General features: G+C 46.6%; 49 protein-coding genes (2 of these 49 running past the window's edge). 31 read left to right on the top strand and 18 right to left on the bottom strand.

Going from position 1 to position 57,671, the window contains the following annotated elements; translation table 11 throughout:
* The 4 genes from LZG94_RS05670 to LZG94_RS05685 all read right to left on the bottom strand — a co-directional run.
* Positions 1-744: the beginning of a RagB/SusD family nutrient uptake outer membrane protein gene (locus LZG94_RS05670; protein WP_233790961.1), read on the bottom strand. 948 nt of this gene lie to the left of the window's left edge; 744 of the gene's 1,692 nt are visible here — the first part of the coding sequence; the start codon lies at positions 742-744; its stop codon lies off the left edge, out of view.
* A 10-nt stretch (positions 745-754) separates the two neighbouring features.
* Positions 755-3,733 (bottom strand): SusC/RagA family TonB-linked outer membrane protein, encoded by a 2,979-nt coding sequence (locus LZG94_RS05675; RefSeq protein WP_233791125.1) that lies wholly within the window; start codon positions 3,731-3,733, stop codon positions 755-757.
* A gap of 375 nt (positions 3,734-4,108) precedes the next feature.
* On the bottom strand, positions 4,109-6,652 hold the full coding sequence (locus LZG94_RS05680; protein ID WP_233790962.1) for an ABC transporter permease: 2,544 nt from the start codon (positions 6,650-6,652) through the stop codon (positions 4,109-4,111).
* A gap of 12 nt (positions 6,653-6,664) precedes the next feature.
* Positions 6,665-7,333 (bottom strand): ABC transporter ATP-binding protein, encoded by a 669-nt coding sequence (locus LZG94_RS05685; RefSeq protein ID WP_215235382.1) that lies wholly within the window; start codon positions 7,331-7,333, stop codon positions 6,665-6,667.
* A 116-nt stretch (positions 7,334-7,449) separates the two neighbouring features.
* Here LZG94_RS05685 and LZG94_RS05690 point away from each other — a divergent pair, with 116 nt between their 5' ends.
* Entirely contained in the window at positions 7,450-8,136 is a 687-nt protein-coding gene (locus LZG94_RS05690) for an arylesterase (RefSeq protein WP_233790963.1), read from the top strand.
* 69 nt (positions 8,137-8,205) lie between these two features.
* Here the strand turns inward: LZG94_RS05690 and LZG94_RS05695 are convergent, their stop codons facing one another.
* Positions 8,206-8,370 (bottom strand): lmo0937 family membrane protein, encoded by a 165-nt coding sequence (locus LZG94_RS05695; protein ID WP_215235380.1) that lies wholly within the window; start codon positions 8,368-8,370, stop codon positions 8,206-8,208.
* 176 nt (positions 8,371-8,546) lie between these two features.
* On the opposite strand from LZG94_RS05695, the gene LZG94_RS05700 reads away from it, so the two are divergent.
* From LZG94_RS05700 to LZG94_RS05715, 4 genes are all read left to right on the top strand, one after another.
* Positions 8,547-9,377, top strand: coding sequence for an alpha/beta hydrolase family protein (locus tag LZG94_RS05700; protein WP_233790964.1), 831 nt, complete (start codon positions 8,547-8,549; stop codon positions 9,375-9,377).
* A gap of 94 nt (positions 9,378-9,471) precedes the next feature.
* Complete coding sequence (gene fucP / locus LZG94_RS05705) at positions 9,472-10,716, top strand: L-fucose:H+ symporter permease (RefSeq protein WP_233790965.1); 1,245 nt, start codon at positions 9,472-9,474, stop codon at positions 10,714-10,716.
* Positions 10,717-10,906: 190 nt separating this feature from the next.
* Entirely contained in the window at positions 10,907-11,806 is a 900-nt protein-coding gene (locus LZG94_RS05710) for an ROK family protein (RefSeq protein WP_233790966.1), read from the top strand.
* Positions 11,807-11,845: 39 nt separating this feature from the next.
* A complete protein-coding gene (locus LZG94_RS05715; RefSeq protein ID WP_233790967.1) occupies positions 11,846-13,021 on the top strand; it encodes a DUF1624 domain-containing protein in 1,176 nt (391 codons plus the stop codon).
* Between the two features lie 33 nt (positions 13,022-13,054).
* Here the strand turns inward: LZG94_RS05715 and LZG94_RS05720 are convergent, their stop codons facing one another.
* Together LZG94_RS05720 and LZG94_RS05725 are read right to left on the bottom strand one after the other, a co-directional pair.
* Entirely contained in the window at positions 13,055-13,534 is a 480-nt protein-coding gene (locus LZG94_RS05720) for a group II truncated hemoglobin (protein WP_233790968.1), read from the bottom strand.
* Positions 13,535-13,560: 26 nt separating this feature from the next.
* Positions 13,561-15,672 (bottom strand): alpha-amylase family protein, encoded by a 2,112-nt coding sequence (locus tag LZG94_RS05725; RefSeq protein ID WP_233790969.1) that lies wholly within the window; start codon positions 15,670-15,672, stop codon positions 13,561-13,563.
* A 152-nt stretch (positions 15,673-15,824) separates the two neighbouring features.
* Here LZG94_RS05725 and LZG94_RS05730 point away from each other — a divergent pair, with 152 nt between their 5' ends.
* The gene (locus LZG94_RS05730; protein ID WP_233790970.1) at positions 15,825-16,955 is read left to right on the top strand and encodes a BamA/TamA family outer membrane protein; all 1,131 of its coding nucleotides are present in this window, start codon (positions 15,825-15,827) and stop codon (positions 16,953-16,955) included.
* Positions 16,956-16,960: 5 nt separating this feature from the next.
* Here LZG94_RS05730 and LZG94_RS05735 read toward each other — a convergent pair whose 3' ends face one another.
* Positions 16,961-18,097 carry an MFS transporter gene (locus LZG94_RS05735; protein ID WP_233790971.1) on the bottom strand — a complete coding sequence of 379 codons (1,137 nt, stop codon included), beginning with the start codon at positions 18,095-18,097 and terminating at the stop codon, positions 16,961-16,963.
* Between the two features lie 121 nt (positions 18,098-18,218).
* Here LZG94_RS05735 and LZG94_RS05740 point away from each other — a divergent pair, with 121 nt between their 5' ends.
* Positions 18,219-18,449 carry a DUF433 domain-containing protein gene (locus tag LZG94_RS05740; RefSeq protein WP_233790972.1) on the top strand — a complete coding sequence of 77 codons (231 nt, stop codon included), beginning with the start codon at positions 18,219-18,221 and terminating at the stop codon, positions 18,447-18,449.
* Entirely contained in the window at positions 18,449-18,784 is a 336-nt protein-coding gene (locus LZG94_RS05745; protein WP_233790973.1) for a DUF5615 family PIN-like protein, read from the top strand. The genes LZG94_RS05740 and LZG94_RS05745 overlap by 1 nt, the downstream gene beginning before the upstream one ends.
* Positions 18,785-18,837: 53 nt before the next feature.
* On the opposite strand, the gene LZG94_RS05750 is transcribed toward LZG94_RS05745, so the two are convergent.
* Positions 18,838-20,559 carry a GMC oxidoreductase gene (locus LZG94_RS05750; RefSeq protein WP_233790974.1) on the bottom strand — a complete coding sequence of 574 codons (1,722 nt, stop codon included), beginning with the start codon at positions 20,557-20,559 and terminating at the stop codon, positions 18,838-18,840.
* 29 nt (positions 20,560-20,588) lie between these two features.
* The gene (locus tag LZG94_RS05755; protein ID WP_233790975.1) at positions 20,589-21,119 is read right to left on the bottom strand and encodes a gluconate 2-dehydrogenase subunit 3 family protein; all 531 of its coding nucleotides are present in this window, start codon (positions 21,117-21,119) and stop codon (positions 20,589-20,591) included.
* A gap of 391 nt (positions 21,120-21,510) precedes the next feature.
* On the opposite strand from LZG94_RS05755, the gene LZG94_RS05760 reads away from it, so the two are divergent.
* On the top strand, positions 21,511-22,569 hold the full coding sequence (locus tag LZG94_RS05760; RefSeq protein ID WP_233791126.1) for an aldo/keto reductase: 1,059 nt from the start codon (positions 21,511-21,513) through the stop codon (positions 22,567-22,569).
* On the opposite strand, the gene LZG94_RS05765 is transcribed toward LZG94_RS05760, so the two are convergent.
* Positions 22,562-23,200: a response regulator transcription factor gene (locus LZG94_RS05765; protein ID WP_215235369.1), complete on the bottom strand. Its 639-nt coding sequence runs from the start codon at positions 23,198-23,200 to the stop codon at positions 22,562-22,564. The two genes, LZG94_RS05760 and LZG94_RS05765, sit on opposite strands and share 8 nt — an antisense overlap.
* Positions 23,201-23,715: 515 nt before the next feature.
* Between LZG94_RS05765 and LZG94_RS05770 the strand changes: the two genes are divergently transcribed.
* The 4 genes from LZG94_RS05770 (at position 23,716) to LZG94_RS05785 (ending at position 27,749) form a co-directional block, all read left to right on the top strand.
* Entirely contained in the window at positions 23,716-26,277 is a 2,562-nt protein-coding gene (locus LZG94_RS05770) for a T9SS type A sorting domain-containing protein (RefSeq protein ID WP_233790976.1), read from the top strand.
* A 163-nt stretch (positions 26,278-26,440) separates the two neighbouring features.
* A complete protein-coding gene (locus LZG94_RS05775) occupies positions 26,441-26,941 on the top strand; it encodes a hypothetical protein (protein ID WP_215235367.1) in 501 nt (166 codons plus the stop codon).
* 106 nt (positions 26,942-27,047) lie between these two features.
* Positions 27,048-27,242: a hypothetical protein gene (locus LZG94_RS05780; RefSeq protein WP_233790977.1), complete on the top strand. Its 195-nt coding sequence runs from the start codon at positions 27,048-27,050 to the stop codon at positions 27,240-27,242.
* A 285-nt stretch (positions 27,243-27,527) separates the two neighbouring features.
* The gene (locus LZG94_RS05785) at positions 27,528-27,749 is read left to right on the top strand and encodes a hypothetical protein (protein WP_233790978.1); all 222 of its coding nucleotides are present in this window, start codon (positions 27,528-27,530) and stop codon (positions 27,747-27,749) included.
* Here LZG94_RS05785 and LZG94_RS05790 read toward each other — a convergent pair.
* From LZG94_RS05790 to LZG94_RS05805, 4 genes are all read right to left on the bottom strand, one after another.
* Positions 27,743-29,014 (bottom strand): replication-associated recombination protein A, encoded by a 1,272-nt coding sequence (locus LZG94_RS05790; RefSeq protein WP_233790979.1) that lies wholly within the window; start codon positions 29,012-29,014, stop codon positions 27,743-27,745. The two genes, LZG94_RS05785 and LZG94_RS05790, sit on opposite strands and share 7 nt — an antisense overlap.
* Before the next feature lie 90 nt (positions 29,015-29,104).
* On the bottom strand, positions 29,105-29,686 hold the full coding sequence (locus tag LZG94_RS05795; RefSeq protein WP_015815162.1) for an RNA polymerase sigma factor: 582 nt from the start codon (positions 29,684-29,686) through the stop codon (positions 29,105-29,107).
* A 162-nt stretch (positions 29,687-29,848) separates the two neighbouring features.
* Positions 29,849-31,486 (bottom strand): adenine deaminase, encoded by a 1,638-nt coding sequence (gene ade / locus LZG94_RS05800; RefSeq protein WP_233790980.1) that lies wholly within the window; start codon positions 31,484-31,486, stop codon positions 29,849-29,851.
* Entirely contained in the window at positions 31,483-32,391 is a 909-nt protein-coding gene (locus tag LZG94_RS05805) for an AraC family transcriptional regulator (RefSeq protein ID WP_233790981.1), read from the bottom strand. Before LZG94_RS05805 ends, ade begins: the two co-directional genes overlap by 4 nt.
* 157 nt (positions 32,392-32,548) lie before the next feature.
* Between LZG94_RS05805 and LZG94_RS05810 the strand changes: the two genes are divergently transcribed.
* The 7 genes from LZG94_RS05810 (at position 32,549) to LZG94_RS05840 (ending at position 38,941) form a co-directional block, all read left to right on the top strand.
* On the top strand, positions 32,549-34,204 hold the full coding sequence (locus tag LZG94_RS05810) for a UxaA family hydrolase (RefSeq protein WP_233790982.1): 1,656 nt from the start codon (positions 32,549-32,551) through the stop codon (positions 34,202-34,204).
* A gap of 81 nt (positions 34,205-34,285) precedes the next feature.
* On the top strand, positions 34,286-35,059 hold the full coding sequence (locus LZG94_RS05815; RefSeq protein WP_233790983.1) for an SDR family NAD(P)-dependent oxidoreductase: 774 nt from the start codon (positions 34,286-34,288) through the stop codon (positions 35,057-35,059).
* Between the two features lie 131 nt (positions 35,060-35,190).
* Positions 35,191-36,063, top strand: a complete 873-nt coding sequence (locus tag LZG94_RS05820) for a fumarylacetoacetate hydrolase family protein (protein ID WP_233790984.1) — start codon at positions 35,191-35,193, stop codon at positions 36,061-36,063.
* Positions 36,064-36,170: 107 nt separating this feature from the next.
* Positions 36,171-37,001, top strand: coding sequence for an amidohydrolase (locus tag LZG94_RS05825; protein ID WP_233790985.1), 831 nt, complete (start codon positions 36,171-36,173; stop codon positions 36,999-37,001).
* Between the two features lie 5 nt (positions 37,002-37,006).
* Positions 37,007-37,336: an L-rhamnose mutarotase gene (locus tag LZG94_RS05830; RefSeq protein WP_233790986.1), complete on the top strand. Its 330-nt coding sequence runs from the start codon at positions 37,007-37,009 to the stop codon at positions 37,334-37,336.
* A 114-nt stretch (positions 37,337-37,450) separates the two neighbouring features.
* Positions 37,451-38,158 carry an endonuclease/exonuclease/phosphatase family protein gene (locus LZG94_RS05835; protein WP_233790987.1) on the top strand — a complete coding sequence of 236 codons (708 nt, stop codon included), beginning with the start codon at positions 37,451-37,453 and terminating at the stop codon, positions 38,156-38,158.
* 3 nt (positions 38,159-38,161) lie between these two features.
* Positions 38,162-38,941, top strand: coding sequence for a (Fe-S)-binding protein (locus LZG94_RS05840; RefSeq protein WP_233790988.1), 780 nt, complete (start codon positions 38,162-38,164; stop codon positions 38,939-38,941).
* Between the two features lie 71 nt (positions 38,942-39,012).
* On the opposite strand, the gene LZG94_RS05845 is transcribed toward LZG94_RS05840, so the two are convergent.
* Positions 39,013-39,408: a hypothetical protein gene (locus LZG94_RS05845; RefSeq protein WP_233790989.1), complete on the bottom strand. Its 396-nt coding sequence runs from the start codon at positions 39,406-39,408 to the stop codon at positions 39,013-39,015.
* 242 nt (positions 39,409-39,650) lie between these two features.
* Between LZG94_RS05845 and LZG94_RS05850 the strand changes: the two genes are divergently transcribed.
* From LZG94_RS05850 to odhB, 9 genes are all read left to right on the top strand, one after another.
* Complete coding sequence (locus LZG94_RS05850; protein WP_233790990.1) at positions 39,651-41,027, top strand: lactate utilization protein B; 1,377 nt, start codon at positions 39,651-39,653, stop codon at positions 41,025-41,027.
* Between the two features lies 1 nt (position 41,028).
* Positions 41,029-41,616, top strand: coding sequence for an LUD domain-containing protein (locus tag LZG94_RS05855; RefSeq protein WP_233790991.1), 588 nt, complete (start codon positions 41,029-41,031; stop codon positions 41,614-41,616).
* Between the two features lie 3 nt (positions 41,617-41,619).
* Positions 41,620-42,129, top strand: a complete 510-nt coding sequence (locus LZG94_RS05860; RefSeq protein ID WP_233790992.1) for a GNAT family N-acetyltransferase — start codon at positions 41,620-41,622, stop codon at positions 42,127-42,129.
* Between the two features lie 135 nt (positions 42,130-42,264).
* The gene (gene cmk / locus LZG94_RS05865; protein WP_233790993.1) at positions 42,265-42,981 is read left to right on the top strand and encodes a (d)CMP kinase; all 717 of its coding nucleotides are present in this window, start codon (positions 42,265-42,267) and stop codon (positions 42,979-42,981) included.
* Complete coding sequence (locus LZG94_RS05870) at positions 42,978-44,045, top strand: FAD-binding oxidoreductase (RefSeq protein ID WP_233790994.1); 1,068 nt, start codon at positions 42,978-42,980, stop codon at positions 44,043-44,045. Before cmk ends, LZG94_RS05870 begins: the two co-directional genes overlap by 4 nt.
* Positions 44,046-44,062: 17 nt before the next feature.
* On the top strand, positions 44,063-47,281 hold the full coding sequence (locus LZG94_RS05875; RefSeq protein WP_233790995.1) for a hypothetical protein: 3,219 nt from the start codon (positions 44,063-44,065) through the stop codon (positions 47,279-47,281).
* Positions 47,282-47,391: 110 nt separating this feature from the next.
* On the top strand, positions 47,392-48,315 hold the full coding sequence (locus tag LZG94_RS05880) for a PorP/SprF family type IX secretion system membrane protein (RefSeq protein WP_233790996.1): 924 nt from the start codon (positions 47,392-47,394) through the stop codon (positions 48,313-48,315).
* 109 nt (positions 48,316-48,424) lie between these two features.
* On the top strand, positions 48,425-51,187 hold the full coding sequence (locus LZG94_RS05885; protein WP_233790997.1) for a 2-oxoglutarate dehydrogenase E1 component: 2,763 nt from the start codon (positions 48,425-48,427) through the stop codon (positions 51,185-51,187).
* 48 nt (positions 51,188-51,235) lie between these two features.
* A complete protein-coding gene (gene odhB / locus LZG94_RS05890; RefSeq protein WP_233790998.1) occupies positions 51,236-52,840 on the top strand; it encodes a 2-oxoglutarate dehydrogenase complex dihydrolipoyllysine-residue succinyltransferase in 1,605 nt (534 codons plus the stop codon).
* Positions 52,841-52,899: 59 nt separating this feature from the next.
* Here odhB and LZG94_RS05895 read toward each other — a convergent pair whose 3' ends face one another.
* Together LZG94_RS05895 and dtd are read right to left on the bottom strand one after the other, a co-directional pair.
* Positions 52,900-53,226, bottom strand: coding sequence for a nucleotide pyrophosphohydrolase (locus LZG94_RS05895; RefSeq protein ID WP_233790999.1), 327 nt, complete (start codon positions 53,224-53,226; stop codon positions 52,900-52,902).
* Between the two features lie 250 nt (positions 53,227-53,476).
* Complete coding sequence (gene dtd / locus LZG94_RS05900; RefSeq protein WP_233791000.1) at positions 53,477-53,929, bottom strand: D-aminoacyl-tRNA deacylase; 453 nt, start codon at positions 53,927-53,929, stop codon at positions 53,477-53,479.
* A 221-nt stretch (positions 53,930-54,150) separates the two neighbouring features.
* Between dtd and LZG94_RS05905 the strand changes: the two genes are divergently transcribed.
* Together LZG94_RS05905 and LZG94_RS05910 are read left to right on the top strand one after the other, a co-directional pair.
* On the top strand, positions 54,151-56,571 hold the full coding sequence (locus LZG94_RS05905; protein ID WP_233791001.1) for a cellulase family glycosylhydrolase: 2,421 nt from the start codon (positions 54,151-54,153) through the stop codon (positions 56,569-56,571).
* A gap of 13 nt (positions 56,572-56,584) precedes the next feature.
* Positions 56,585-57,671: the 5' portion of an L-serine ammonia-lyase gene (locus tag LZG94_RS05910; protein WP_233791002.1), read on the top strand. The gene runs 338 nt beyond the window's last position; the window shows 1,087 of its 1,425 coding nt (coding positions 1-1,087); the start codon lies at positions 56,585-56,587; the stop codon falls past the right edge of the window.

Raw genomic sequence — 57,671 nt, forward strand, 5'->3', positions numbered from 1 at the left:
AATTACCTTGTCGGAATACTGGATCGCTTTGTCCAGATCTTCCGGCCGAAATTCGATCGTAGGAGAATATACATTGCGATATACGCCTGCATTCATATACAACCTGGTCAGCAGACTCCATACTGCGGCCTGATTGAGGCGGCCGGGACCTACTGCTGTTTTGGACTGGACAAGCGGCTCGATTGCAAGCAGTTCGCTTTCAATGTAACTCACGGCTTCTTCTCCTCTTACGATCTTCGAAGTTGTTCCCGGATCTTCTTTGATGAAGGCGATCCCGAACATATCCAGCATAACCAGGTTATAGTAAGCCCGCATTCCCCTCGCCTCAGCGAGATAGATCGCTGCATTCGGATCCGAAGATTCTTTGAAGCCGGTGATTGCAGTAATTGACCTTGAAATGGACTGTACCAGCGTATTCCAGGTATTATTTACATTCGGATCGGTACTTGTAGTATTGTGCTGATGCAGCGCCTGATAAATACCGTTGTCGCCCCAGTCGGTTCCGCCGCGGTAAGGCAGGATCGCCTCGTCGGTGGTAATTTCCTGTAATGCAAAATAGGTGGTATGCTGGAACAAATTGGGCAAAAGTGCGTAAACCGGCGCTATAAGACCGTTTGCAGCAGCCTGATCAGATAGTTCGACGCTGAGTGTTTCGTCGAGCACTTCTTCTTTCAAATCCGTGCAGGCATTTGTAAATAACAATAGACCCGCAGCCGTAAATATGAGTGATAATTTCTTTTTCATGAGGTAAATATTAAAAACCAACATTTAGACCAAAAAGGACAGTTTTAGCTTTTGGATAGCTCAGGTAGTCGATACCATAAGAGGTGATCCCATTGATCTGACGATCATTATTCACCTCAGGATCGTATCCGTCGTATTTTGTCCAGAGGAACAGGTTCTGGCCGGTAACCGACAAGCGCACGGTCTGGACCCATTTGTTGATACCAAGTTTGGTAGTATTCAGGTTGTATCCCAGTACGAGGTTGTTCAATCTCAGGTACGCGCCATTTTTAAGATAGCGCGTTGAAACGGGAGCGGAGTTATTTACTGATTCTCCTGCATCGTTCAACGCTTCTCTTGTCACATTCACACCTTTCGATAATTTCAGTTTATAGAAATTAGAGTTGGCCGTGTTGTCGTAAACCTTATTGCCCGCAACGCCATTGAAATTCGCTGAAAGGTCAAAGCCTTTGAAACTCACATTACCATTGAAATTGTACATTCTCGTAGGTATTGCGGTACCTGCTGCAATGCGGTCTTTATCAGAAATAATACCGTCACCGTCCACATCCCTGAACTGGCTGATCCCTTTGTCGTCAAAACCAATATGTTCTTTCAGGAAAAATGTCCCGATCGGTTCATTGTTGATATAGCCATTGATCGTGGCCGAAGTGAGTCCGGATCCCTGCGCCGAGCCCGAGGGTATTACAGAATATGGGGAGTTGGTCACATTGTTTTTCATAAATGTGATATTTCCACCAAAACCATATCTCAATCCGCTTTCGGTTGAATTCCTGTAATTCAGGTCAATTTCAAGTCCTTGGTTCACAATTTTCATATCTGGCACATTGGTCCAGAAAGTACCGGCCGGCTGAACGGGATCGGCAGGTATCACTTCCAAAAGGATTTTCTGGGATGTCTTCGAGAAATAATCGATTTCCCCGCTCAATGCACCTTTGAACAAAGCAAAATCAAGTCCGATGTCGGTTTGGCGGGATACTTCCCACTGGATATTCGGGTTGGCTAGCCTGGTGTAGGTGGTTCCTGCCGGGTAGGTATCGCCTCCGTCGAGCGGGTAGCTCGTAGTTCCGGAAACCACCGAAGTGAAACGCGCCTGTGTGATCTTGGAAGGAATTTCCTGGTTGCCCGTCGATCCCCAACCTGCACGCAATTTCAAATCTGAAAAAGGCGACGATTTCATAAAAGCCTCTTCCGAAATCCGCCAGCCTACTGAGAACGAGGGAAAATAACCGTATTTGTTGTTCGCCCCGAATTTAGACGAACCGTCAACACGCAGCGTCGCTGTGGCGAGGTACCTGTCTTTGAATCCGTAGGTTGCGCGTCCGAAAAACGATTGCAGCTCATTGATCCTTGCAAAACCGCCGGGCTGGTTCAGTACCAGGTCAATTTCTTGTCCGAGACCTGGGTTATAGATCGGCTCAATGTCGGAGATCGGGAATTTATTAATACTGAAATTGCGCTGCTGCACTAGCAAATGCTGATAAGAATGTCCCACCAACGCGCTGAAACTGTGGTTTTTAGTATTAGTAGTATAAGTCAGGTAATTCTCGATCAGCCTGTTGGAATTTTTGTTACTCCAGTTTTCCAAACGGCCGATTTCGTAGGGAACCGTGTTCGGCAAAGTCTGCTTATCCTGCACCGAAGTGGCGTGGTCGAGACCGAAATTCAGTTTGTAAACCAATCCTTTAATGATCGTTACCGAAGGTGAAATACTCGCCAGAACCCGGTTGGTGCTCAAAAGCTCCTTGTAAAGTTTGAGCGAGATCAGCGGGTTGGTACCGTCCTCGTATTGAAAAGGCAGACCGTCCTCACCGTAGGGCGCATAAGTCGGATTGGCAGTAATCGCCCCGCCGATCATGCTTTGTACGTTTGGCTTTTTGTTCTGCGTATTTGTCGCATTCAGGTTTATATCCAGTGAAACCCGGTCGTTCAGCAGTTTTTGAGTAAGATTGATCCGGCCGGTGTAACGGTCCTGCTGGCTTCCTTTGAGAATACCCTGTTGTTTTTGCGCGCCAAATGAACCGTAATAAGTCATTTTATCCGTACCGCCGCCGATGGATACGTTGTGGTTATGCGTGGTCGCGGTTCTCGAAATTTCTTTCTGCCAGTCGGTATCTGCGCCTTTGTTGATGATCGTGCCGCCGAGCTTGCCTGCCTCCGAAACGAAGTCGGGCCCCGATAGCACATTGAGCGGGCGGGCCATTGTTGAAATACCCAGTGTTCCCGAATAGGTAACACTGGCCTGGCCTGATTTCCCCTTTTTTGTAGTGATTAAAATAACCCCATTTGCGCCCCTCGCCCCATAAATCGCAGTCGCCGACGCATCTTTCAAAACGTCCATAGACTCAATATCCTGCGGATTGAGGAAATTGAGCGGGTTGGTATCGCCGCCCGTGCCGCTATTGTCCAGCGCCATTCCGTCGACCAAGAAAAGTGGTGTGCTGCCTGTGCGTACACCGCCCGGGCCGCGTATTGTAATGCTGGTTTTTCCGCCCGGTTCACCTGTGGCCGAGGTAATATTTACGCCCGATACCTTTCCCTGCAACAGCTGCTCGGGGGAGTTGATGATACCCTGATTGAACTCGGCGCTTTTGAGCGATTTTACGGAACCGGTAATATCTTTTTTAACCGTAGTTCCGTAACCCACCACAACTACCTCACCCAGGTTGGCAGCTGCTTCCTTGAGTTTGATTTCAATAGAGCTGGCATTCGCTTCTGTAAGCAGGAAGTTGTTAAGAGATTGTTTCTCAAACCCGATGTAACTGAATTCCAGGTTGTAACGTGTTTCTGTCGGCAGGTTAGCGAAGGAAAATGCGCCTGCTTCGTCGGTAGTAGCACCTTGTTTGTTGCCGCCATTCACATCGGAGATCACGACTGTCACACCTGGCAGCGGTTCGGAATTGCCTTCGGTCAGGACTTTGCCAGTGAGTGTTATTTCTCTGAAAGCGGCCGCGTTCGCCTGCATGCAGCATGCGACAGTGAAAAGCATCAAATAACTTCGCCAAAGACCAGTTCTCACCGATCGGGATAGAGTTTTCATCATACTTGTGGATTATTAAATTGAAACAACATAAAAGGATGGAGTAGTAGAAAGAGGGATTTCCTGCAAGATTACATTTGTATTTTTAAAATAAATTATAGAATATAGTTAATACACATTTCAAACGTTTGAAATTTTATGCAAACGTTTGAAAAAATATGGAGAATGAATTGGATAAAATCAATAGCATAGCTGCGCCCGACGCATTTAAGGAGCGCAAAAGTGGCGTTTGCATCCGGAATGAATGCAACAGGGGAGTTTAAGGAATTGTTAAATCGGGGAATCCAGGCAGTAAAGAGTTGTCAGGCAGCGCTTTCAAGCGGGTCACACATCCTGCCTCAAAACTTCCAGCGGAGGTCTTGACAATATGCCGCGGCTGTTGATTAATCCGATGAAAACGGTCAGGAGCGAGACGAACAGGAATACACCAAGAATAGGCAGAATCTCCGGTTTGAACTCTGCTTCGAAACTGAACTTGGCTAGCGCGAAGCTTCCTATTACCGCGATGATAATACCGGTAAGTGCCGCAAGCGAGCCTAAAAAGAAGTATTCAAGTGCAGTAATGGCAAAGATCTGCTTCCTGCTTGCGCCCAACGTCCGGAGCAGAACGCTTTCCTGCAAACGCTGATATTTGCTGATCAGTACCGAGGAAATCAATACAATCAAACCGGTAAGAATACTGAAACCAGCCATAAAACGGATTACAAAGCCGATTTTGTTGAAAATATCGTCGAGCAGACGCAAGACCAATGCAAGATCGATGATCGCAATATTCGGGTACTTGCGAACAACAGCCTGCTGAAACGTAGCCGAAACCTGCGGATTGGGTACGTGGGTAAGCATTGCGTGGAACTGCGGCGCATCTTCTAAAACGCCGGTCGGGAAAACGACGAGAAAATTGGTCTGGACTTCACCCCAGTTCACTTCCCGGAAACTGGAAACGCGCGTATTCATCATGGTACCCTGCACATTGAAAACCAGCGTATCGCCCAGGTCGATGCGGCTGCGGTCGGCGAAACCTTGTTCCAGTGAGATCGGTACCAAACCTTTTGCAGGATCATATTTACCTTCCCATTTTCCTTTCACAATTTTTTCGGAAGAAGTAGTGGAATCTCGGAAAGTAACGCGGTATTCGCGGCCAAAAATCCTTCTCGATTGTTCCGCAGTCGTGTCGCCTTCAAAATCTGCGGCTGTTTTTCCGTTTAATTCTTCCAATCGCATATTCACGATCGAAACACTTTGATTAACAGGCACATTCTGCGCTTTTGCAATCGCCATAACACCTTCTTTCTGACTGCCCTGAATATCAAAAAGCACGATATTCGGCTGGTTTCCGCTGGTTGAAAGTCTGACGCGTTCCAGCAAAATACTTTGTACAAAAAATAGGGTACAAATCAGCGATGTACCCAAACCGATCGAAACGATCAATATCGCAGTCTGGTTATTGGGTCTGTACAAATTCGCGAGCCCCTGTCTCCACAAATAGCTCCACGATACGGGAAAGAACCTTCTGACCAGCCAGGTAAGCAATATCGCGGTGCCGTAAAGCACCAGAAATGAGCCCAGAATACCCGCCGTAAAGATCAGCGCTTCGATCCAGTTACGCATTTGCAAGAATGAAAAACCGAAAATGAACAGTACAATCAGCCCGTACAAAAGCCAGGTAAACGGATCCCGGTCCAGCTTGATCGGGTCGAGCGAAACGCGCAGTACGTTCAGCGGCGAAACGCCGCGAATTGAAACCAATGGAGGTAATGCAAAGAGCAGCGATATCAATATCCCGATCGCCAGACCCTGCAAAATAGACAGCCAGGAAATACTGGTTGTCAGCTCAAAGGGAAGCAAATCTTTGATTACAATGGGCAAAAACTGCTGAATAGCTGTTCCAAGCGCAGCTCCGAGTACCGAGCCGATCACACCGATCCCCACGATCTGGATCAGATAGATCATAAAAGCCTGCGACGCCTTCACGCCCAGGCACCGCAGAATAGCAATTGAATTTAGCTTTTCGCGAATATAAATATGGATTGCGCTGGCTACACCAATGCAGCCGAGCAATAATGCGACGAAACCTACCAATGCCAAAAAGCGCGTCAGGTCCTGGAACGAGCGGCCGGTGTCTTCTTTTTGTTCCTGTACCGTATTATAGTCCAGGTCGTATTTTTCAAATTTCGGTTCCAGCGTTTTTACCAGTTTCTCAACATCCGTCTGTGCCGGGAACTTGAAATAATACCTGTAAGCCACGCGGCTTCCTTTTTGCATAAGTCCCGTCTGGTCCAGAAATCGCATTGGAATATAAACTGTCGGCGCAACGGAACTGGTGATCCCTGTTGCTCCGGGCGCTTTTTCGAGGATTCCTGCAATCGCAAAAGTAACCTCGCCAATGCGAATGGAGTCGCCCACTTTGGCTCCGTATTGCAGCATCAGAGTCTGATCGACCAGTGCCTCCTGCCGTGTACGAAATGTATTTTCAGCAGTAACCGGCACCGTTTCAAATTTTCCATAGTAGGGAAAACTGCCCGACAAAGCTTTCACCTGCGCCAGCCTGTTTCCACCATTTTTGACGAAATAAACCATGGAAGCAAAGCTGCGTTCTTCCGACCGGTTCTTACCCAAAGAATCTACCAGTTCCTTCGCCTTTCCGTCCACAGCGCGGTTGCCATAAAGTGCCAGGTCCGCCCCGATCAGCGTTGCTGCCTGACTATCGATATTCTCTTTCAGGTTGTCGCCGAGGGAATAAATCGCTACCAGGGCTGCAATACCGAGGATAATTGAGGAAATAAAAAGTACCAGACGCGAGCGGTTTTTACGACTGTCGCGCCACGCCATTTTCAGCAGCCACGTTATATTGAGCCTATTTGGGTTCATCGGGAATTCGGGTTATGCTACCAGTTTGCCGCCTTTGATGCGGATAATCCTTTGGGTTTTTGCGGCGAGTTCGAGGTCGTGGGTCACGACTACGAGCGTTGTACCTGCTTCTCTATTGAGGTCAAAAAGCAGCTTCACTACTTTTTCACTGGTCTCTGCATCCAGGTTTCCGGTCGGTTCGTCGGCAAAAAGGATCTGTGGCTGATTGGAAAATGCGCGGGCAAGCGAAACGCGCTGCTGCTCGCCGCCGCTCAGCTGGGTAGGGTAGTGGTGACTCCGCTCGCCGAGACCGACTTTGTCGAGCAGATCGAGCGCGCGGGATTTGATATTTCTTTCGCCCCTCAATTCCAGCGGCACCATCACATTTTCCAATGCGGTGAGTGTAGGCAGCAGCTGAAAATTTTGGAATATAAAACCTACATATTGGTTTCGGACCGCAGCAAGCTGGTCTTCATTTAATCCGTTTAGTTTGGTCCCGTGCAGTTCCACAGTTCCCGAAGTGGCGCGGTCGAGGCCGGCGCAGAGACCGAGCAGCGTCGTTTTCCCACTTCCCGACGGGCCCACGATCGACATCGTTGAGCCGGCTTCTACCGAAAAATGAATATTGTCTAAAACAGTTAGGGACCGGTCCCCGCTTTTATATATTTTACTTACCTGATGCAGGTCGAGTATCGTATCCATCTATTGTTTTCTAAATTTATGAGTTGTGGTGCTGCGTTTCGCAACCTGTTTTAATCTAATTTGGTTGTTTTGATTTTATGCCAAACCTAAATATAGTGTAAAAACTAATGTTCCATATGAAGCGAATTCCCACTTTTCTTTACACACTTCTGATTCCAATCCTGCTGCTGGCCTGTAACACGGAGCAAAAAGACCAGTCGGCCGCTGCCGGAGATTCAGCAGATACCCCAACCAAAACACCTGCTGCAAAGAAGAAGACAATCGTATTTTTTGGAAATAGTCTCACCGCGGCCTACGGGCTCGACGATCCTTCACAGGGTTTTGTCGGTTTGATCCAAAAGAAAATCGATTCTTTAAAACTCAATTATAAGGTTATCAATGCGGGTGTGAGCGGAGAAACGACCTCCGGAGGTAATAGCCGCATCGACTGGCTTTTGAAACAGCCGCTCGACATATTTGTGCTCGAACTCGGCGGCAACGACGGGCTTCGCGGAATACCCGTTTCTGAAACCAAAAAAAACCTGCAAGCTATTCTGGATAAGGTACATGCAAAATATCCCGAAGCGAAGCTGGTACTTGCAGGAATGCAGATCCCGCCGAATATCGGACAGAAATATGCTTCGGATTTCCGGGCGGTTTATGCTGATCTGGCAGACAAAAATGACCTCACCCTGATCCCGTTTTTACTGGAAGGAGTGGGTGGCGAAGCAAAATTGAATCTGCCAGACGGTATTCACCCAACTGCGGAAGGTCACAAAATCCTTGCAGAAAATGTGTGGGTGGAGATCAAGGATCTGCTTTGATGTGAAACCGTAAAAAAGCAAAGGCCCGAAACGTTAAGTTTCGGGCCTTCCTATTAAAATGGTCTTTCCCTACACAACCCTGTCGCCACGAATCACACGAAGAATTATTGCAACAACTGCAATCACTAACAGAATGTGAATGATGTTACCCATTCCGAAGCTAGCGAAGCCAAAATAGCCTATCAACCAAATGATTACAAGGATGACAGCTATTGTATAAAGAAGATTTCCCATTGTCTTAAATTTTTAAGTTAGAGTTAATATAGATCTGTCATAATCATATCAATTTAGATGCCAGCAATAATTCGGTGTTTTTTAAGTCTGATATTTCCCCGGATTCTACAATATTTGCGTGTTTCAGTAATGTTATAGCAGTAAGTTGTAGAAATTTATCTCAAAGTATTCCGGTTATGAACAAAGTCCTTTTACAGCTCCTATTCCTAATCACCTTTCTTGCAATAACCTCGCAAGCTGCTGTTGTCGATACAGTTGACACTTACAGCGCGGCGATGAAAAAGAATATCAAAGCAGTTGTAATCAGACCCGACAATTATGCTTCGGCCGGGGAAATGCCGGTTGTATACCTTTTACACGGTTACAGCGGCAATTATGCGGATTGGGTCAAACGAGCCCCAGGTTTTGAAAAAGCCGCAGATACCTTCCAAATGATGATCGTGTGCCCCGACGGAGGATTCGGGAGCTGGTACTGGGACACAAAAGATCCGCAGTTCCAATACGAGACCTACGTTTCCAAAGAGCTGGTTTCATTTATTGATAGCAAATACAAAACGATTAAAGACCGGCGCGGGCGGGCGATTACAGGGTTGAGTATGGGCGGCCACGGCGGATTGTACCTTGCATTCAGGCACCAGGATGTATTCGGAGCTGCGGGCAGCATGAGCGGCGGCGTGGATATCCGCCCGTTTCCCAACAACTGGGATATGGCCAAAAGGCTGGGTAAATATTCGGAAAATGCGAAAGTGTGGGAAGAAAACACGGTGATCAATATGGTGCATTTGCTCACACCCAATACCTTATCTATTATAATCGACTGCGGTAAAGAAGATTTTTTCTTTGGGGTAAATGAAAACCTGCACCGCGAGCTCATGTACCGCAACATTCCCCACGACTATATTGTCCGCCCCGGCGCGCACAACTGGCCCTACTGGAACAATGCTGTGCAATACCAGCTACTTTTTATGAATAATTTTTTCAGCAGAAAAGAAGCTCCTGTGAAGTGACGGGTATTTTCGAATGCATTCAGTTTTTAAATTTTCCCGAATTACATTTGCACAAATAGAATTAACCTACCTTTTAATTTTACTATTCAGCTAAATGAGCAACATTTCCTCGTCTGCGCAAGCTAGTGCCCCCAAATTCACGGATAAAAAATACCTCATTACCCTCATTTTCGTGACCTCCCTTTTCATGTTCTGGGGCATTGCCATTACGATGGGAGATGTTTTGAACAAACATTTTCAAAGCGTACTAAGTCTTTCCAAAACGCAATCTGCTTTTGTACAATTCGCTATTTTCGGCGCGTATGGGGTCATGGGTATTCCTGCGGGACTTTTCATGAAACGTTTTGGCTATAAGAACGGCGTGCTTTTCGGACTGTCGCTATTTGCCTGCGGCGCATTTCTGTTCGTTCCGGCAGCGGCGGCAGCGTCATTTCCTTTTTTCGGCTTCGCGTTGTTTGTGCTGGGATGTGGTATTTCGACGCTTGAAACCGTTGCGCACCCATTTGTAGCATCTCTGGGCGATCAGCGGACGAGCGATATGCGTATCAATTTTGCACAGGCTTTCAATGCAGTCGGAACGATTATCGGTCCCTGGGTAGGTTCGCATTTCCTGTTTGGCAACCACGTGGAAGGCAGCACCGACCTTACCTCGGTGAAAGTGCTATATATTGTAATAGGCGCCGTGATCGCTACGATTGCTGTCCTGTTTTCATTTGTAAAAGTACCCGCACTCAGCGATCCGCACGTTACTGCTGATCCGGCCTCTGCCAACCTGGACACGCATCCGGAGAAAGGTCTTTTTCAGCATAAACACTTTAAATGGGCGGTTGTAGCACAATTTTTCAATGTAGCCGCACAAGCCGGAACGTGGGCTTTCTTTATCAATTACGGACACGAAAAAATGGGCTTCACCGATGAGGTAGCCGGGAAATACATGATCTTCTTCTTCGTGCTCATGCTCGCCGGAAGATTTATCGGTACTTACCTGATGCGGTTCATCGCGCCGCATTCATTGCTTGCCATTTTCGCTGCCTGCAATATTGTGATGTGCCTCATCATCGCGCAAAGCCTGGGCTGGCCTTCCTTCATTGCCTTGATGATGTTGAATTTCTTTTTCAGTATCATGTTCCCTACAATTTTTAGTTTGGGTTTGAAAAACTTGGGTAAACACACGCAGCAGGCTTCTTCCTTTATTTCAATGGGCGTAGTCGGCGGCGCATTTTTCCCATTTGCCATGGGCGCAGTAGCAGAAACCAACGTAGCGCACGCCTATTACCTGCCGATCATTTGCTACACAGTGATATTCCTGTTCGGATATCGGTTTTATAAGGTGAGGTAGAGCTGTTGGCGAAAAGCTATTTGCTGTTAGCTATTAGCTGTTAGCCATTAGGTCTTCGCACCGGATTCTTATTGCTTGATCTATTGACGATCATAAACTGAAATACACTTTTTAAAACAAAAGCCAACAGCTAAAAGCTAATAGCCAACAGCTAACAGCTAATAGCCAACAGCCAAAAACCATCAAATCCATGAATCTCTGGGGGATAGACTTAGGAGGGACTAAAATAGAATGTGCAGTTCTGGACTCTAAAAGGAACCTGGAAGTAGTCGCGAGAATGCGACTGCCGACAGAATCGGCGAAAGGTTATGACCACATTCTGTCCCAGATCAAAAGACTGATCGATATGGTGGCAGAGCAGGTAGGGGATCGGCCGACGAAGATCGGATTCGCTACTCCGGGTGTTCTGGAACCGGATTCGCAGTTGATGAAAAATTCGAATACAACCTGTCTGAACGGAATGCCGCTCAAAACGGATTTGCAGGAAATACTGGGTGTGCCTTGTCAGCTGGCAAATGATGCCAACTGTTTCGCGCTTGCCGAAGCCTTAATGGGCGCCGGAAAAGAGTACCACACTGCGGAAGTTGTATTTGGAGTGATCATGGGAACAGGCGTCGGAGGCGGGTTGGTAGTCAACAACAAGATTATCTCCGGCCACCACGGAATAGGCGGCGAGTGGGGACACAATATCCTGGAAGAAAACGGCGAACCTTGCTATTGCGGAAAAGCAGGCTGCGTAGAACAAGTCATTTCCGGCCCGGCGCTTGAACGTTTCTATGCGCGTGAAAGTGGTCAGAAATTGACGATGAAGGTTATTTTGGAAAGATATTATGAAGGCAAAGACCCGCACGCGACGGCCACGATTGAACGGCTGCTCGAATTTTACGGCCGCGCAATTTCTACATTGATCAATGTGATAGACCCGGGCCTGATCGTGATCGGAGGCGGGGTAGGGAATGTGGATCTGCTTTATACAGCCGGTTACGAGCGTATCAGGAAATATATTTTCAACAACGGCACGATTACGACGCCGATTGTGAAACCCAAGCTTGGGGATAGCGCAGGCGTTTTCGGCGCGGCGCTCTTGTAGTGAAATAAGGAGTTTCATCCATTTCAATACTGTAAGGGAATGCAATATCGTATCCGATCGATAGACACCGTCCGGGGCCTGATCATGGTGATCATGGCCCTGGACCATGTTCGTGATTTCTTTCACATTTCCGCATTCACTGCCGATCCGCTCAACCCGGAAGCTACTTCGGGTATTTTGTTTTTTACGCGCTGGATCACGCATTTTTGCGCCCCTTCCTTCATGTTGCTTTCGGGTATCTCCGCTTATTTATCGGGACAAAATAAATCCGCGCGCACCACTTCCTCCTTTCTGATCAAACGTGGTTTCTGGCTGATATTGGTCGAAATCGTATTCATGACCTTCGCGTTTTCCTTCGATATAACTTACAAAACGATCTTCCTGGCCGTGTTATGGGCGCTTGGTACAAGTATGATCTCGCTGGGTTTACTCATTCGTTTCCTTTCTCCCAAAGCGATTCTTGCAGTCGGGCTGATATTGATTTTCGGTCACAACCTGCTTGATTACGTGAAAGTTGCGCCTAATTCTGTGCCGGATATTTTACTTAGTATTTTCCTCACCGGCGCGGGCAAATTCTACCCGCGGGGCGACGGTGGTAACATTGCATTTCTGTACGTGATATTGCCCTGGGCCGGTATTATGATGTCGGGTTATGGATTGGGTTCTATATTTAAAAGAAGCTTTCCCGTCGAGCAGCGCAGGAAGTTACTGCTGATCACAGGCGCTGTATCAATTTTCCTTTTTGTCGCATTGAGGTTGCTGAACGGGTACGGAGATCCGTCGCATTGGATAGTGCAGAAGGAAGGGTTTCGCACATTCCTTTCTTTTATGAATGTGAGCAAATATCCGCCGTCACTTTTGTTTACATTAATGACACTGGGCCCGGTTCTGATCTTACTCGCATTTACTGAAAACACTGAGAACAGACTTGCAAAATTCTTCACCGTTTACGGAAAAGTGCCTTTCTTCTTCTTTATGCTGCATTTTTACGTCATCCACTTGTTCACGATGATCGCAGTACTTAGCTCCGGCTACACCTGGCAGCAGGCGACCGACGACAAGCTTTTCTTCAAATTCCGACCTTTCGATTTCGGTTATGAACTGGGCTGGGTATACCTGATCTGGATCGCGATCGTACTTGCTTTATATTTTCCATGCAAATGGTTCGGCGATTACCGGGCGCGGGAGAAAAAGTGGTGGCTAAGCTATTTGTAAAGGGTACACTAATCTGCGAGCATAAACGCAGTATCACCCTAGATACGGCCCGCCCGGAACACCCCAGCCCCACTTTGGCATAGGCTCCTCAGGATTCATTTCCAGGGTTTCGGCATTGGAATTTAGAATTGCGATCCGTGTTCCCCATTCTATGTAAGCTACAAATGCAGAGCGGAATTCAGGATCGTCGGGCAGACTGATCGCATCGGCTGTTTCGAGCAGCAATGCAACCCAACGCTGACGATGCTGCTCGGTCAGGTGTTTGCCCAAATGTTTTCGGATCATTCTGAAATGGCTTCCTTCTTCGGTACTGTACATTTCCGGTCCGCCAAAAACCTCGGCAATGAAGTGTGCAACATGGCGCTGGTGCTCGGTGGACATATGCTTGAACACGGGTTCGAGAAGTGGGTCCTGCAATACTTTTTGATAAAACTTTTCGGTTAGCTGCTCAAATGCAGGCATTCCGCCAGCCCATTCAAAGAGCGTTGGAATCCGTTTTACTGGCTCATCCATTGGATTTTTAGTTTAGTTTTTCTCCGTCAATTCCACTCCATTACAATTCCATCGAATCCGGCAAGCTCAGCAATTTCCAGATCGATGATATTCCCTTTCCAGGTAAACTTTATGGCTTTTCCGGTCGAGAGCGAAAACACTTTCTTGGGTTTTTTGCTTGATTCAATCCGGAACTTAAGTGCATACAAGGGTAGCGGCTCAAAATAGGTATTGCCGCTGAAACCTGTCAGATTGATCAAATGCAAGATCATCCCGTCGCCTGTTTGCTTCTCACTATTACTGACGTTGTTCTTCGAGAATTCCTTTAAAATTGTTTCCACCCGCGCAGGTGCGTTAGTTTGAATCGTATGTTTCGACTCGGGCAGAATGTGATCTATCACATCCAATAGTATGTGTTTATGTTCTTGATAACCATGCATATAGTAGATTTTGCCAAGATTGATTGGTAAGATCACTGCTTTACTTTTATCATGATTTTTTATCGCCATCGCGTAAGAGCCCGTTGCGTCGTGGCCGCCGATAATTTCCGGCGGCCCGGGGCGGCCTTTTGCCAAAATGGGTAACAGCTTTTCATCAGCGCCCGGAAAATCATAGATACCGAGGTTAAACTTCCAGAAAAGCATTTTCTGTCCAGCAAAACTTTTGAAAATGGCGCGGTTGTCGGGTATGAGGTAGTTGCCGGCACCGTCGTTGTCTTTTTTCTTGATTTCAGCACCGAATAAATCCAGTAAGGTTTCGGGGCTATCGAACAAACTTCTGTTGGTAGCGATCAGACTGGTTCCCGCTTTGCAGGCTTGTTTCAATATCTCGATCGCTTCCGGTTTCAGGTATGTTATTTCCGGCAATATCAGCAGTTTGTAGCCTTTTACTTTTTCTGCCAGATTGTGGATCTGTCCGTCTTCGATAATATCAAAAGGAATATGCGCCTCACGTAGCATCAGCTGAATGCCGCGGTACTCCTGCATCGGCTCGCCACTTGGCCACGCACCCGGCGCGATGACTGCGATTTTGGCAACCGATTTATACCTTCCAAAGTACGGCTCATGCTTTTTATGGAATGCATATACTTTCCTGAAAACCTCAAAATTACGCTCGTCTTCATAGCCGCGCATATCGCCCATCATACTCAGGTCGAGCCCGGATCCGTTTGCAATATTTTCATACAACCTGATCTGCACTTCCTGAGGTTCCACTGCATTATATCTCGACTGAAATGAGATCTGCTGGATACTCGCATTGCTGATAATATGATCGGGAAATGAGTTGACTGCATTGGAAACGTTATCTGAGGCTGAATAGGGCCAATAGGGTAGTGTGGTCATACTCTGCGATTCGTGGCGGATGATATCTACGAACTTATCAGAATAGGTACAGATCGCGATCTGCTCGTTTTTGGACTTTACCAGTTTGTGCAGCCGCTCCGACCAGTCTTCCACCGTGTGTTTCTTGAATTCCAGATACTTCTGAAAAAGCGGATCTGACTTATTCTCCTCTACCGGAAGCTGCTTCCCGCCGGAAAATTCGGCGAAGCGGTTTTTATCATATTCATTCTGGTCAATTCCGTGGTATTTCCCCTCGTACGGATTGTTGACCTGGTAACCCGGCATATTCAGGAAGATCCCGTCGATCGGGAAATTATCCATTACTTCGCTGATAATCTGGTAAGCTTTTTCCTGCACATAAGGCGCATTGATCGATACTACGTACATATCGGTGTTGATGATCCGCTCGCCTTTCGGAGAAATGTAGCACCAATCTGGATGCGCCTTGAAAATGCTTTCATGTACCCGGCTGAAATCGAAACGCACGATCACTTTGATTTGCTTCTCGTGGCATTTGCGGATTACGTCGCTTAGCACATTTCCTTTTACATAAGGATTTTGATAGTGAAAATCCAGTTTGGTCGGATAAAACGCCATGATCCCGCCGGCATTGATCAACAGCGTATTAGCCGAAAAACGAACGAGATCTTCCACGATAGAATCCGCATTGATTGTCGCCGCTTCGTAGTCGGGCAGGTTCATTTGAATGACGCGCAGATTATTTCTTTTCCACCAGAGATCTTTTAAATCATTTTTCTGAGCAAAAACAGAAAGGCAGGAAAGCAGGCAAAACAGCAGCAGAAGTGGTTTTTTCATGGGTAAACTCATTTGGCTGAAAAGGTGCCAGCGCTTTTGTATCTACTGGTAAATTTGCATTTCTTGAATACAGGCAGTCACCCAGGTTGCGTGGCTTAATTTTTTAACGAATAGGAATATAAGATAACATACTCACCTTAAGTGTTCTGATATTGTATAAACTGAGAATTCTACTGATTTTGACGCTCTTCGTTACACGCATTCCACACGTGTGCGCGCAGGATAGTTGGTTTAAGCGTTTTGTAAAAAAGACAGTTTCAGATACAACTGCTCCCGGCGAATCCAGCTTTCGTATTTATCCGACCCTGGGCTATTCACCGGAAACAAGTTTTGAATTCGGGTTATCATCTCTCTTAATTTTTCAGGCAAAAAAAGACACACTCAACCGTCTTAGCGAAGTGCAGGCCTTCACTTTTGTGACGCTGGAAGCACAATACGGGATCTGGCTGGATAATGCGATTTATGGGGATAAGGATAAATGGTTCTTCCTGGGCCGGACGCGGTTTCAAAGATTTCCCCTATTGTACTACGGTATCGGCCCGCAAACTCCCGACAAAGACCCGGCGCTGATCGACGCAAATTATCTGTTGTTGAGGCAAAGGGTATTACGTAAAATAGTGCCTAATCTGTTCGTAGGTCCGGAGATTGATTACCAGCAATTGTATAATACCGGTTTCGAGCAACCTAATGATCATTTGTACGATAAACCACTGGGCAGCGACGGTGCGCGCAATCTGGGTTTCGGCGCGGCGCTCGTTTATGATAACCGGCACAATGTACTGAATGTCAGAAAAGGGTTTTTTGGTGAAATATCTTTTCTGAAATACAGCCCGTCACTCGGCAGCGATCAAAATTTCCGGTCGATCAACTTCGATCTCCGCGGCTCGCATCCGACGAGCGTCCGCAACGTATTGGCCTGGCAGGTTTACAGCAGTTTCAGCGCGGGGAATGTACCTTTCAATCAGCTTGCATTAATGGGCGGTGAAATGATTATGCGGGGATTTTATTATGGAAGATATCGTGATAAAGGCATGATTGCCACGCAGATAGAACATCGCTGGCTTCCCTTTGGATTTAGTAAACGGTTTGGAGCCGTTGCATTTGCCGGGGCAGCAGTAGTAGGTCCGAAAGTTTCAGAACTCAACCTGAAATACATCCGGCCTGCCGGTGGGGTTGGGTTACGTTACCTCCTTTTCCCTAAAAAAGACATATTCCTGCGTCTGGACGTCGGTTTCACCAAAGATGGACCCGCCTTTTATCTGTTTACCGGAGAGGCTTTTTAAGTATTTTAATCGCGGTGTTTGTATCCAAATGCGACCACAAATAGCAATACACCTACCAGTCCGAGCGCGACAGAAAGTGACGTGAACTCAGCAATCACACCAATCAATGCCGGGCCGGCCAATTGTCCGGAATAGCCTAAAATCGTTACTGCTGAAAGCGCGATCGAAGGAGGAATTCCGGGAATGCGACCGGCAGCAGTGAAGAATACGGGTACTACGTTCGCAGCTCCCAATCCTACCAATACAAATCCAATCAATGCAGTTGCAGCCCAGGGTGTCAGTACCGCGATCAGGAAACCGGCACCGGCGAGCAAGGTTCCGTATAATACCACTTTGGCCGGCCCCAGTTTGTGGATCAGTCCGTCTCCTGTAAGACGCATTACTGCCATTGCAATAGAGAATGCAGCATACCCAAGACCAGACCAGGAAGGGTCGAAGTTTCTGGAAAATTGCAGGAATACGGCGCTCCAATCGAGCAGGGAGCCTTCTGCCAGAAAGATAATAAAGCACATAATACCTAAGAAAAGCACGGGGCCTTTTGGTATCGTGAAATTGCTGCTGTCCATTTTTGCTTCCTGAGAGTGAGGTAGCAAATGCCGGATCTGGGTGGCCGTAATTATGACAAGCAATGCGGAAATCGTGATCGCAGCGATATTTGGAGACAAGCCCATTTTGATCAGAAACCCAAGTCCGATCGCGCCTATCAAGCCGCCTACGCTGAACATTCCGTGGAAAGAAGACATAATATGACGGCCGAAACGCTCCTGCACGAGTACTGCCTGTGCATTCATCGCCACATCGATAGAGCCGATTCCGGCGCCGAAGACAAATAATGCGCCAGCCAGTTGATAAGGAGTAGTTGTGAGCAGCAAAACAGGGAGTATCGCCGCAATTAACATCGCAGCAATGAAGGCAATCGCCCGGCTGCCATATTTGTTGATCAAAAATCCGGCGACTGGCATGGTCAGGATCGCGCCGGCACCGAGCGCCAGGAGCACGATCCCCAGGTCGGCGTCGTTTAATGCAAGTTGTATTTTGGCAAAAGGAACCATCGGAGCCCAGCTCGATAACCCTATTCCGCAGACTAAAAAAATGAGTAAAACAGCTCTGCGAGCAGCGGCAATCTTCGACTTATCGTCCATTAGAGGTTGTTAAATAGCTTCGCAATTTAATGCGAATTCGCTTACCAGGGGCAGTATTCAATGAAAGAGATAGTCGTAAAAGTGCTTTCAAATTTGTATTTTTGATTAAAACGGACTGGACATGAAAAATTGGCAGGAAAGGATCAGTATCGATCAAGGAATACGGTTTGGTAAACCTTGCATTCGGGGCACACGCATCGCAGTTCTGGATGTGTTGGGTTGGTTGGCCAATGGAATGTCTTATGAAGAGATTTCAGAAGATTTTCCGCCTGTGACCAAGGAAGATATACTAGCAGCCCTGGCATTCGCTGCAAACCGCGAGGAGAATACTAAAATCCTGATCTCCGCCTAATGAAGTTACTTTTTGATGAAAATATTTCTTACAGAATCGTAAAGAAAGTTGGTTTGATAGCACCCGATAGTGTGCATGTCAGCAGAACAGGCCTAACCGCACCCGCAAAGGATACAGATATTTGGGATTATGCAAAGGCGAATGAGTTTGTGCTCGTTTCTTTCGACGAAGATTTTCAAGACTTGTCCAGTTTATACGGATTCCCGCCGAAGGTAATATTGTTGAGGCTAGGCAACTCATCAACCCAAATGATAAGCGAAGTATTGATGAAAAAATGGGAGGAAATAGTGCTCTTTTCGCAGTCGGAAACAGTTGGTGTTCTTGAAATTTTTTAAACAAAAACGGTTGCCTGAATAAACAAGCAACCGTTTCTGCTACAATTATACGATCAAATATTCTTCTTCTTACTTTCTTTGACTGCGAAGTCGACTGCCCGGGCGGTGAGCGCCATGTAGGTAAGTGACGGGTTCACGCAGGAAGCCGAAGTCATTGATGCTCCGTCGGTTACGAATACGTTTTTCACCGCGTGAAGCTGGTTGTTTCCGTTCAGAACCGAAGTTTTCGGGTCACGGCCCATTCTCGCAGTTCCCATTTCGTGGATCGCCATGCCTAGATAAGATCCGTTGTCATAAGTTTTTACATTCTTCACACCCGACTTTTCAAGCATTTCGGCCGCATCATTCATCATATCCACGCGCATTTTCTTTTCATTTTCACGAAGGTCCGCATCGAATACAACAGTCGGGATACCAAACTTGTCTTTCTTTTCTTTGCTGAGATACATGTAGTTATCGTGGTAAGGCAAAGTCTCACCAAAGCCTCCGAAGCCCATTGTCCAGTTGCCCGGCGTGGTCAGTTCCTCCTTGAAATCGGCACCGAAAGCCAGCTCAGCGACATTGCGCTGCCAGCCCTGGCGGCCCCCGCCTCCCTGGTAACCAAATCCACGCAGGTAATCCCGCTTGTCGTTGCCGATATTGCGGTAACGCGGCACATATATTCCGTTCGCACGGCGACCGAAGTAGTATTTATCCAGGTCACCTTCCCAAACCCCACTGGCGCCGGTTCTGAAATGGTGGTCCATTAAATTGTGTCCCAACTCGCCTGAATCATTTCCCATTCCGTTTGGAAAGCGGTCAGAAGTAGAATTCAATAACAAGGCAGCAGACGCGATCGCGCTCGCGTTGACGAATATGATATTTGCGAAATATTCTTTTTCCTGTAAAGTCTTCGTGTCCACAACGCGTACGCCGGTCGCGCGGCCACCTGCTTTTTTACCGTCATAAATGATCTCACGAACCGCAGAATCCGGGCGCAAAGTCAGTAATCCGGTTTTCATGGCCGGCGGTAACGTGCTCGACTGCGTACTGAAATAAGCTCCGTAGGGGCAGCCAAACGAGCACCTGTTCCGGTACTGGCACGGAGAGCGGCCGCCTTCGAGCTGTTCCTTGGTTGCCTGCGACAAGTTTGCTACCCGGCCGATAGTCATATTGCGGCCCGGGAATTCTTTTTCAAGGCGCTTTCTGACTTCTTTCTCTACAAAATACATTTCCATTGGGGCAATGAAGTCACTGTCAGGCAATTGCGGAAGCCCCAGTTTCTCACCAGAAATTCCCACGTGTTTTTCCACATAAGAATACCACGGCGCAATGTCTTTGTAACGAATCGGCCAGTCTACGGCTATTCCATCTTTCAAATTCGCTTCAAAATCAATGTCGCTCAGCCTGTAAGACTGCCTTCCCCACATAATCGATTTTCCCCCCACGATATCCGGGCGAAACCAGTCGAAGCGCTTTTTCTCTTCGTAGGGCGCGTCCATATCGTTCATCCAATACTTTTCCGTGTTCTCGTTGTATGGATAATCGCGGGAAAGGAATGGGTGAGTTTCTTTTTGTTTAATGGTCAGCCGACCGTTGTATTTGGTTTCCCAGGGTGCTTTTAGTGCATTGTCATAGCCGGTAATATGTTCCAGGTTCTTGCCTTTTTCAAGCATCAATACCTTCAAACCTTTGGCTGTGAGCTCCTTCGCAGCCCAGCCTCCCGACACGCCCGAACCGATTACGATGGCATCGTAGGTTACTTCTTTTAATGCGTCAATATTAAGATTCGCCATTTTGAATTTTTTATAATAGGGTTTAGAGATTAAAGCGCCCAGCTCTTCTGGCCTTTCGGCATCTGCCACGAACCGTCAAATCTTCCCGGAATAGGCACATAATCAAGTGCTTGTGTCGCGCCAATTTCGGAAGTGAAGTATCCGGTAACAGTAAGCCCTTTCATTTGCAGGAAAAAAGGCTTGTCCGCCACAGTTGTTTTCTTGATGATCTCATTTTTCTGGGTTGGGTCCAGAGCTACAAATCCTTTGCTGTAAGTCTCTTTGCTTAGCGCCTCCACTTTATCCAGCCCGTCATAAAATTTCTTTTGCTCATCGATCGGATAGCAGTCACGCATGATCCGGGTAATGAACTTCTCAGCCCCTGCTGCTTTCGCCCCTGGTGTTCCGGTGGTTGGAATGATCACGTCGGCTACCTCGGCAAGTAGCGCTTCCTGATTTTCCGAAATGGATATCGAAGGCCCAAAATTCAATTTTTCCCCCATAATACCCGCCATTAGCGGGGCCGACAGGGTGCCTCCCATCAGGAGCGTTATTTTTTGAACAGCTTCTCTACGGTTCATGGATTAGGATTATTAATGGTGAAATTCAAATAACTATAATTGATCTTTAAATATAACACTGATCTGTGATTGATCCAGCAAAATAGGCTGCGGCTGACCTTAATTTTCCGAACGTTAATCAGATATAACCGCTGGCTCAACCGATGTTGCTGGGTCGGACCTCGCTCGCCATATTTGAATCATATTCTGAACCTAAACTATGTAGCGCCTCAGATCTCCCCGGTCGAGGCCAGTTTTAAGGTTAAGTAATAGAGGAACGTTGAGTAAATAATGCGAATAACTTCCCTGAACTTTCAGGGAAGTTATTTTTTTAACCTTTCCCCTCCATTCTGGCCTTATTTTTGCTGCTTAGGCTTTGAAAGTATTTATCAAAACGCATTTCTCGGGCAATATGGAATTCAGGCAATTAGGAGCATCTGGTTTGAAAGTGCCGGTTTTGAGCTTCGGTACAGGAACTTTCGGAGGCGGCGGTGATTTTTTCAAAGCCTGGGGTAATACGCAGGTCGATGAAGCCACGCGCCTGGTAAACCTGTGCATGGACTCGGGGATCAATTTCTTTGATACCGCAGATGTTTATTCTCAGGGACTTTCAGAGGAAATATTAGGCAAGGCGATCATCGGAATGCGGGATAAAATTATTCTCTCAACCAAGGCTACTTTCAAAATGGGCAGCGGGCCGAATGATTTCGGATCATCGCGATTTCGTCTGGTGAAATCCTGTGAAGATAGCCTCCGCAGATTGCAAACAGACTATATTGACATTTACCATATGCACGGTTTCGACGGCGTTACGCCGGTCGAGGAGACTCTTAGCGCATTAAGCGATCTGATCCGCGATGGAAAAATCAGGTATATCGCCTGTTCCAATTTCTCCGGCTGGCATTTAATGAAGTCACTTTCCGTTTCAGAACGCTACGGCTGGGCCAGGTACATTGCGCATCAGGCACATTACTCGCTTCTCAGCAGGGAATTCGAGTGGGAGCTGATGCCGCTGGGGATTGATCAGAAAATTGGCACGATCGTATGGAGCCCGCTTTCTGCCGGCAGACTGGGTGGAAAATATCGCAGAAATCAGCCCATTCCGGCCGACGGGCGTATCGCGCAAGGTGGTGGAGAAGGACCTGCTATTCCGGAAGAATTTTTCTTTCACCTTATCGACGTGCTGGACGAGGTTGCGGCTGAAACTGAGAAAACGGTCGCACAGGTTGCGCTGAACTGGCTTTTACAACGCCCGACAGTCAGCAATATCGTAATTGGGGCCAGAAACGAAGAGCAGCTCCGGCAAAACCTTGGGGCGATCGGCTGGAATCTCAGTCTTGAACAAGTGAAGAGACTCGACGAAGCGAGTGAAAAAGCACCGGTGTACCCATACTGGCATCAGCGTAAGAATCCTGACCTCAATCCGCTGCCTGATTTTTATGGTACACTCTTGCGGAACCGGGCTATTTAGATTCGGGAACGTAAAGTTTGTGTTGTATTGCGTAAACGATCAGATCGGTAGTGCGCTTCACTTTCAATTTATCCATCACACTGCGGTGGTAGTACTGAACGGTATGTGCGCTCAGTTTCAAATCGTAGGCAATTTCTTTGATAGTACTGCCACCGCACACTCTTTGCAGAACTTCATTTTCCCTGGGCGACAGGTGTAATGCAATGCTATCACTCGTAAACACGCTGTTGATCAGTGAGGTTTTGAGTGAATTTCCAATATATTGGTTCCCTGCCGCAATTGTACTGACACATTCTTTCAGCTCCTCGAATGTAGTTGACTGTGAAAGAATGCCCTGAACTCCGCGCTTGATCATCAGTTTGATGTTCTGAACATCGGTTATTTCTGAAAAAACAACAATTTTCAGTTCCTCAGGAAGTCGCTTCCGTCCGATTTCGAGCAAATCGCGACCGTCTAGTACCGTCGTTTCCAAATCCATGATCAGCAGGTCGGGTGGGGCAACTTCCGCATCTTCGAGAAATGTATCCCCTAAGGTATATGTACTAACGGTACCAAATTCAGGGATCATTTCAAACAGGGTTTTTAGTGCATCAACTAGCAGTAGGTTTTTGTGGACTAACGAAATGTTCATGATGTGCTAAGTAGGTACTAATGTTCTGCGTTACTATTCTTATCCGGAAACAGGGTACTAAAAAAGCACCTTTCTAATCTTACTCCTTGTGGTTGTAAACGGCCTTAAAAACTCACAATGGCATATTATCGCCGATTTTTATTCAAAATACTAAGATTAATCCAATTTATGGGAGGGGTTAGTGGTAAAGATGGCAAAAGTTGTTACTGCATTCGTCCGTGTAGCGATAATTTATTCGCTACTCCCTAGAAATAGTGGGTCAATGCATAGTAATAATATGCGGGTTTATTTTGATCTAATTATGGATAAATTTGCAAGTAACTCTTATTTGAAGGCCTTAAATAATTTTATAGTTATTAGTCATTTCGTAAACTTTTTAATCATCATCAACCAAACCAACATAGAAGAGACTTTACATTCCAAATCATAAATTCTTCAAAAGCGCACTTCCTGCGAAAAAAAAGCCAACCTGGCTAACGGAAAACTCATGTTCAAACTTTAAAATCACATTACGTATGAAGCATCACATTACTTATAATTTGAATAACAGAATGCGGGTCGCATGGTCCGCTTTGGCACTGGCTTTCCTGCTCACATTGTCAACCGGCTACAAAGCATTTGCGCAGGTTTATGCTAATCAGACCGCTCCTTCGGGCACATTCGGTTGTGGAGACTTTTTAGAGCCAGATTGCGGATTTTCGGCAGTTACTTCGCCCGGAAGCGCTTTGGATGGGTCTGGTAGTGATGCGACAAAATCAACGCTTTATTCAAGGAAAGCTATTCTTGGAGTGACCGGAGGAAATGTGTTCCAGACGATTCGGTTTACTGGAAACCTTCCAGCCGGAAAGACAGTCTATATTAAAATTGACGCTCCGGAAGCAACAGGTTTGCTGACCAACCTGCTCGGGATCGTGAGTCTTTTTACTGAAAACAGAATCACAGCTCAATTGAGAACTGGTGCCACCGTGACTAGTTCAGGGACAGCAGTTGCAACTGCGCCTGCAAGACTTGTTACTGATGCGGGAGGTACCAATCTCTATATTGCGGTTACTCCTACTAGCAATACTGCTACATTCAATGCGGTTCGTATAGAGGTACGTGCTCAGGCACTGGACATTATTTCTGAGCTTACCTTGAATATTTACAATGCGTTCTACTATGAGGATGCCGTGGAGGATGCTTGTGGTGTGCCGGTGTTTGCTTCGCTTGGCGAGGTCGATGGCGTATTAAATGTAAGTCTCTCTTCTGTTGTTTCAACTCCATCAGGTGCCGTTGATAATAGCCTGACGACTTCTTCCGGCCTGGGGGGCGGTGGAGTGGATCTTACTGCAATAGCGTCTCTGTCTCAATCACTGTATTTCAAAAAACTTTCTGCGGCAACCGACCAGGCTGTTGTATACCTGTCTTTCCAGACCGCTCTTGTGAATGCGAATTTGCTTAATGGTTTAACTATCCAGGCATTTAACGGAGAACAGTCGGCAGGTCCCGCAACGGCGATCTCAAGCTTGTTGAATGCGAATGTACTTGATCTTATAACGGTTAATGGAATACCTGCGAATGTGGTCATTCCATTCTACTATACGTCTACAGGCCAGTTTGATCGTATCAGGATAAGCCTTGGAAGTACAGTTAATCTTTCTTTGCTCGGATCTACGGGTGTGCGGATTTTCGGCGCAGGACAAGTTACTCCTAAGCCAACTCTGAGTTCGGAACTTGTCTATCAGTTTGCCGGTGCAACACCTGATGTTACTGCAAGTACTACAACCGGTGATCCTATCTACTGGCAGGGACCTTTGACTTCAAGAACAAACCTGACTGAAAATCCTATTGCTTCACCAGCGGCATTTCCAACTCCGGTTAATGCAAATGGTGACTATGTAGCAGTTTCAGTTCAGGGTGCTGGTTGCACATTGAACCCATCGGACTCTACAAGACTTCGTGTGGTCGTATTAAATGACGTTTCAGATGTAATTCCAGCCGGAGTAGGCGGAGAGAGTTTTCCATCAAATGTATTCATCAGAGCTTCTTCGGACGGTAATACAGTTACCTATAATACACCAACCGGCTTGCCGGCAGGGGTAGGTTTCAATACAACGACAGGCGAGCTGTTGCCGACAAGCGAACTTGATGAGGTGACTGAAACCACAACTTACACCGTGGTAGTTGGAATACTGGTAAATGGAAACCCTACGGGACTGACATTGACCAAAACGATCCTGGTAGATCCGAAACTGATTCTTCCAGGCGGCGTTTTCCCATACACGTTGGAAAATGTGTCGAGTTACAATAAAAATATCTCAGAATCGGTAAACGCAAACGGTAACGGATCGGCAATAGGCGGACGCACAGGCGCTACGTTGGTTTATTCACTTGAAGCGCCAACTGCAAGAGTGATGGCAGTGCCAGGCTCATTCTCAATATCAGCAGGTGGAGACCTAAACGGAGATCCATCGGCTGCAGGGGAAGATGATTATTCTTTCACATTGTATGTAACTGACGGTGTTCAGGTTGCAGAAGAATTGTACTACCTCCGCATTATTGATCCGCTGCCTGTTACGCTTGTGACTTTCAACGCTGCAGCAGAGGGTACCACAGCTTCCTTGTCATGGTCAACTGCTGAGGAATCCAACAGCGACCGTTTCGATATCGAGCGCAGCAAAAATGGTAAGAACTGGTCTAAAATCGGTTCAGTTAAATCTAATCAGGAAAGCAAGATTACGCAGTATTACAACTTCTCAGACGCAAATCCGGCGGGCGGACAGAATTTCTACCGTCTGAAAATGGTTGACCTGGACGGAACGTTCTCGCTCAGCCAGATCAAAGACGTGAAATTCTCAGAAGTTTCTTTCGTTTCACCAAACCCGGTAAGAGCGGACGAAAATCTGAAACTCACTTTAACCGATTGGTCAAATGTTAAATCTGTACAAGTGATCAATACAGCTGGTAAAACTGTATTCGAAAGCTCAAATGCTCTTTCAGCAGGTATCAGCACCAGAAATCTGGCCGTAGGTACTTATGTTGTAAAGGTAGTACAGAATGATGGAAGTGTGCTGACGCACAGGTTTGTAAGACAGTAGCCTTGTTGAACACGATACACATTCAGACCGCTGGGATTTTGTCCAGCGGTTTGTTTTTTTTTGAGACACTAGGGATTCCACAGATATAGTATGAATTTGGTATTTCAGATTATATATATTTGCGGCCAATGTTCCGCATTTTAGCCACCTTTAGCACACCGATATGCCCGGAAGAAAGAGTAAGAGAGGTAAGTGGAAAAAGTTTTTGATTCCCTTGCTCAAATGGATAAGCGCGCTCGTTCCTGTTTGCGCATTTATATATTTGCTATACTATTACAAGCAATTTGATTTTTTAAAGGAAAAGCCGGTCGTTGTTTCGAAGACAGAAGTACTGAGCGGTACCGATTCTCTCGACACGATTTCTTCGCGCAGTAAAGAAGAGCTTCTTGGGAAGATAAAGATCCAGGATAATGAATGGCGGTCAGTGGGCGGGATTGCGATTCACAATATGACGATCGTGAACGGTACTAACAAAGCTTTAACGAATGTTGAGGTTGAATTTAAATACCTTTCCGAAACACAGGCCGTGGTCACTTCCAAGATCATCACGATCAAAGCCTCGGTTCCTGCCAACAAATCATCTAAGGTATCGGGAGTAAGTGTCGGTTATGTAAGTCAGAGTGTGGTGGGTTGCGACACGAGGGTGGTAAACGCCAAATTTTAAAGTTAGTTGTGGCATAAATTCCTCATTTTCATGCAATAGGAAGCTGGTTATGCTGGTATGATATTTTCTTGTTCAGGTACATACGATAACCTGACTGACCGAAATCATGGCACAGCTCCTTCAAAATTTTTACCTGCTTATTCCCTATCTTTTTGTAGCATTATTAATGCTGGCAGCGGCGATAGGAGTGTGGCTGATAGCCCAATTAAAGAAAAACAGCGCCTATCAGAATTTTTCTATTGGCGACCGCCTGTTCATGAAGCGCAATGCTTCCAGATTGAGAAAAGTACAGATTCATTAAGAACATCATATACGTTAAATATAAAAAAACATCCCGGATGCAATGTATCCGGGATGTTCGATTTTACTCAACGTTATTGAAAACCTGTTACGGGCTTTCAGGGACAAATTTAACGATTTGATAACTCAAATCCTAGATCCCAGCGTGAAGATTTTGCTTTTTTATATACCTATTCGAAGCATAACATTTCTGTAAATCGTCAGAAATTGAGATTTTAGGCGTCTTGAATGCATATTTGCAGTCCATTACACTCAATATTCTTCTAACTCTTTGAATACCTGCATTATGCAAGAGCCTGGCAGTAATCCGGCAACCGAAAATGATCCGCTTCCAGACCAGGAGCTACTAGCCAGGATCGTCGCCGAATTTGAAACGGAAGATAACAAGCAAATGCTGGCGGAAAAGCTGCTGGCAGAATGGAAGCAATCCCCGGAAAACGACGGCCAGAACCCCGACCTTTCATTTGCTAAATTTGCTGAAAAAATGAAGTCGCACGGGGATCAGTAACCGTACCAATCTCCCCACCAGCCTTGAAGCTTTTTGCGGATTTCCTCTTCACGGGCATTTTTTCCCGGTTCAAAGAATTTACTGCCTTTTATCTCGTCGGGTAAAAAATCTTGTCGCGCGAAGTTGCCTTCGAAATCGTGAGAGTATTTGTACCCTTTTCCGTACCCGATCTGTTTCATCAGTTTGGTAGGAGCATTCCTTAAATGTAGCGGAACGGGTAAATGTGCTGTATTTTTCGCCGCTTCCATCGCATCCCCGATAGCCATATAGCTCGCATTGCTCTTGGGCGAAGTGGCAAGATAGATCGCTACCTGCGAAAGAATAATCCTGCATTCCGGGTAACCGATCACATTCACCGCTTGCATGCACGCATTCGCCATGATCACCGCAGTTGGGTTCGCATTGCCGATATCCTCCGAAGCCATAATCAGCATTCGCCTCGCTATAAAGGAAGGATCTTCTCCGGCTACGATCATTCTCGCCATCCAATATACCGCAGCGTTAGGGTCGCTGCCGCGCAATGATTTGATGAATGCGGAAATAATATCGTAATGCTGCTCACCCGATTTATCGTACCGCGCAATGTTCTGCTGCGCCACTTCGGTTACCCACTCGTCGGTGATTTCTATTTCTGTTGCCTCACCTTTCGCCAATACGACCAATTCAAGCAGGTTCAGCAGCTTCCGCCCGTCGCCTCCTGAGAGGCGCATTAGTGCGTCGTAAGATTTGAACGTGATGTTCTTCTCTTTCAGCCACTGGTCTTTTTCAAGCGCACGAGCGATCAGGTTTTTAAGTTCTTCTTCGCCAAATGCTTCCAGGATATAGACCTGACAGCGTGACAAAAGTGCGGAATTGACTTCAAATGAGGGATTTTCGGTAGTAGCACCTATTAATGTAACCTGCCCTTTTTCAACTGCACCAAGCAATGCATCCTGCTGACTTTTATTATAGCGGTGGATCTCATCAATAAACAGAATAGCCGGAAAAAGTCCGGAAGGCCGGGCGAGAACTTCCCGGAGATCTTTCACACCAGAGCTGATCGCGCTGAGATTGTAGAATTGCCTCTTGGTGGTTTCCGCGATCAATAGCGCCAAAGTAGTTTTCCCTACTCCCGGTGGCCCCCACAAGATCATGGAAGGAATCGCATTCTGTAATATCGCCCGGCGAAGTGGTCCTTTCGGGCCTAACAATTTCTCCTGACCAACGAAATCGTCCAGTGTTCTGGGGCGAAGGCGCTCGGCCAGGGGAGTGGTTAGTGCGGTCATTGAAGTGTATTTAGTTTGTTTTTGGTAAAATTAGTAACAAAAAAAGCGTGGCTAAGTTCGCCACGCTCGTATTCTGAGATCTTGTAAAGCTTAGAAAGTAAGCCTGTCCAGAGTCATTTGTTTTTTAAGATTACCTAATGCACCGAAAACCAGATTGTAAACCGACTGGATATTGATTTTCATCAGGTCCGCGATCTCGTGGTTGTTCAGGTTCATGTAAAATTTCAGGAAAATAGCTTCACGCTGGCGACGGGGAAGCCCGTTGATCGCTACGTTTAAATGCTGGTTCGTCGATTCGAATTCTTCCTCAGAAATCAGGTGATTTTCGTGAGAAGGCGTGTTGATATGCCAGTATTCAACCGGAATATCTTCATTGCTTGTATGCTTCTGCTGCGCGTTCAGGTGGCGAACCAGCTTTCTCTTGATAGACGCCATCAAATAAAACCGAACGGAAGTGGTGTCACCCAGCGTCATTCGGTTTCTCCAGAGTTCCACGAAAAGGTCGTGAATGCAATCTTTAATTAATGGTTTGTCAATCGTAAACTGTGAGCAATACTGGTAAAGAATGTGAACGTAAGAGCGGTACAGGCATGCATAAGCATTTTCGTCGCCTTTTCTGAACTGATCCCAAAAACAGAGTTCTTCTTCTTGCTTGTAGCGTAGGTGAGCCATTGTTTGGAAAGGATTTTGATTGGGGTTAGGAATTGGATATTGAAATAAGGGTCATTATAACACTTGTAAATATATTTATAAAAAAACGTATTTAAAAAATATTTTCATCCTAAAATTATATTTCAAAGTTTAATTCTGCTATTTCGAATAATATGTAACTTATCAAATACTTAATGGGACAAATCGAAAATTATCCCCGTCAAAAAGGCCTTTATCACTTAATTTGAGCGAGGGAATTACCAGTAATGCCATGAAAGACAAGGTCATAAATGGAGATTGTAACGTTGCTTTCAGCTCCTTTTTTACAAACTGGTCGATCTCTGTATAGCTAGCGGCTACCTTGTATCCATCCTCGTCACTCATCAATCCGGCGATTGGCAAAGGCAACAATTTCTCCTCTCCGTTACCTACTGCCGCCACACCGCCTTTTGCACCAATAATCAGGTTAACTGCCTGGTATATAAGCTCATCATTCACGCCTACCGCAATGATATTATGCGAATCGTGCGCCACCGAAGACGCGATCGCACCTTCTTTTAATCCGAAATTTTTGATAAATGCAACAGCCGGCTTTGCGTTTTGATAGCGGTTCACCACTACTATTTTCAATACATCAATTTCCGGGTCACTTTCGATTGTTTTATTCGAAACTATCAGTTGCTCAATCGCCTGGCCGGTAATCAGTTGACCATCGAATGCCTCGATTACCCTTACTTCATTTCTGCCCTCACGGGCATATTCATTATTAAGTGCAAAATCAGCAGCAGTTTTGAAATCGCAGTCGAAGTGGTTCAAATGCGCACTTTTCAGGTCAGGGATATTTGAAATGCCATTTTTCGCAACCTGCTCCCCATCGATCCACGTTTCCAGCAAATTGAAATCTTGCAAATTGTCGATCAGAACGAAATCGGCTGCGTCGCCCGTTTTCAGCAATCCGACCGGCAAACTGTAATGCAACACCGGATTAATGCAGGCAGCGAGCAGGATATTCCAGATATCGTAACCCGACGCCAACGCACGTTTAATCAGCACATTAATATGTCCTTCGACCAGATTATCGGGATGTTTGTCGTCGGAGCAGAACATGATTTTTTCCGGGAACTCTGCGATTAGTGGGATCAGTGCTTCAAAGTTCTTGGCAGCACTTCCTTCGCGAATGAGGATTTTTACGCCATAGTCAATTTTCTCACGGGCTTCATCATACGTAAAGCATTCATGGTCAGTACTTATGCCATTGGATGCATATAATTTTGCAGCTTCTCCGCGCAGGCCGGGTGCGTGTCCGTCAACTACCTTATTATAGTGCTTCGCCCAGGAGATCTTCGCCATCATATCGGGATCTTCATTCAGTACCCCAGGGAAATTCATCACCTCCGCCAGATAACCAATATCGTCTCTTGACAATAACTGTCCCACCTGTTCTGCATCGATAACAGCTCCCGCGGTTTCAAAAACCGTAGCCGGAACGCATGACGGCGCGCCAAAGCAAAATTTGAAAGGGACCCTTTTTCCGTCCTCAATCATAAAATCCACCCCGGGCAAACCCAGTACATTCCCGATTTCGTGCGGATCAGAAACCGTGGCGACGGTACCATGCACCACAGCCAACCGGGCAAACTGCGCGGGCGTCAGCATCGAGCTTTCAATATGTACATGCGCATCTATGAAACCAGGTAATGCATAAGATAATGCGGGATTTTCCGGCCCCAGCTTTACAATGGATTCAATATGTTTGCCCGAGATTTTAAGCTCGGCTTCGTAAATGTTTTTCTGCGGGATATCGACGATATTCACTTTCATAATGTAGCAGCGAGGTTGTTGAGGTGACTGGAGATCGGGATTTTCCGGAATTCCTTCTGGTATTGCAACGGACTTTTGCCCGTATGCAGTTTGAAGTATTTATTGAAGTTGGCAAAGTTGTTGAACCCGCTTTCAAAGCAAACGCGGGCAACGGGTATTTTGGCTTCTGACAGCAACTTACAAGCATGCCCGATCCGTAATTCCAGCAGGAACTGGGAATACGTTTTCCGGCTGCGACTTTTGAAATATCGGCAAAATGAATGCGGGCTGATATTGGCCACTTCCGAAATTTCTTCGATCGAAATCTTTTTCTGGAAATTGCTCAGCGAGTACTGATATATATGGTTAATACGATCGGTGTCAAATTGGTCGAATTCGTCGAGATAAGGTTTGTCTGTCAAAAGCTGCACGCCGGGGCAATGGGAGAGGCTTTCCAGTATTTGCAAGAGGGAGATGATCGAGTTGCCATTTTGCGCGTTCAGTAACTCCTTCAATAGCTTTTTAACTTTTTCAGTACCATTCCCTGATATTTTCATTCCCAATCTTGCCTTAAATAGCAATTCAGCAATGGATTTGTTCTCAGGGAGTTCAAGAAATGTTTTGCCAAAAATGGATTCGGAAAAATGGACAACCGTAGCCTGGGCGTACAACTGACTTTCCCTCTGAAAATATTTCTCATCACAGCGCCAGTAATGCGGCAGGTTTGGTCCGATCAAAAGCAGATCGCCATTTTGAAAACTGCTGATATTATCTCCAACAAATTGAGTACCAGACCCTTGTTCAATGTGAATGAGTTCGAGTTCAGGATGGTAGTGCCAGCGATTATAAAAATAAAGCACCACATCTTGCCTGATACTGAACGATTTTTGCAGCCCTTTAGGGACTTTTAACAGCTGAGGTTTCACAAATAATTACAATAATGTTGTGTATTGCCTGAATATATGCCAATATAGTTGAAAAATTTGCTATCATATTCATTTATAGTATTGAAATATTATGTTGTTTTGTTGATAAATTTCAATATCATTCACCATCCTGATCTGTATTAATTGTAAATAAATTATGGCTTCACAGCTTTTAAAAGTACATCCTTCTGATAATGTAATAGTTGCGTTGCGGGATCAGCCTGCGGGTTCCCAGGTATCGCTCGACGGCGCTGCTTACGACCTTCAATATGGCGTGTCGGCGAAGCATAAGTTTGTTACAGAAGATATTGAAACAGGCGGCGCGATCATTATGTATGGCGTGCTCGTGGGCCGGGCGACGCAGCCGATAAAACGCGGTGAGCCGATCACAACCTTCAATCTTAAACACGACGCGCACGATTACAGTACTGCTAATCGCCAGCCATATTCCTATACGCAACCTGATGTGAGCAAGTGGGTTGGCCGCACTTTCAACGGTTATCACCGCGAAGACGGGCGCGTGGGTACCTATAATTACTGGCTGGTAGTGCCGCTCGTTTTTTGCGAAAATCGCAACGTTCTGATCATGAAAGATGCATTTGAACGTGAGCTGGGCTATGCGCAAACCGATATTTACCGCGATCAGGTGCGGGAGTTTCTGCATTTGTATCAGCAGGGCGATATGCGGACGATCCGGAATTTGCAACCGTTTATAGACGCGCCGGTTGCCGCAAAAAGGAAACCAGAACGTCCTTTTCAAAACGTGGATGGCGTAAAATTCCTGACGCACGAAGGCGGTTGCGGCGGTACCAGGCTCGATGCCAATACATTGTGCGCACTCTTTGCAGCTTATGCGGTACACCCGAACGTAGCGGGAATTACAGTTTTGAGTTTGGGTTGTCAAAATTCGGAACTGAAAACGTTGGAAGACGAGATCAAAAAGCGTGATCCACATTTCAATAAGCCATTTTTTGCATTTGAACACCAAAAAGGAACCGAGTACTCGCTGATGTCGGGTGCGACGAAGGAAACGTTTTTGGGACTTACCAAGATAAATGAGTTTGAAAGATCAGCAGCGCCACTTTCCAAACTTTCAGTTGGGTTGAAATGTGGCGGGTCCGACGGTTTTTCGGGAATATCCGCAAACCCGGTTTTGGGACATTTATCCGACCTGGTAGTTGGTATCGGAGGACAAACTTTACTCGCTGAATTCCCTGAGTTGAATGGGGTAGAGCAGGAGCTGCTGAACCGTTGCGTGACCGAAGAAAAGGCGGCGAAGTTCGAAAAACTGATGCGCGATTATGCCGGTAAGGCGGAGGCAGTAGGTTCTGCATTTGCATTCAATCCCTCTCCCGGAAATATCAAGGACGGACTGATCACTGATGCGATCAAATCTGCCGGAGCGGCCAAAAAAGGTGGAAATGCCTATATAGCCGACGTTTTGAACTACACTGAAAGAGCAACCGACCCAGGACTCCAGTTGGTTTGTACACCAGGGAATGACGTGGAAGCGACTACCGGACAAACTGCCGCAGGCGCCAATATCATCTTATTTACAACTGGCCTGGGGACACCAACAGGTAATCCGATCTGCCCGGTAGCCAAAGTAGCGACTAACTCGTCACTGGCTAATCGGATGCCTGACGTAATCGATTTCGATTGCGGGCCGGTGGTGGACGGAACCCAGAGTATCGAGCAAAACGCCGAAGCATTACTGGAATACGTCATCAAAGTAGCCAGCGGGGAGCTAACGAAAGCCCAGCAACTGGGTCAGGATGACTTCATTCCATGGAAACGCGGCGTGTCACTTTGATCCAGAATATCATCAATTGGCTGTAAAACGGGGTAGATATCGTTAAAAATGGCCTTTTTCTTAAATACTAATCATTAATGCATGTTTGATTTAAGTGGAAAAACAGCGCTTGTAACCGGCGGCGCAAGCGGCATCGGTCTTGCGATCTCGAAAACCTTTGCAAAGCAGGGTGCTACGGTACATATATTAGAGCTCAATTTGGAACTGGCTAATCAGGTTGTAAATGAGATCACTGCCGGGGGCGGGAAAGCCGAGGCACACGCGCTCGATATCTCCAAACAAGCCGATGTGGTAAATGTGATCAATGCGATCGCCACTGCGTCTCCAATTCATATTCTCGTAAATAACGCGGGGATCGCGCACATTGGTAAGGCGGATACTACTTCCGAAATTGATTTCGACCGGATATTAAGTGTCAACGTAAAAGGCGTTTATAACTGTCTGATGGCGACGATCCCACACTTGAAATCTAATGGCGGCGGCGTGATCCTGAATATGGCTTCTATCGCTGCAACTGTCGGTATACCTGATCGTTTTGCTTATTCTACCGCAAAAGGAGCGGTTTATTCAATGACATTATCGGTCGCGCGTGACTACCTGCACGACGGGATCCGCTGCAACAGCATTTCCCCGGCGCGGGTACATACGCCGTTTGTAGACGGATTTATTGCTAAAAATTACCCCGGTAAAGAAGAAGAAATGTTTGAAAAACTCTCCAAAACACAACCGATCGGCAGAATGGCGAAACCCGAAGAGATCGGCGCACTGGCACTATACCTCTGCTCCGACGAAGCTGGCTTCATCACCGGCTGCGATTATCTGATCGATGGAGGATTTGAGAAGTTGAATAATTGAGGGGGCGGTTGCCTGTTAGCTATCAGCTATTAGCTGTTAGCCGTTGGCTTTTGTGTGTTCAAACTGAAAATATATTATATAAACTATAAAGGCTAATAGCTAACCGCTAATAGCCAATAGCTAAAAAACCTATGAAACTATTCCGATTTGGTGCTTTTGAGCAGGAAAAACCAGGTGTTGAACTTGCTGACGGTACAAAAATAGATATCTCTGCCTTCGGCGAGGATTACAATGAAAAGTTTTTTGCGACCGACGGTTTGAACCGTTTGGCCGAGTGGTTGAATACAAATGCAGCCAGTGCGCCGGTTGTGGAAGACGGGTTCAGATACGGTTCCTGCATTGCGCGTCCTTCGAAAATTGTGTGTATTGGCATGAATTACGCCAAACACGCCTACGAATCCGGCGCTACTGAATTGCCGAAGGAGCCTATTGTTTTCTTCAAATCAACCTCAGCGATTTGCGGTCCTTTCGATCAGGTTGTTATTCCAAGAAACTCTGAAAAAACCGATTGGGAAGTGGAACTGGCGGTGATTATCGGTAAAAGAGCGAGCTATGTGGAAGAAGGCGATGCACTTGACTATGTGGCCGGTTACGCAGTGCACAACGATTATTCCGAACGCGCATTTCAAATGGAGCGCGGCGGGCAGTGGGTGAAAGGGAAAAGTAACGACACTTTCGCGCCGATCGGGCCTTATATGGTAACAGCGGACGAAGTGGGCGACGCGAATGCACTCGATCTGTGGCTGAGCCTCAATGGAAAGAAGATCCAGGACAGCAATACTTCCGATATGATATTCCAGGTACCATTCCTGATCAGCTACCTCAGCCAGTTCATGACATTACTTCCGGGCGATATGATCACAACCGGAACGCCGGCAGGAGTTGGGTTAGGTATGAAGCCGCAGGTTTATCTGAAACCAGGTGATGTAGTGGAGCTGGGTATTGAAAAGTTAGGTAGCCAGAAGCAGGAAGCGGTGGCGTGGACAGCCAATAATTTGGGTTGAATTAGTTCGGAATAGCAAGATATTGTTCAAAGTTGTTTGTGTTCATCTAGAAGCCCAATCACCGAACCACTCCGAACATCACAAACCCATCAACATTATTCTAAATTATGACAATCGACAGCCATCAGCATTTCTGGATATTTGATGAGGAACGGGATTCGTGGATCACGCCGGAAATGGGGGTGATCCGCAAAAACTTCTTGCCGGAAAATCTCAAACCGGTGTTGAAAGCGAACGGCGTAAACGGTTGTGTGGCGGTACAGGCTTCTTCAACGGATTCTGAAACTGAATTTTTGCTGCAACTCGCTGAGGCGAATGATATCATAAAAGGCGTAGTCGGCTGGGTGGACCTGTTTTCAACCGATCTGTACGGTAAGCTGGAAAAGTATTCTCAGTTTGAAAAATTAAAAGGTTTCCGGCACATAGCCCAGGGGCAGCCAGAAGGTTTTTTATTGCAGTCTGATTTTATAAAAGGAGTAGGGCAGCTGGTCGCATTTGATTTCACTTACGATATTCTCATCCACCAGAATCAGCTGAAAGAAGCATTTAACTTCGCTGTAAAGTTACCGAATGTGCATTTCGTGCTTGATCATATTGCGAAACCATTGATCAAGAATGGAGGAATGCAACCGTGGGCCGACGATATCCGCGCACTGGCTGAGCTTCCGAATGTGAACTGTAAAGTATCAGGAATGGTAACCGAAGCGGACTGGCAAAACTGGGAAAAAGCGGATTTCAGACCTTACCTCGATGTTGTTTTCGAAGCGTTCGGTACAGATCGGCTGATGTTCGGCTCCGACTGGCCGGTTTGTCTGGTAGCTGCTGAATACGAAGGTGTAAAAGGTATCCTGACTGATTACCTAAGCATGTTTTCAGACTCGGAGACGAAGCGGGTAATGGGACAGAATGCAGTCGAATTTTACAATCTTGATATTTGATAAAAATGAAACGATACTGTCTTACCGTCGATCTGGTCGACGATCCTGAAATGATCAGTGAATATGAAGGTTACCATAAGCAGATCAGACCGGAGATCGAGAAAAGCATACGCGACGCGGGCATTACGGTAATGGATATTTACCGGCTCGGCAACCGGCTTTTCATGATCATGGAAACGGAAGACGATTTCAGTTTTGAGAAGAAAGCAGAAATGGATGCGGCGAATGAGAAAGTCCAGGAATGGGAGCAGCTGATGTGGAAATACCAGCAGGCGCTACCCGAAGCGAAACCTGGTGAAAAGTGGGTTTTGATGAACCAGATATTTGCCCTCTGACCATAAAGAAAACGGATTGTGTACCAGTAATTGAGCAGGTTGAGCAGATTAGGCTACTTTTTATTCATTACGATCATATCGTGCAGCTTATCTGCGTCACAACCCCGCCGTGCCGTGGAGGTAAAAGTGATGAGCTTCAATATCCGGCACGGACTGAATATGGACGAGGAGTCGAATCTGCGGGATATTCTGAAAATTATCGCAGACCATAAACCTGATCTGATCGCATTACAAGCGGTTGATAGTCTGGTGGATAAAGGGAAAACGCAGTTCCAGCTCCGGCAGATCGCTGTGCAAACCGGAATGCATTATGTGTACGGTGAAGCCGACAGGTCGGAAAATGGATCGCAGGGAGTGGGGATATTGTCTAAATGGCACTTTGAAAATACCCAGACCATTCAGCTTCCCACTACCGCCGGCGCAGATCCGAAAGTGTTGTTGTGCGGATTGGTTAACCCGGTTCGCGGGCTGACATTCCGCTTTTGTAATTCGAGATTGGAATATGCGTCGGTCATGGATAGAGCGTTGCAGGCGGCTTACATTAATCAAATGCTCGTCAACAGCATTCAGCCGGTACTGATCGGCATGGATATGGGGGCGAGGCCGAATGAACAGCCTTACTTTTCTTTCCGGAAAAACTGGCAGGACGCGGCGCAGGGATCGCAGTTGCAGACCTGGAACGAGGGACTTCCCGGCGACCGGCTCGACTATATTTTTGCATTGCTTAATACCAAGGTTCGCATTAAAAATTATAAAGTGCTCAGAAATTATCCCGGCGTTTCCGATCACTATCCTATACTTGCCACCATTGAATTCTGGTAAAAAATGAACTACTCAAGCCTCAAAATCGGATTATTTATTCCCTGCTACGTGGACCAGTTTTATCCGCAGGTAGGAATCGCTACCCTGGAATTACTCGAAAAGCTGGGCTGCAGGGTTACTTTTCCTACAAATCAAACTTGTTGCGGGCAGCCGATGGCGAACTCCGGGTTCGAGCATCTCGCCCGGCCGTGCGATAACCTGTTTTTTGACCTATTTTCTGATTGCGACTATGTGGTTTCACCCTCTGGAAGTTGTGTGCTGCATATTAAAGAGCATTTGAAGGCAGATAACAGGGCTGACGAATCGAAAGTGCTCCGAAAAAGAGTGTACGAACTCGTTGAGTTTCTGACTGATATATTAAAAATAGAACATATAGAAGCTGAGTTTCCGTACCGGGTCGGGCTGCACCAGGGTTGCCACGGTCAGCGCGGGCTGCATCTTTCACAAATGTCGGAGCTGAATGCAGCGCCCTTTTCAAAGCCCGTTTTTTTATTAAAACAGGTAAAAGGACTGGAACTGATCGATCTGGACAGGACGGACGAATGCTGCGGATTCGGCGGGACTTTTTGTGTGAGTGAAGAAGCAGTTTCTGTCAAAATGGGAAAAGACAGGGTAGCCGATCATATCCGGCACAATGCAGAATACATTACCGGCTCGGATATGAGCTGCCTGATGCACCTGGGCGGGATTTTGAAAAGAAGTAACTCGAATGTGCAGATCAAGCACATTGCAGAAATTCTCAATAGTGCGGTGAAAAAACAAATACCGGTACCCATCGCGTGAGTCCCGGTATTTACAAAGTTTACGGAAGGCGTGGCGTACCACGCTAATCAGAATCTGAGAACAGCTTGTTGTTAGTTGATTGAAGAAACAACGCGGCTGGTTGTAGTCAAAATGTCAAACGATTGTGAAGCTTTCTCTTTTCCGTCCGTGATTTCGAAGGTATAAGTACCGTCATTCAGGGTCGATAAGTCAAAATATTTCAGATAGTTCCTGTTGACACGCTTGTTTTCTGAAAACAGAACATTGTTTTCAGTATCCAGGATCCGCACTGCGACAGTGTTCGAAACTGGGTTGTTATATGAAACGCGGAATTGCATTGGTTTAATCTGAAGAATGCTCAGGTTGTCAGAAGCTGACTTTGTGTTTTCAACAGATACGTTGGTGTCCTGCGCGAATGAATTCAAAGCAGAACCTGATAGAAGTAAGCCTGTTAAGGCTGCGATAATGAGAGTGTTTTTGGTTTTCATAGGAGTGAAAATTTTAATGTGTCTAAAAAAAGTTAAACTAAACTTTATTTAAGACTCCGATCTTCGATCGAAAAACTTTGTGATTCAAAAGTATAAGATATTGCTTTACAATGAAATAGCAAATTTTTGAATTTTTGAAAGTTGTTCTTTAAACAAATTCAAAACTTCAAATAATGCAACGAATGTGAAAAGTACAATTATTATTCTTTTAAAAGTACTATTACTAAATTGTTAAGATAACTATGTCTAAAACAATCATGGAGCATTCCGAAGCTTCGGAAGTCTTCAACAGGGATGAACCGTACGTGGACTGGCACGATGAAACGCTGTGGTTCGTGCGCCAGAAACGGGACAAATCCTCCAAGTTGCTGCCCGAATGGGAGGAGCTGAGAGAAACGGCATCGCAGATCAAAAACTATGTTTTGTCGGAGCTGGACGAGCTGCTTGTCCAGTTTGAGCAAAAGGCAAAAGAGAATGGGGTACACGTACATTGGGCCGCCAATGCGGCGGAGCACAATGAAATTGTACTGAACCTGCTCAAACAACACGGCATTACCGCCATGGTAAAAAGCAAATCCATGCTGACCGAGGAATGTCACATGAATGAATTTTTGTCGAAAAACGGTATTGACGTAATCGATACTGACCTGGGCGAACGGATCGTGCAGTTGCGGAAGGAGCCTCCAAGTCACATTGTATTGCCGGCTATACATTTAAAGAAAAAGGATATCGGCGACCTTTTCCACGAACATCTTGGAACGGAAGCAGGCGCAACCGATCCGCAATACCTGGCCGAGGCGGCGCGACAGCATTTACGCGACAAATTCATGACCCGCCGTGCAGCATTAACGGGCGTCAACTTCGCGGTTGCCGATACAGGCGCTTTTGTAGTGGCGACCAATGAAGGGAATGCAGATATGGGCGCGCATCTGGCTGATATTCACATTGCTAGTATGGGCTTCGAAAAGATCATCCCCAAACAGGAGCATTTGGGCGTGTTTCTGAGATTGCTGGCGCGAAGTGCCACTGGTCAGCCGGTGACTGCATATAACAGTCACTTCAAAAAGCCGCGTGAAGGTCAGGAAATGCATATTATTATTGTGGATAATGGACGTACTACCCAGCTTGGACGGGCTGACTTCCGGAATTCATTGAAATGCATTCGCTGTGGCGCTTGTATGAATACCTGTCCGGTGTACCGCAGAAGCGGCGGGCACAGCTACCACAATGCAGTGGCGGGTCCGATCGGGTCAATCCTGGCACCTAACCTGGATATGACCAAATATGCCGATCTGCCTTTTGCAAGCACTTTATGCGGAAGTTGCTCGAATGTTTGTCCGGTTAAAATCGATATTCACGACCAGCTATATAAATGGAGGCAGGTACTGGCGAAAGGCGGGCACGTGCCGCAGACAAAAGGAATTGGGATCCGTGCGATGTCGATGGTATTATCGCAGCCGCGTTTTTACCAGTGGTCGGGGAGGCTGGGCAGGTCGGTGATGCGGACCGTTCCATTTATGGTCAATAACAGCTTGAATCCCTGGTACAAGCAGCGGGATATGCCGGAACCGCCGAAAGAAAGTTTCCGGGATTGGTACGTTCGTAACCGTAAAGAGTAACATGCAAACAAGAGAAGAAATGCTGCGCAAGATCCGGCTGAACAAGCCTGAGCGCACTTCGCTGCCGGCCAATATCCGCTTTGACAGTCAATATGAAGATACGGAAAGCAAGTTTGTCGAAACGCTGACCGCCATTTACACCGAAGTTGTGATTGTAAAAAACTGGGAAGAACTGGCTGTAAAGGCTGGTGAATTATATGAGGGGGTTGTAAATAAAGCCACGACCATTCCCGAACTGAATAACTGGGCAGATTTCAGTTTGAATGTAGCGGATCCGCACGAGCTGGAAATGATCGAGATATTGATTTTAAAAGCAGAATTCGGTGTCGCTGAAAATGGGGCAGTGTGGATCTCAGACAATTATCTTCCACACCGGGTTTTACCTTTTATCACCCAAAATCTGGCACTTGCAATACCCAGAAGCGCGATTGTGAATAACATGCACGACGCCTATGAGCGATTGACAGATACCACCGGCTGGGGATGTTTTATTGCTGGTCCGTCGAAAACCGCTGATATTGAGCAGTCGCTGGTGGTAGGCGCACACGGGGCCCGGAGTATGGTGATATTTTTGGTTGAAGAAGCATAAGTTATGCAAGAGCAGGTCGAGCTGAGGCAATTTCATCGGAATATGGTCGATCGGCTGGCTTTGCTTGCGGATAATCCGAAAATAGCAGCCCACGTCCGGGATAATTTCCCAAGTCCATACTCGCTCGCAGACGCGCATTACTGGATCGATCTGTGCAGTAAAGTAAATGCAAACGCAATTCAGCGGGCTATTTTTTATCAGGATCAATTTGTAGGAGGAATAGGTGTGCTGCGCCAGGAAGACATTTACCGTAATAATGCAGAGATCGGCTACTGGCTGGGCGAACCTTACTGGGGGAAAAATATCGCTACGGCCGCATTGATTCAGATGACCGACTGGATCTTTCAAAATACCTCTGTTACCAGATTGTTTGCGGGTGTATTTGAAACAAATAGTGCTTCCAAACGTGTGCTCGAAAAGGCAGGGTATAAGCTGGAAGCAATTCATCACAAAGCCATTATCAAAAACGGAGTTGTATTAGATGAACATTTGTTTGTCAGGCTCGCTTTGTGATTATTTCTTTTACAATTAAAAACTTCGCTGAAAAAAAACCTCGGCTAGTACTTTCCTCTATTTTTGCATAGTTCACGATAACTTCATTTCTGTTCCGTGCTTTTTTTTCGTGGTCAGAAATTACTTCACTAAACTATGCCAAAAATCATTGTTGCAATCGATGGCTATTCCAGCTGTGGCAAAAGCACAACTGCAAAACAGGTTGCAAAGCAGCTCAACTATCCCTATATCGACACAGGCGCTATGTACCGGGCTGTGACGCTCTATTTTATACAAAATCACATTACACTTACTAATCCGAAGGAAGTAGAACTAGCGCTTAATTCGATTCAAATTTCCTTCCGTCGCCACGCCGAGTTGGGCCGCAATGATACTTATCTGAATGGTATTAATGTGGAAGATGAAATTCGGAAAATGTACGTTTCTGAAAAAGTGAGCGACGTGAGCGCGATTGCGGAAGTCCGGCACGCATTGGTTGCGCAGCAGCAGCGAATGGGAAAAATGAAAGGCATTGTCATGGACGGGCGGGATATTGGTACCGTCGTTTTTCCGCAGGCTGAACTGAAAATTTTCATGACCGCAGACCCGCTGATCCGCGCCCAGCGCAGGCAAACCGAGCTTTTGGAAAAAGGTGAGTTGGTAGGGCTGGCAGAAATTGCCGAAAACCTGAAAATGCGCGATCATATTGATACGCACCGGGCAGAAAGTCCGCTCAGGCAGGCCCAGGACGCTATTTATATTGATAATTCACTGATGACACTCGACGAGCAGGTGGAATTGGTAGTGCGCCTTGCCGACGAGCAGATAGGGCTTTCGCTACGTCGCCGAAATGCCAGCAAGATCCAGCAATGACTTCAACAGACTACGATTATTTGATTGTCGGGCAGGGGCTCGCCGGCACTTCGCTGGCTTTGCATTTGCTGGAAATGGGGAAAAAGGTATTAGTAGTCGGCGATTCTTCGATGCCCTCGTCGTCCAAAGTTGCAGCCGGAATATTCAATCCATTAACTGGGAAAAAGCTGGTAAAGACCTGGCTTGCAGACGATCTCTTTCCTTACGCCCAAAAATTTTACGCTGATCTCGAAACCAGGCTAAGCTGCAAGCTGATTTATTCCACGCCCATTTTTCGTCCGTTCCGATCGATTGAAGAGCAGAATACGTATCTCGCTCAAACGGCCGACCCTTCCATTTTACCCTACATTGCCGCCGACAACCGAACTGATTTATCCCATTATGTCGAGTCACGCTTTGGTGGTTTGGAAGTGATCCAGGCGGGCTGGGTTGATCTGCCTTTGCTTCTGGAAAAAAGCAGGGAGTTGCTCTCTGAATTAGATAGTTATGCGGAATCCACATTCACTCTTGCCGATCTTCGGGTTGAGCCTGAAAGTGTATTCTGGAAGGATTTGAGTTTTGGGAAGGTTGTTTTTTGTCAGGGGTTTTTTGGTGTAAATAATCCGTTTTTCGAGTGGCTGCCGTTTGCGCCGGTTAAAGGTCAGATCCTGGAAGTGGCCACGGATCAGGTATTGCCCGGTTATATTGTCAATCAGGGCATATTCATGTTGCCGGTAAAGGAGCGTTCAATGCGGGTGGGAGCAACCTATTCCTGGGATCCACTCGACTGGGAAGCGACCGATTCGGGGACAGCAGAAATTAATGAAAAATTGGAAGCTTTGATCAGGATACCTTATCGGATTATAGCTGCCAGCGCGGGTGTGAGGCCCTCGGTAAAAGACCGTCGCCCGATGGTTGGTATCCATCCGGATCATGCTAATGTTGCGATATTCAATGGGTTAGGAACGAAGGGAGTAACGCTCGGACCGTTTTTTGCGAGGCAGCTTGCGGAGCATCTTGAAAACGGCAAAGAATTGAATCCGTTAGTTAATATTCAGAGGTATTTTTCGTTATATTTCCGTTGAAGTCAGCCTAAGCATTTATGAGCATAAAACACATATACAGATTAACCTTTTCGGTCGGTTTACTAGCGGTTTTAGGAGTTGTATCCCAGTCAGTTGCGCAACGCTATCCTTCTCAGGAAACATTTGGCAAAAACCGGATTCAGTACAAAACCTTCAACTGGAAGATTTTCCGGACCACCAACTTCGAAATTTACCACTATCAGGGTGGAACTGCGCTGGCCAAGTTGACTGCGCAATATGCTGAAAGCGAGTTCGATAAAATCACAGATATCCTTGGCTGGACTCCTTACAGCCGCGTTAAGATCTTCCTTTACAATTCTCCCGCAGAGCTGGAACAGAGCAATATGGGCCTGTCCACGCTCGATAACCTCAATGAACAAAAGCTGGACCTTTCGCAGTCGCGCGTAGAAGTGGCTTATACCGGTGATCAGGTTGGCTTTCGTAAAAAGCTGGTGAAGGATATCAGTTTGCTCTTTGTTTACGATATGCTTTACGGCGGCAATATGAAGGAGGCGCTGCAAAGTTCCTTGCTTCTGACGCTTCCTGAGTGGTTTATGTCAGGTACCGCGGCTTACATTGCCGACGGCTGGTCGCCTGAGCTCAACGATTACATGCGGGATTTTTTTAAAAACCGGAATGTAAGAAAGCCAACATTAATGACCGGAAATGACGCGACGCTGGTCGGGCAGTCGATTTGGAATTACATTGCCGAGCGCTACGGAAAGGACAAAATATCTGATATTCTCAACCTTACCCGCATTATCCGCACCGAGCAGACCAGTATCACGAGTACATTGGGTATTCAGTCCTACAATCGCTTCCTGCGAGAATGGAAAGCTTATTATCTCAATCAAAACAAAAATGCCGAGCAGTTTTATGCGGAGCCCAGCCCGTCGTGGAAATATAAGCTGAACGAATTCAACGTGTCGGACGCAAGTGCGGTGATCAAAATCTCTCAGGACAAAAAGTTTACCGCTGTCAGCGAGATCAAAAACGGCCGGTATCGCGTGTATATATTTGATAGTGAGAGCGGTTCGAAGAAAATTGTGCGTCAGGGTAAACTGGATCTGGTAGGTGGAAGAGCAAAAACACAACCTCCTTTGCTGGGCTGGTTCCGTAATAACCAACTCGCGATCCTCGCTACCGAAAACGATCGCAAGAATTTATATATCTATGAAAATATAGGTACCAAAAAGGTGAAGGTGAAGTTGAAACGCAATATCCGCGGACTTGACCAGATCGTGGATATGGACGTTTCAAATGATGGTACCATGCTCGCTGTCAGCGCCGACAAAGGCGGGCAGAATGACTTGTTCCTAATCAGCGTAGCCCGTGCTTCGCCGCTTGCATTAACTAATGACCTTTATGACGATCTTTCACCCAGGTTCGTTCAGGGTTCTTCCAGGAAAGTAGTGTTTTCTTCAAATCGTCCTGTTGACTCTGTGGGTACCGGCGACAAAGGAAATTATAAATCGATTTCTTCTCTGTATACGATATTCGAGCACGATGGTACGCCAAGGTCTTCCAATATGATCAAGCTGGTGCAAGGCGATGGAAAATCGAAAATCGTGCCTGTGTATGCTGATGCAACTGATATTGTCTATTTGTCAAATGGTAAAGGAGTGAATAATCTGTTCAGATATAACAGAGCTTCTTCTTCGACCTCGCAGCTTACCAATCACATTCAAAACATTCGTAACGCCGATGTCAACACCAAATCGGGTGGCGCGCTTGCGTACACATATTTGAACGATGGTTACTATGTAGCTGCGTACAAAAATTCATTCAATATTGACGCTGCGATCAATACCCCGGCATTGACCCCTGGTACTGCAACAGCTGCGGCGGCTGGCAGTGGTAATGCGTCGGCGCTACCAGATACTGCTGCAAAAGCGGCTCAGCAAGCATCCGAAACGCCGAAACTGGCTCTGAAAAATGGAGAGGTTGATACGGACAATTATGAATTCGACGAGGATGTTTTGAAATCCTTTGAATCGAGAAGAAACCGCGGAAGCTTCCCGACTACTCCGGGCGCATTGTCGCGACCGAAGGCGACGCGTGAGAATATCGCAATTAAAGGACCGACGAATTACAAAGGCTTGTTTATCACCAACGATGCCAGTTCCGACTGGCGCATCGATCCGATCAGAGGATTCGGCTTCGCGCAGTCCATCTCGATGAATGACCTTTTGGAAAACCACGTGATCAAAGCCGGGGTATTCGTTTCGTCGAATTTCAGGAACACCGATTTGTTTGGTGAATACATGAATAACACCTACCGCATCGATTTCGGTGCTCGTTTTGACCGCAAGAGCTTGTATGTAGATACGGAGGGTGCTCCTCAGAAATACAGGTTCAATCAGCTGATGTTCACGGCTTCCTATCCGTTTTCGACAACCAGCAGGTTCTCGTTATCGCCGATGTTTTCATCGACGCGGATGATCGACGTGTACATATTGGCTAATCCGGATATGGCGTCCAATTATGGCGGGTTGCGGAGTGAATATGTATTTGATAATACGCGTGTGAATGGAATGAATATGATGGAAGGTACGCGGTTCAAACTGCGGTACGATATGCATCAGGGGCTGACGAATGGAAATGAAAGTTTCAATCGGGTAAGTCTTGATTTCCGTCACTATCAGAAAATTCACAGAGACCTGATCCTTGCGATCCGCGCAGCTGCCAGCCACTCGGGTGGAAAAGCGCCGAAGCAGAATATTCTGGGCGGAATGGAAAACTGGCTCGGCAACAGAAAGGAAAATCGTACCGGCGAGAATCCGCTGAACTTCCAGAGAGATAACCGGGATATTTTCTTTGCTGATTTTGCTACTAATCTGCGTGGTTTCAATTTGAACAGGCTTTCGGGAACAAGTTATATGCTCGTGAATGCGGAGCTCCGTATTCCTTTGGTCAAATACCTGTATCGCGGCGCTATTACTTCCAGCTTCCTGCGGAACTTCCAGATCGTCGGTTTCGGGGACATTGGGACAGCGTGGACAGGGAAGGGGCCGTTTAGTGAAAACAATAGTTTGAATACTCAGATCATTGGTACTGAGGATGATCCTTTCCGTGCGACAGTTACAAATTATAAAAACCCATATCTAATGGGCTACGGAATGGGTGTGAGAACGACATTATTCGGGTTCTACGCCAAATTCGATTATGCCTGGGGCGTTGACAACGGTTACACGAACAAAGCAATTCCTTACGTAACATTAGGCTACGATTTTTAATTGTTTTGATAAGTATAAACTCAAATTAATACGGTTATTAAGATGGCAGAAGATCACGTCTTCTGCCATTTTTGGTATCTGTACAGCATTATTTACAAAATTTGAACAGAATGAACACACATTACACTTTGAGGAGATTTCTTATCGCAGCGCTCTTCCTGGCAACTGGCTGGCAGTCAGCATCTGCACAACGCGAGGTGCTTTATGAACAATATGTTCAGAATCCGATGTCGATCAATCCGGGATTCACCGGTGTTCGCGAGGACTTTAATATGACGGCAATGTTTCGCCGGAAATGGATCAATATCCGGAACTCACCTTCGAGTCAGACTTTTGCGGCCGACGGTACCGTGGCGAATGGGAAATTCGGTATTGGTTTTCAGGCGCTCAACGATCAGACGAGTTATTTTACAACAACCGGTTTCTCGGCCTCATTTGCTTATCACCTGGCTTTTTCTGATGATTGGAAACTCGGATTAGGTGCGCAGGGCGGGATTAATGTTCTGCCCGTGGCGGACCAATCGGGGTATCTGAGCAACAACCGCGCTTTGGGGACGTTTGGTATTGGTGCCTGGCTTCGGTCTGATCAATTATATATTGGTGTTTCGAAGCCGGAATTGCTAAGTCAGAGACTGGGGCAGCAGGCTGCGGTAAGTGTCTATCGCCGACCGCTCTATATTATGGCGGGAGGTAGCTATGACGTGGGCGACGAGATATTGATGTTGCCGCATGTTTTGTTTGTTCAGGAAAAAGATCGCAAACTGAGGTTTGACCTTGGTACGCGTTTTTGGTTTAGTGAAAAAGTGGGTATCGGTGCTTCCTACCGGATTGGCGGGGGGTACAGCGGATTTTCTTCCAATGTCGATTATCTGCAATTATCAGCCGAGGTCCAGGTGGGCCGGAATGTGCGGCTGGGGTATTTTTACAGCACCCGCACAGCCGAGCAAATTTACGCCTCATATTCGGGTCCGAAGGGTGTTCACGAGCTTATGCTGAAATTTGTTCCAAACCCCAAAGGATTTCAAAAATATTAGTCCTGTGACCAATAGAAATGTTTTTCAATCAAGTTAAAAGGAGATTTTATTCGTAATCTTTACATAAGTCTCGTACCTTTGTGCCACAAATGAAATAATCACTTTTGTGATGGATAAATACACTTATATAGCTAATTCCGACGCCTCTTACATAGAGGAATTGTACAATTCCTACAAGCAAGATGCCACCTCAGTCGACGAAGGTTGGCAGAAATTTTTCGAAGGGTTCGACTTCTTCCAGAAGTATCCGATAAATGGAAACGGACACGCCAGCGCAGCCGCTTCCGGCAAAGAAGCTGCCACCGTTGGAAAGCCCGATCCTGGCAGAATACGCAAGGAAATGGAGGTGGTTCACCTCATCCGCGGATTCCGCTCACGTGGTCACTTAATGGCCACAACTAACCCGATTCAGAAGAGAAAAGACCGTCGGCCACAGCTGGAAATCACAGATTTTAATTTGGGTCCCGAAGATCTTGAAACCGTTTTTGAAGCAGGAGTTGAGGTTTTTGGAAGACCGGCTACACTGAAAGAAATTGTAGAATCGCTTAAAACGATCTATACCAGAAATATCGGTTTCGAATATCTATACATCCGTGATCGCGAGCAAAAAAGCTGGCTGCGCAAGAAAATTGAGAAGGAAGCATTGCATATGGATTTCTCAGTAGATGAGAAAAAACATATTTTGTCCAAACTCAATGAGGCGGTAGTATTCGAAAATTTCCTGCATACAAAATACCTCGGCCAAAAGCGTTTTTCACTGGAAGGTGGGGAGACTACAATTCCAGCACTGGACGCGATGATCAACAAAGCCGCCGAGATGGGCGTGGTAGAAGTGATGATCGGAATGGCGCACCGCGGACGTTTGAATGTACTAGCCAATATCATGCAAAAAACTTACGGCCAGATCTTTAACGAGTTCGAAGGTAATTTGCCTGATCAGGTTTGGGGAGATGGTGACGTGAAATACCACATGGGTTTTGCAAGCCAGATCACCACGAAAGACGGTAACAAGGTACATTTGAAACTTGCACCAAACCCCTCTCACCTGGAAGCAGTTAATCCGGTGGTTGAAGGTTATATCCGCGCACGTGCTGACGGCATGTACGACAGCGATTACGATCGCGTTCTGCCTGTTCTGATCCACGGCGATGCGGCTGTTGCGGGACAGGGTATTGTATACGAAGTAACTCAAATGTCGGCGCTGAATGGATATTACACAGGTGGTACCATTCACTTTGTGATCAATAACCAGGTTGGTTTCACGACCGACTTCATCGATGCGAGATCTAGTATTTACTGTACTGATATTGCCAAAATTGTTGACGCGCCGGTATTGCACGTAAATGGTGACGATCCGGAAGCGGTTGTTTACTGTATGCGACTGGCTGTTGAATACCGCCAGAAATTCAATAAGGATATCTTTATCGATATGGTCTGCTACCGTCGTCACGGACATAATGAAGCAGACGAACCGAAGTTTACACAACCGGTTCTTTACAAATCGATAGAAAATCACCAGAATCCGAGGGAAATCTATCAAAAAACCCTTGCAGAGCGTGGTGACATTGATGCGCAACTCGCAGCTAATATGGACAAAGAGTTCAAGCAGCTGTTGCAGGAGCGTTTGGATATGGTGAAGCAAAAAACATTGCCTTACACTTTACCAAAATTGGAACAGGAGTGGCATACACTGCGCAAGTCCAAACCGGAGGATTTTGAAAAGTCTCCCGAGACGGGCGTGCCGCTTGAAGTATTGCAGAAAATCGGTAAAGCGCTGACGACAACTCCGGAGAATTTTAACAGACTGAAACAAATTGATAAGCTCCTGAAAGATCGCGAGCAGATGATATTTGATAAAAAAGAAGTGAACTGGGCAACTGCCGAGCTGCTTGCTTACGGTTCTATCCTTGTTGAAGGAAATATTGTAAGACTAAGCGGACAAGATGTGCAGCGTGGAACATTCTCCCACCGTCACGCGGTGTTAAGGGATGTGGAAACGAACGCAGCTTACAACAGCCTCCAACACATTCAGGAAGGTCAGGGGCCTTTTATGATCTACAACTCGCTGCTTTCTGAGTATGGAGTTTTAGGTTTTGAATTCGGCTATTCCATGGCGAATCCGAATGCATTGGTTATCTGGGAAGCGCAGTTTGGGGATTTTGCAAATGGTACCCAGGTGATCATCGATCAGTTTGTCACTTCAAGTGAAACCAAATGGGATCGCTGGACCGGGCTGGTAATGCTGTTGCCACACGGATACGAAGGCCAGGGACCGGAACACTCTAATGCGCGTCCGGAAAGATATTTGCAGCTTTCAGCTAATTACAATCTGATCGTCGCCAATGTAACTACACCTGCCAACTTCTTCCACTTGCTGCGCCGCCAGTTGAAATTCCCTTTCCGCAAGCCGCTGGTAGTAATGTCGCCGAAATCAATGTTGCGCCATCCGCTTTGTATCTCGCCAATGGACAGTCTCGTTAATGGCTCGTTCCAGGAAACGATCGGCGATACCTATGCGGATCCGAAGAAAGTGAAGAAAGTGTTGCTGTGTACCGGAAAGCTGTATTATGAACTTTACGAAAGACAGCAGGCAGATAAGAGGGACGATGTCGCGATTATTCGTCTTGAACAAATGCACCCCTTCCCGCAAACGCAGGTTGATGCGCATTTGAATCAATATGCTGATGCAAAAGTATATTGGGTACAGGAAGAACCTTTCAATATGGGCGGATGGACGTTCATGTTGCGGATGTACAAAGGTGCTAAACCTCTGTCGGTAATTGCCCGTGAATCAAGTGCTTCGCCTTCTACCGGCTTCTCGAAAATTCATGCGAAAGAGCAGGCTGAGATTATTTCCAGAGCTTTTGAATGATAATTTCAATAAATTAAGATTTAATTCGACAACAAGATTGCAGATAAAATGGCTGAAATTGAAATAAAAGTACCGCCTGTTGGCGAGTCTATCACGGAAGTTACAATAGGGAACTGGTTCAAAAATGATGGTGACTTTGTTAAAATGGACGAAGTTATTTGTGGACTGGATTCAGATAAAGCAACTTTTGAATTGACCGCAGAAGCAGAAGGTACCCTGCACATAAAAGCACAGGAAGGAGATACGCTCAACATCGGTGACCTGATCGCCACGATCGATTCAGCTGCAAACGGAGCTGCCCCTGCTGCTCCCAAGCAAGATGCAAATGCTGCGAAACCCGAAGCTGCCGCGCCAGTTGAACCGGCCGCAGAGAAAGTCGAAGAAAAAGCTGCTGAACCTGCTGCTGCTGCGCAAGCTCCTGCTGGCGGTGGCAAAACATACGAAATGAAAGTGCCCGCAGTTGGCGAGTCAATCACGGAAGTTACCATTGCTTCTTGGAGCAAAAAAGATGGTGACCACGTGGAAGTGGACGAAATCCTTTGCGAGCTGGAATCTGATAAGGCGACTTTCGAGCTTCCCGCAGAAGCAGCGGGAACGTTAAGAATTGTGGGCCAGGAAGGAGATACCTTATCGATTGGTGCAGTTATTTGCACCATCGAGCCGGGTGCAGGCGGATCTGCGGCTTCCCAGCCAGCAGCGCAGCCTTCCGGACAGGCACCAGCTGCCAGCCAGGGCGACAAAGCATATAGTGAAAAACACGCTTCCCCGGTAGCAGCCAAGATCCTTGCTGAAAGAGGCATTGATCCAAAAGATGTAAACGGTTCAGGATCAGGTGGAAAGATAATGAAGGATGATGCGTTGAAAGCCGGCAGCAAGCCAGCCGCTGCGCCTCAGCCTGTAAGTGCGCCAGCCAAACCCGCTGCTGCACCTGCCGCTGCTGCACCCGCAGGCGCAAGATCACAACGTCGCGAGAAAATGTCCTCACTACGTAAAACGATCGCCCGCCGACTGGTAGCTGTGAAAAACGAAACAGCTATGCTTACCACTTTTAACGAAGTGGATATGAAGCCGGTGATGGATTTGCGTAATAAATTCAAAGACAAGTTTAAGGAGAAACACGAAGTCGGTCTGGGCTTTATGTCATTCTTCGTAAAGGCAGTTACGGTTGCATTGAAAGACTTCCCGGTAGTGAATGCGTCTATCGATGGAGAAGAGCTGGTTTATAATGATTTCGCGGATATATCAGTAGCAGTATCAACGCCTCGCGGGTTGGTGGTTCCTGTAATCCGCAATGCAGAGACACTTTCTTTCGCAGCTATTGAAAAAGAAATCGTTCGGCTTGCAGTGCGTGCGCGTGACGGTAAATTGGGCATGGATGAAATGTCGGGTGGAACTTTCACGATCACAAACGGTGGAACTTTCGGTTCAATGATGTCGACACCGATTATCAATGCGCCTCAATCTGCAATCCTGGGAATGCACAATATCGTGGAGCGTGCAGTTGTGGTGGATGGACAGATTGTCGTTCGCCCGATCATGTACGTAGCACTTTCCTACGATCACCGTACAATCGACGGAAAAGATTCAGTGAGCTTCCTGGTTCGTGTAAAACAGCTTTTGGAAGATCCGATGAGATTGTTGCTTGACATGTAATCTTGCAGATATAGTAGTAAAAAAGCCCGATTCGTCGGGCTTTTTTCGTTTCGTACCTGTTACAATAATTTCGGGTTTTGCTTGTGCCGGTCTTTATCCCGATCCGTTTTCTTGGCGATATTCTTTTCCAGCGCCTCGGTTAAATTGATGCCGGTTTGGTTTGCAATGCAGATCAATACCCAAAGTACGTCGGCCATTTCGTCGCCGAGATCTTTACCTAGATCACTTTTCTTGAAAGACTGATCACCGTAGGTCCTGGCCATGATTCGGGCCATTTCGCCTACTTCTTCTGTCAGGATTGTCATATTCGTCAGTTCCGAAAAGTATCGGACACCGTAGGTTTTGATCCATTGATCAACGTCGTCTTGTGCTTGCTGGATTGTCATGTTTTACCGATGTTACGTCGCTCTGCGACTACCTGTGTTGTGTGTCGCGCTGCGACTTACCTATGTTGCGTCGCTCTGCGACTACCTGTATTACGTCGCTCTGCGACTTGCTCTGGTGTGCGGTGTTATGTGTATTTCGTGACCTAAGGCGATCGCTGAGTCGATAGTTTAGTAACTTCCTCCCTTTCCTCCTTTCCTCCTTCCTCTCTTCCTCCCTTCCTCCCTTCCTCCCTTTCCTCCTTCCTCCTTTCTAGACCCTGTTCTTTGAATCAATTACAATCGTCACAGGGCCGTCATTTAGTAGCGATACTTTCATATCTGCCCCGAACTGGCCGCATTGGATTTGTTTACCTGTTTCTTTGGTTAAAAACAGGATCATTTCCTCGTATAACGGAATAGCGATATCTGCTTTTGCTGCTTCAATAAACGAAGGTCTGTTTCCTTTTTTTGTGCTTGCATGTAATGTAAACTGGCTTATCAGCAGGATACTTCCATTCACAGCTTTCAGGTCCAGATTCATTTCGCCCTCCTCGTCTCCAAATACCCTGAGGCCGACGATCTTCTTCCCAAGCCACGCTACGTCCTCACTCGTATCCAGGTGAGTTATTCCAATCAATACTAAAAACCCGGTTCCAATTTCTCCGCTTACTTTTCCGTCAATCGTGACGGATGCGCAGCTGACGCGCTGAACAACTGCTATCATAAAATGCTTATAACCCTGGAATTGTAACATTCAAAAGTAGCCAGTATTCCGGTCACTTAATTCTCCTCAAAGAGCTTTTCAAAATTTTAGGTTTCGACCTAATAATCTCCAAACCGAAAAATAGATGACGAAATAGTTTGAATACTATGATAGAATATATTCTGTTTTTAATGCTACCTTCAATTTGATTTTAATTCTTACATGCTAACATTGAGTGGGTTATGAAAAAATATATGCGCATAGTGACGCTTTTTTTGATATCTAGTTTAACCAATCTTAATCTTTCCTGGGGTTTAGACGTAAGTGGATCCATTACTTCTTCGGGGAAAACCCGCACATTTATTTTTCACGCGCCGGGCACGTCAGTACCGGAGGACCTGCCGCTGCTATTTGTTTTTCACGGCGATAACGGGTCGGGCGCAAATATCAGGAACACGACGGGGTTCAATGCGACTGCCGATGCCAACAATTTTATCGTCGTTTACCCGAATGCAGATACCGACGGCGGTGGCTGGCACCGGGCTATCGACCAAACCAAAGATGCAATATTCACTTCCGACTTAATCGACTATTTCTGCAATACCTATCACATTGACGCTAAAAAAGTATACGCGACGGGACTTTCAGCCGGTGGGTTTATGACCTACAACCTGGCGGTTAACCTACCTGATAAAATCGCGGCATTCGCGCCGGTTGCCGCCAATATGTATGCGAATAATGATAACTATTCCTATTTCAGCAGCGCCAATTTTAAGCCGGTCCCGATCCTGCATATTCACGGTGACACCGATGCGGTCGTCAGTTATCCCGATCCGAATCATACGCCTACGCCATGGAATGAGTGGCCGCTCACGCAATGGTCGTATTACAGCTGCGGCAAAACGACTTACACATTACCGAACGATGCGATCGCGACTAATGTGATGAAACTCAAATTCTGCGTAGGTAATGCGCCTGAGACCAAAGAGGTTTCCATGATCCGGGTCCAGGGAGTAGGTCACGCGTGGCCGGTCACGTCAAACTTCAATCCGAATCAGGCAATCTGGGATTTTGTCAAAGATTACAGCATCGCAGAAGCACCTTCGTGCGCCCCTGAAACTGAGGAGCCGACGCACGCGGAGGGTACAATTCATTCGCAGGGCCGGAATATTCTAGGCCCGTGCGATGGGCAATTCATCCCGATGGGCGTTAATTATTCGCTGGCCGACGACTGGGAGTTTCCGGCTAATATCAACGGAGATCCGACAAACGTCAATGACGAGCTGTCCGCGGAGATCATCAAAGCGAACCCAAACACAGTACGTATTCAATGGTACGCCAACCGGCAAAGTGGCTGGAAAGCGTACTCCGTAGCAGATCTCGATGTGGTGGTAACCCGCTTTCGCAAAGCCGGTATTGTGTCAGTAATTGAATTGCACGATGTGACTTGCTCCAATGATTATTCAAAATTCAATACGGTTGTACTCCCATGGTGGAAACAGCAGGAAGTACTTGACCTTGTTAATAAGCACCGGGGATTTGTGATCGTGAATGTGGCTAATGAATTTGGGAATGTGAAATGGGCATCGAACCAGACGAACGCTTATACTACCTGGCTGGATCACTACAAAAATGTTATTTCTGAGTTGCGGACAGCAGGAATAGAGGTACCGATCATGATCGATGCGCCCGATTGCGGGCAAAGTCTGGATATTGCATTGCAGGCGGGTGCAGCTTTGAAAACGCAGGATCCGCTTGGAAACGTAATCATGAGCGCGCACGGATACTGGTACACCGACAATGCCGTGGCGATGGAAGCCCGGGTTCAGCAAATTGCCAATGCGACTTTTCCTGTTGTTTTGGGCGAAATAGCAAACGTGCAGGATGCCACCGGTCCCTGTTCCGACGCGATTACCAGCTATACTGATCTCCTCCAAAGCTGCAAAAATCACAATGTTGGCTGGCTGGCGTGGACCTGGACAGACGATTGGTGTGAAGGTGTGAATGGGCGCAGGATCAGCCTCGACGGCGATTTTACAAATTTGTCGGTTTACGGGAATACGATCATCCATAACCCAACTTTTGGTCTGGCTGCCAATGCGCAGAAAATGCAGGTTGCCTGTCTGAACGAGCCGCCGCTGCCTGTCCGTCTGGTTTCGTTTGAAGCGAAATTGGAAGAAAATAAAACAGTCAGGTTGACCTGGAAAACCGCAGCTGAAACGGCATTCAGTCATTTTGAGCTGGAAAGGAGCGAGGATGGAATTGATTTTAGCAAGATCATTTCTATCAATTCCGGCCAAAAAGAAGCGGGTGTTAATTATGAATATCTTGATAAAAACCTGGCGGCTGATTCCTACTATTACCGACTCAAAATGCAGGATTTGGACGGTGCTTATGCCTATTCAAAAATAGCATCTGTGAATTTGGGGAAATACAGCACTGCACACGTTTTTCCTTCTCCCGCCAAAGATTATATTGTTATCAGCAGACAGAATTATAATATCCCGGCACAAGTCCAAATATTAAGTCAGTCCGGCAAAGTCACTATATCACGGACTTTGAAGAAAGGCGAAGAAAAAATAAACATCTCAGAACTCAAAGAAGGATTGTACATTGTAACAATCAACGGCCGGGTCGCCGGGAAAGTGATTGTTGACAAGTAGGACGATTGTTCAAATGAAGGAGGAAAGGATTTCGGTTTTTGATATGTTTAAAATAGGCATTGGACCTTCGAGTTCTCACACTTTGGGACCGTGGCGGGCGGCGCAGCGTTTTTTGAATGTGGTTAAAAGTCGCGCGGAGCTTGAAAGTGTACAAATGGTCAATGTGCATTTGTATGGTTCTTTGGCCAAAACAGGAAAAGGGCACGGTACTGATATTGCGGTTATTCTGGGGCTAAGCGGATATGATCCCGTAACCATCGAAACGGCCGCTATTGATCAGATACTCGAAGATATTGCTGCGACAGAGACCACAATGCTGCACGGAGAAATGCAGATCGGCTTTGCTCCGAAAGACCATGTGATCTTCCACAAAAATGAGGCGCTTCCCTTTCACCCAAATGGTTTAAAATTCGTCGCAGACTGTGGTGATAGTGGGATAATTCAAGAAACTTACTTTTCAATTGGTGGTGGGTTTGTGATCCAGGAAGGAGAAAAAGATACTTCTGCGACGCCGGTACACTTACCTTTTCCAATCGATTATGCCGCAGACCTGCTCAAATGGCACAAATCTTCTGGCAAAGCGATCTGGGAAATTGTTTTGGAAAACGAGAAAGTCTGGCGAAATGAAGACGCTATTCGCAGCGAGCTGATGAATATCTGGCGGGTAATGCAGGATAGTATTTTCCTAGGCTGCATTACCAGTGGCGAACTGCCCGGCGGGCTGCACGTAAAACGGAGAGCAGCCGAATTGAACCAAAAACTATTAAAGGAACAAACTTGCATTGACTGCACCGACTGGATGAGCCGGATCCGAAGCGGCGGCGCCGGATTTAATTATACGCTCGACTGGGTCAGTTGTTTTGCATTGGCTGTCAATGAGCAAAATGCATCATTCAGCAGGGTAGTGACAGCCCCCACAAACGGAGCCGCGGGCGTAATTCCCGCTGTGATCCAGTACTGCATCACTTTTTGCGGAGGTGCCGAAGAGGATATTTTCAAATTTATGCTTACCGCGGGAGAGATAGGCAGCATATTCAAAAAAGGTGCGACAATTTCTGCGGCAATGGGCGGCTGTCAGGCGGAGATCGGTGTTTCGTCGG

It is taken from the genome of Dyadobacter sp. CY343, assembly GCF_021390335.1.
Taxonomy (GTDB): domain Bacteria; phylum Bacteroidota; class Bacteroidia; order Cytophagales; family Spirosomataceae; genus Dyadobacter.

What these genes read in the sequence shown, in the direction of transcription:
- LZG94_RS05675 (WP_233791125.1), bottom strand. Translation starts at nt 3,733, where the DNA reads ATGCTTTTCACTGTCGCATGCTGCATGCAGGCGAACGCGGCCGCTTTC.
- LZG94_RS05680 (WP_233790962.1), bottom strand. Translation starts at nt 6,652, where the DNA reads ATGAACCCAAATAGGCTCAATATAACGTGGCTGCTGAAAATGGCGTGG.
- LZG94_RS05685 (WP_215235382.1), bottom strand. Translation starts at nt 7,333, where the DNA reads ATGGATACGATACTCGACCTGCATCAGGTAAGTAAAATATATAAAAGC.
- LZG94_RS05690 (WP_233790963.1), top strand. Translation starts at nt 7,450, where the DNA reads ATGAAGCGAATTCCCACTTTTCTTTACACACTTCTGATTCCAATCCTG.
- LZG94_RS05695 (WP_215235380.1), bottom strand. Translation starts at nt 8,370, where the DNA reads ATGGGAAATCTTCTTTATACAATAGCTGTCATCCTTGTAATCATTTGG.
- LZG94_RS05700 (WP_233790964.1), top strand. Translation starts at nt 8,547, where the DNA reads ATGAACAAAGTCCTTTTACAGCTCCTATTCCTAATCACCTTTCTTGCA.
- fucP (WP_233790965.1), top strand. Translation starts at nt 9,472, where the DNA reads ATGAGCAACATTTCCTCGTCTGCGCAAGCTAGTGCCCCCAAATTCACG.
- LZG94_RS05710 (WP_233790966.1), top strand. Translation starts at nt 10,907, where the DNA reads ATGAATCTCTGGGGGATAGACTTAGGAGGGACTAAAATAGAATGTGCA.
- LZG94_RS05715 (WP_233790967.1), top strand. Translation starts at nt 11,846, where the DNA reads ATGCAATATCGTATCCGATCGATAGACACCGTCCGGGGCCTGATCATG.
- LZG94_RS05720 (WP_233790968.1), bottom strand. Translation starts at nt 13,534, where the DNA reads ATGGATGAGCCAGTAAAACGGATTCCAACGCTCTTTGAATGGGCTGGC.
- LZG94_RS05725 (WP_233790969.1), bottom strand. Translation starts at nt 15,672, where the DNA reads ATGAAAAAACCACTTCTGCTGCTGTTTTGCCTGCTTTCCTGCCTTTCT.
- LZG94_RS05735 (WP_233790971.1), bottom strand. Translation starts at nt 18,097, where the DNA reads ATGGACGATAAGTCGAAGATTGCCGCTGCTCGCAGAGCTGTTTTACTC.
- LZG94_RS05740 (WP_233790972.1), top strand. Translation starts at nt 18,219, where the DNA reads ATGAAAAATTGGCAGGAAAGGATCAGTATCGATCAAGGAATACGGTTT.
- LZG94_RS05745 (WP_233790973.1), top strand. Translation starts at nt 18,449, where the DNA reads ATGAAGTTACTTTTTGATGAAAATATTTCTTACAGAATCGTAAAGAAA.
- LZG94_RS05750 (WP_233790974.1), bottom strand. Translation starts at nt 20,559, where the DNA reads ATGGCGAATCTTAATATTGACGCATTAAAAGAAGTAACCTACGATGCC.
- LZG94_RS05755 (WP_233790975.1), bottom strand. Translation starts at nt 21,119, where the DNA reads ATGAACCGTAGAGAAGCTGTTCAAAAAATAACGCTCCTGATGGGAGGC.
- LZG94_RS05760 (WP_233791126.1), top strand. Translation starts at nt 21,511, where the DNA reads ATGGAATTCAGGCAATTAGGAGCATCTGGTTTGAAAGTGCCGGTTTTG.
- LZG94_RS05765 (WP_215235369.1), bottom strand. Translation starts at nt 23,200, where the DNA reads ATGAACATTTCGTTAGTCCACAAAAACCTACTGCTAGTTGATGCACTA.
- LZG94_RS05770 (WP_233790976.1), top strand. Translation starts at nt 23,716, where the DNA reads ATGAAGCATCACATTACTTATAATTTGAATAACAGAATGCGGGTCGCA.
- LZG94_RS05775 (WP_215235367.1), top strand. Translation starts at nt 26,441, where the DNA reads ATGCCCGGAAGAAAGAGTAAGAGAGGTAAGTGGAAAAAGTTTTTGATT.
- LZG94_RS05780 (WP_233790977.1), top strand. Translation starts at nt 27,048, where the DNA reads ATGGCACAGCTCCTTCAAAATTTTTACCTGCTTATTCCCTATCTTTTT.
- LZG94_RS05785 (WP_233790978.1), top strand. Translation starts at nt 27,528, where the DNA reads ATGCAAGAGCCTGGCAGTAATCCGGCAACCGAAAATGATCCGCTTCCA.
- LZG94_RS05790 (WP_233790979.1), bottom strand. Translation starts at nt 29,014, where the DNA reads ATGACCGCACTAACCACTCCCCTGGCCGAGCGCCTTCGCCCCAGAACA.
- LZG94_RS05795 (WP_015815162.1), bottom strand. Translation starts at nt 29,686, where the DNA reads ATGGCTCACCTACGCTACAAGCAAGAAGAAGAACTCTGTTTTTGGGAT.
- ade (WP_233790980.1), bottom strand. Translation starts at nt 31,486, where the DNA reads ATGAAAGTGAATATCGTCGATATCCCGCAGAAAAACATTTACGAAGCC.
- LZG94_RS05810 (WP_233790982.1), top strand. Translation starts at nt 32,549, where the DNA reads ATGGCTTCACAGCTTTTAAAAGTACATCCTTCTGATAATGTAATAGTT.
- LZG94_RS05815 (WP_233790983.1), top strand. Translation starts at nt 34,286, where the DNA reads ATGTTTGATTTAAGTGGAAAAACAGCGCTTGTAACCGGCGGCGCAAGC.
- LZG94_RS05820 (WP_233790984.1), top strand. Translation starts at nt 35,191, where the DNA reads ATGAAACTATTCCGATTTGGTGCTTTTGAGCAGGAAAAACCAGGTGTT.
- LZG94_RS05825 (WP_233790985.1), top strand. Translation starts at nt 36,171, where the DNA reads ATGACAATCGACAGCCATCAGCATTTCTGGATATTTGATGAGGAACGG.
- LZG94_RS05830 (WP_233790986.1), top strand. Translation starts at nt 37,007, where the DNA reads ATGAAACGATACTGTCTTACCGTCGATCTGGTCGACGATCCTGAAATG.
- LZG94_RS05840 (WP_233790988.1), top strand. Translation starts at nt 38,162, where the DNA reads ATGAACTACTCAAGCCTCAAAATCGGATTATTTATTCCCTGCTACGTG.
- LZG94_RS05845 (WP_233790989.1), bottom strand. Translation starts at nt 39,408, where the DNA reads ATGAAAACCAAAAACACTCTCATTATCGCAGCCTTAACAGGCTTACTT.
- LZG94_RS05850 (WP_233790990.1), top strand. Translation starts at nt 39,651, where the DNA reads ATGTCTAAAACAATCATGGAGCATTCCGAAGCTTCGGAAGTCTTCAAC.
- LZG94_RS05855 (WP_233790991.1), top strand. Translation starts at nt 41,029, where the DNA reads ATGCAAACAAGAGAAGAAATGCTGCGCAAGATCCGGCTGAACAAGCCT.
- LZG94_RS05860 (WP_233790992.1), top strand. Translation starts at nt 41,620, where the DNA reads ATGCAAGAGCAGGTCGAGCTGAGGCAATTTCATCGGAATATGGTCGAT.
- cmk (WP_233790993.1), top strand. Translation starts at nt 42,265, where the DNA reads ATGCCAAAAATCATTGTTGCAATCGATGGCTATTCCAGCTGTGGCAAA.
- LZG94_RS05870 (WP_233790994.1), top strand. Translation starts at nt 42,978, where the DNA reads ATGACTTCAACAGACTACGATTATTTGATTGTCGGGCAGGGGCTCGCC.
- LZG94_RS05875 (WP_233790995.1), top strand. Translation starts at nt 44,063, where the DNA reads ATGAGCATAAAACACATATACAGATTAACCTTTTCGGTCGGTTTACTA.
- LZG94_RS05880 (WP_233790996.1), top strand. Translation starts at nt 47,392, where the DNA reads ATGAACACACATTACACTTTGAGGAGATTTCTTATCGCAGCGCTCTTC.
- LZG94_RS05885 (WP_233790997.1), top strand. Translation starts at nt 48,425, where the DNA reads ATGGATAAATACACTTATATAGCTAATTCCGACGCCTCTTACATAGAG.
- odhB (WP_233790998.1), top strand. Translation starts at nt 51,236, where the DNA reads ATGGCTGAAATTGAAATAAAAGTACCGCCTGTTGGCGAGTCTATCACG.
- LZG94_RS05895 (WP_233790999.1), bottom strand. Translation starts at nt 53,226, where the DNA reads ATGACAATCCAGCAAGCACAAGACGACGTTGATCAATGGATCAAAACC.
- dtd (WP_233791000.1), bottom strand. Translation starts at nt 53,929, where the DNA reads ATGATAGCAGTTGTTCAGCGCGTCAGCTGCGCATCCGTCACGATTGAC.
- LZG94_RS05905 (WP_233791001.1), top strand. Translation starts at nt 54,151, where the DNA reads ATGAAAAAATATATGCGCATAGTGACGCTTTTTTTGATATCTAGTTTA.